The organism is Actinomadura montaniterrae (assembly GCF_008923365.1).
Taxonomy (GTDB): domain Bacteria; phylum Actinomycetota; class Actinomycetes; order Streptosporangiales; family Streptosporangiaceae; genus Spirillospora; species Spirillospora montaniterrae.
Window position 1 is genome coordinate 1 of sequence record NZ_WBMR01000025.1, and the last position, 55809, is coordinate 55809.

The following is a 55809-nucleotide window of genomic DNA, read 5'->3' on the forward strand; positions in this document are numbered from 1 at the left end:
GTCCGCGGCGGACGTCCGGGCCCTGGAGCGCGGCCTCGCCCGGCTGGACGAGGCCGCCCGCCGCGACCTCGGCGCGTACGCGGCGGACCGCCCGGGCGCGGGCGCGGCGGGCGGCACCGGGTTCGGCGCGATGGCGTTCCTCGGCGCCACCGTCCGGCCCGGCATCGCCCACCTGCTCGACCTGCTCGGCTTCCCCGCCCGCGTCGCCGGCGCCCGGCTGGTGATCACCGGCGAGGGGTCGCTGGACCGGCAGTCGCTGCGCGGCAAGGCGCCCGTCGGCGTCGCCCGCGCCGCCGCCCGGCACGGCGTGCCCGCGATCGCCGTCGCCGGACGGTGCGCGCTCACCGGCGAGCAGCTCCGCAAGGCCCGGCTGCAGGACGCGTACGCGCTCGCCGACCTCGAACCCGACCCGGAGCGGTGCATGGCGGAGGCCGGCCCGCTCCTCGAACGGCTGGCCGAGCGCATCGGCCGCGACTGGCCCGCCCTGGGAGGAGCCGCGTGACCTACGACCTGGTGATCCGCACCCGGCGGGCCGTCCTGCCGGACGGCGAGCGGCCCGCCGCCGTCGCCGTCGCGGGCGGCCGCATCGCGGAGGTCGCCGCCCGCGACGCGCCGCTGCCCGCCGCGTCCGAGACCGACCTCGGCGACACCGCGCTGCTGCCGGGGCTCGTCGACACCCACGTCCACGTCAACGAACCGGGCCGCACCGAATGGGAGGGGTTCGCGACCGCGACCCGCGCCGCCGCCGCGGGCGGCGTCACCACCCTCATCGACATGCCGCTGAACTCGCTGCCGCCGACCGTGTCGGCCGCCGCGCTCGCCGCCAAGCGCGCCGCCGCGGCCGGGAAGCTGCACGTCGACATCGGGTTCTGGGGCGGCGCGATCCCCGGGAACGTGCCGTCGCTGCGCCCGCTGCACGACGGCGGCGTCTTCGGGTTCAAGTGCTTCGCGTCCGACTCCGGCGTCCCCGAGTTCCCGCCGCTGTCGCCCGGCGAGATGCGGGACGCGTTCCGCGAGATCGCCGCGTTCGGCGGGCTCGTCATCGTGCACGCCGAGGACCCGTCCGCGCTGACCGTCCCGGCGGACGGCGGGTACCCGGCGTTCCTCGCGTCCCGGCCGCCCGCCGCCGAGCGCCGCGCCGTCGAGCAGGTCATCCGGCTCGCCGAGGAGACCGGCGTGCGCGCCCACATCCTGCACCTGTCCGCCGCCGACTGCCTCGAACCCCTCGCCAAGGCCCAGTCGGACGGCCTTCCCATCACCGCCGAGACCTGCCCGCACTACCTCGTCCTGTCCGACGTCGAGGCGCGGGAGCCCGCCTACAAGTGCTGCCCGCCGATCCGCGATCCGGCCAACCGCGACGCGCTCTGGCAGGGCCTCGCGTCTGGCGTCATCTCCTGCGTGGTCAGCGACCATTCGCCGTCCACGCCCGACCTGAAACAGGGCGACTTCGCCACCGCCTGGGGCGGGATCTCCTCGCTCCAACTCGGCCTCCCCGCCGTCTGGACGGCCGCCCGCGCGCGCGGGCACGACCTCGCGACCGTCGTCCGCTGGATGGCCGAGGCGCCCGCCGCCCTCGCCGCCGTGCCCGGCAAGGGCCGCATCGCCGCCGGCAACGACGCCGACCTCGTCGCCTTCGACCCCGACGCCCCCTTCACCGTCGACCCCGCCCGGCTGCGCCACCGCCACCCCGTCACCCCGTACGAGGGCCGCACCCTCACCGGGACCGTCCGCACGACCTGGCTGCGCGGCGTCCCCGTCGACGGCACCCCGTCCGGCCGCATGCTCACCCGCAAGGAGGCGTCTTGACCGACTTCACGACCCTGCCCGACCTCGCCGTCCGCACCCTCGGCGGCTCGGTCACCGCCGCCAGCGACGAGTCCTTCGAGGAGAAGGAGAACCTGGTCAACCCGTGGCCGCCGGCGTTCCGGCCCGAGACGTTCGGGCCGAAGGGCCAGGAGTACGACGGCTGGGAGACCCGCCGCCGCCGCGAGCCCGGCCACGACTGGGCGGTGGTCCGGCTCGGCCTGCCCGGCGTGATCCGCGGCGTCGTCATCGACACCGCCTGGTTCAAGGGCAACTACCCGCCGCACGCGTCCGTCGAGGCCTGCGCGGTGGACGGTCCCGCCGCCGACCTCTCCGGCGCGGACTGGGTCGAGATCGTCCCGAAGAGCCCGCTGAAGGGCGACACCGCGCACGCCTTCCCGGTGGACGCCGAACGCCTCTTCACCCACGTCCGGCTGAACATGTTCCCGGACGGCGGAATCGCGCGGATCCGCGTGCACGGCGACGTCGTCCCCGACCCGGCGTTCCTGACCGGGCTCACCGTCGACCTGGCCGCCCTGGAGAACGGCGCCCGCGTCCTCGAATGCTCCAACATGTTCTATTCGTCGCCGGACAACATGCTGTTCCCCGGCCTGGCCCGCAACCAGGCCGAAGGGTGGGAGACCGCGCGCCGCCGCGAGCCCGGCAACGAGTGGGCGCTCGTCCGCCTGGCGGCTCCCGGAACGATCCGGCTGGCGGAGATCGACACCACGAACCTGAAGTTCAACGCGCCCGCCGAGGTCTCCCTCACCGCGCCCGACGGCACGACCCTGCTGCCGCGGACCCCCCTCCAGCCCGACGCCCGCCACCGCTTCCGCATCGAGACGCCCGAGGTCGCGCACGTCCGCGTGAACATCTATCCCGACGGCGGCCTCGCCCGCCTGCGCCTCTGGGGCCACCTCAGCGCCGAGGGCGAGCGGCGGCTGGCCGAGAGGCATCGCCGCCTCCTGCGGTAGCCGCCGGACGGCCCGGCACGCCCGGTCACGCCTGTCACGCCGTCACGCCTGTCACGCGTTACGTCTGGGGGCGCATCCCGTCGCGCACGACGGCGACGACGCGGTCGAGGCCGTCCGGGTCGGTGCCGCGCGCGAGGCAGCCCGCCATCAGGGCCTTGACGTCCGGGTAGGTGAGGCCGGCGCGGACGGCACCGGCCTCCTGCGCGCGTTCGAGCAGGTCGCGCAGCCGGCCCTGGACGTCGTAACCGGCGTCGGCGGCGGCCTTGTCGAGGTCGTATCCGGCGCCGGTCAGCGCCTCGGACAGGCCGCAGTGCGCCGCGCCCTCGCGCACGAGCGCGTCGAAGAGCGCGAAGAACACCGCGCCCGGGTCTCGCGCCGCGGGCAGCGCGTCGATCCGGTCGAGGATCTCGCGCATCCGGTCGAGGAGGACGGCCGCGAACAGGTCCTCCTTCGTGGGGAAGTGCCGGCTGACGGTCCCGGTGCCGACGCCCGCGCGCTGGGCGATCTCGTGCAGCGGCACCGACAGCCCCTCGGCGGCGAAGACCTCCGCCGCGACCCGCAGCACCCGGGCCCGGTTGCGCCGGGCGTCGGCGCGCAGCGGCCGGCCGAGCGGCTCTGCCACGGTCGCTCACCTCGCTTCCCCTCTGGACAACCGGGACGGCCGTCCCGTATCTTCCCGGAACTAAGCGGGATGACTATCCCGCTTATGGGCGGTTCCGGCAGGCCGAACGTATCGGAGGCGAGCCCGATGAGGGACGATCGCACGGCGCCGAGGCGGCGCGAAGGCGGGCGCGGCAGGGGCCGCCCGCCCTGGACCGCGGACGAGATCCCCCGCCAGGACGGGCGGACCGCCGTCGTCACCGGCGCCAGCACCGGCATCGGCTTCGAGACGGCCGCCGGACTCGCGCGCCGCGGCGCCACCGTGGTGCTGGCCTGCCGGAACCCGGGCCGGGCGGCGCGGGCGGCGGCCCGGATCCGCGCCGCCGCGCCGGACGCGCGGCTCGGCGTCCTGGACGTGGACCTGGAGTCCCAGGCGTCGGTGCGGGCGGCGGCCGCCCGGTTCCACGGCGACCACGGCCGGCTCGACCTGCTCGTCAACAACGCGGGCGGCGTCCGGCCCCGGTACGCCCTGACCGAGGACGGCTTCGAGGCGACGCTCGCCACCAACCACCTCGGCCCGTTCGCGCTGACCGGCCTGCTCCTGGACCTGATGCTGGACGTCCCCGGCTCGCGGGTGGTGACGGTCAGCAGCATCGGGCACCGCCGCGGCGCGATCGACTTCGACGATCTCCACGGCGAGCGCCGCTACCGCTTCCAGACCGCCTACTTCCAGTCCAAGCTGGCGAACCTGCTCTTCACCTACGAACTGCAGCGCCGGCTCGCGGCGGCCGGGGCGGCGACGATCGCCGTGGCCGCGCATCCCGGCAACGCCCGCACCGAGTTCGGGCGCGACATGAATCCCGTGGTGCGGGCCGCGATGAGCCGGTGGGCGCGCCCGCTCACCTCGTGGTTGCTGCAGAGCGCGTCCAGGGGAGCGCTGTCACCGCTGCGGGCCGCGACCGATCCCGGCGCGGGCGGCGGCGACTACTACGGCCCGCCCGGACGCGCCCAGTTCACCGGGAACCCGGTCCGGGTCGAGTCCAGCCCGCGGTCGCACGACCGGGACGCGCAGGCGCGGCTGTGGCGGGAGTCGGAGCGCCTGACCGGGGTCGCGTACCCGCTGCCGGCGGGAGCACCGAGCCGGTCGGGGGAGTGACGGCGGCTTCCCGCGCCCGCCGGGCCTCCGGGTCTCCGGGTCTGTGGCGGGCGCGGGCGGGACGTCAGCCCTCCGCGGGCTCCTCCTCGAGGAGGTCGTCGAACTCGCCGTCCTTGACGCCGGCGATGAAGGCGTCCCACTCGGCCTCGGTGAAGTAGAGGATGGGCCCCTCGGGGTTCTTCGCGTCGCGCATCACGACGGCGCGGTCACCGAAGTCCTTGTGCTTGACGGGAACGTCCTTGCCATCGATGAACTCGATGATGACCCCGTCGCTGAGGATCGGTTCCTGCTCGGTCACTGGCACACCTTCTTCGTCCGCTCCGGTCGCGTCCAGCGTAGTGGGCGGTGACGGGCCGCACACGGGAAAGGAACGGGCGCCCGGCGGGACGAGCGGGGCAGCGAGGGGCGAGGGAGCGGGCGGGGGTCAGTCGGTGAGGAGGCGGTCGGCGGAGATCTCCAGGCGGCCCTGGATCACCTCGGCGGTCGCCTGCCCGCGCAGCATCTCGATCATCTCCATCGTCCAGACGGACGACAGCGCGCGGGCGACGACGCGGCGCCGGTCGTCGGCCGGGATGTCGCCCGCCGGGCCGACCGCGGCGCGCAGCATCAGGTTCGTCATCCGGTCGCTGAAGTCGGTCTTGACGTCCGACAGCAGCAGCGAGCGGATCAGCGCCTCGGCGAGCTCGGGCTCGCGCATCAGCCCCCGCGTGGCGCGCATCAGCACCTCGACGGTGCGCTCGGCGGCGGACCCGCCGCGCGGCGGGCGGCGCTCGATGCTGCGCTCCAGGAGGTCGATCTCCTCGCTGACGACCGCGACGACCAGGTCCATCTTGGACGGGAAGTAGCGGTAGAGGGTGCCGAGCGCGACGCCGGCGCGCTCGGCGACGGTGCGCATCTGCATCGCCTCGATGCCGCCGCGCGAGGCCAGCGCGGCGGCGGCCTGGACGATACGCTTGCGCCGCTGGTGCTGGCTGCGCGAGCGCACGCCCTGCCCCGCGGCCTGGCCCGCCCGCCGGTCCGCCGCGGCGCCGCCCGAAGGCTCGTCCCCGGTCACTGTCGGCTCTGCGGTCACGGTCATCCTCCTCGCGCGGGCGCCCGTTGCGCCGCCGCTCGGCCCCCAGCGTACAGGCCGCGCGAGAACCTGTTATCTGATCGGCCGCGGCGGGTCGCCGATCGGGCGTCCGCCGGATGGTCACCGAACCCTTACTTGCTAGGTGAATCCCCGTTTCCACGATGGTGATCAGGTCGCTGGACACAGACTAGAATCTGTTCTACTTTTTCGCCGTGGGCGTCCGTCCGGCCGGCCGCGCCAGGAAGGGAGCGGATGAGTGGACTTCAACCTCGACGAGACCCAGCAGGAGCTGAAGGGGCTCGCGGCGGACCTGCTCGCGCGGGAGGCCGCGCAGGAGCGGCTGGAGGCGTTCGAGAAGAGCGGCGCCCCCTATGACGGCGCCACCTGGAAGGCGTTCGCGCAGGCCGGGCTGCTCGGCGCCGTCCTGCCCGAGGACGTCGGCGGCGCCGGGCTCGGGCCGGTGGAGCTCGCGGTGATCCTGCGCGAGGCGGGCGTGCGGACCGCCCCGATCCCGGTGTACGCGTCGCTGGCGCTGGCGGCCGTCCCGATCGCGAAGCACGGCACCGCCGAGCAGCGCGCGCTGCTCGCGCCGCTGACCGACGGCGAGACCGTGCTGACCGGCGCGTACCGCGAGGTCGGCCCGGCGGGCGAGATCGCGACGACCGCCCGCCCGGACGGCGACGGCTACGTGCTGGACGGCGTCAAGACGTTCGTCCCCTACGCGCGGGAGGCGGCGCGGATCCTCGTCCCCGCGCGGGTCGAGGGCGCCGGCGTCGGGGTCTTCCTCGTCGAGCCGTCCGCCGTGACGATCACGCCGCAGCACTCCGCGACGAGCGAGCCGCTGTCGCGGGTCGCGCTCGACGGCGTCCGCGTGGGCGCCGGCGCGCTCCTCGGCGGGGTCGCCGACGGCGCCGCCTGGGACACCCTCCGGCTGTCCGCCGTCGCGGGCGCGGTCGCGCTGTCGTCGGGCGTCATCGAGGGCGCGCTGGAGCTCACCAAGGAGTACACCAAGACCCGCGAGCAGTTCGAGCGGGCGCTCGCGCAGTTCCAGGCCGTCACCATGCAGATCAGCGACGTCTACATCGCCAAGCGCGCGCTGGACGTGGCCGTCTGGGCCGGCGTGTGGCGGCTCGCCGAGGGCGCCGCCGACGCCGAGGAACTGCTCACCATCGCGGCCTACAACGCGTGCGACCCCGTCGTGAAGGCGCTCTACACGTGCCAGCACCTGCACGGCGGCATCGGCCTCGACATCACCTACCCGCTGCACCGCTACTTCGCCTGGGGCAAGCAGGCCGGGCACCTGCTCGGCGGGGCGGAAGACCGTCTCGACTCGCTCGGCGCGCTCATCGCTCAGGAGGCCTGAATGTTCATCGACCTGACCGCTGAACAGAAGAAGCTCCGCGCCGAGCTGCGCGAGTACTTCGAGAACTGCCTGACCGCGGAGCAGCGCGCCGCGATCAACGCCGACCCGTTCGGCCCGCCCTACCTCGAGCACTGCCGGCGCCTCGGGCGCGACGGGATGCTCGGCGTCGCGCTGCCGAAGGAGTACGGCGGCCGCGGCTTCGGCCCCGTCGAGCAGACGATCTTCGCCAACGAGATCGCCCGCGCCGAGGTCACCTACCCGCTCATCACGCTGAACTCCGTCGCGCCGACGATCCTGCAGTACGGCACCGACGCGCACAAGGAGTTCTTCATCCCGCGCATCCTCGCCGGCGAGTGCCACTTCGCGATCGGCTACAGCGAGCCGGGCGCCGGCACCGACCTCGCCGCGCTGCGCACCACCGCCGTCAAGGACGGCGACCACTACGTCGTGAACGGCCAGAAGATCTTCACCTCGGGTGCGCAGACCGCCGACTACGTGTGGCTCGCCGCGCGCACCGACCCGTCCGCGAAGAAGCACAAGGGCATCTCGATGCTCATCGTGGACTGCAAGGACCCCGGCTTCTCCTGGACGCCGATCATCACGATGGACGGCGCCCACCACACCAACTCCACCTACTTCCAGGACGTCCGCGTCCCGGCGGACATGCTGATCGGCGGGGAGAACAACGGCTGGGACCTGATCGTCAACCAGCTCAACCACGAGCGGGTCACGCTCGGCCCGGCGGGCACCATCGGGCGCGCGCGCAACCGGCTGGAGCACTGGGCCCGCGCCACGTCCGGGCGGGACGGGCGGCCCCTCATCGAGGAGCCGGCCGTCCGCCGCGCGCTCGCCCGCGCGCACGCCTACCAGCGCGTCAACGAGGTGCTGAACTGGCAGGTCGCGGCGAACCAGGACCTCGGCTGGCTCGGCGCGGCGGACGCGTCCGCCACGAAGATCTACGCGTCGGAGCGGGTGCAGGAGGTCGGCCGGATCGTCGGCGACGTCCTCGCCCGGTACGGCGACCCGGGCGACCCGGAGACCGCCGAGTTCATGCGGGTGACCGACCGGATGGCGAAGGGCGCCCTCGTGCTCACCTTCGGCGGCGGCGTCAACGAGATCCAGCGCGAGCTGATCGCGATGATCGGCCTCGGGCTGCCCCGCGCACCGCGCTGACCCGGGAGCCCACGGAACGAGGAGACCCGTGCACGACGAACTGATGGCCCTCGCCGGCCGGCTGGAGGCCGCCGGCGAGGGGCCCCCGCTGCCCTGCCCCGACCCGGTGAACGCCGCGATGATCCGCAACTGGACGCAGGCCCTCGGCGACACCGGTGCCTGGGACGACGTCGCGCCGCCCGCGATGATCCAGGTGTGGTCGATGCCCGGCCTGGTCCGCCGGCCGGACCAGCGGGGCGCCGCGGACGACGTGCTGGCGATGCTGGATGCGGCCGGCTACACCGGCATCGTCGCGACCAACTGCGACCAGGCCTACGACCGCTGCGTGAAGGTCGGCGAGCAGCTGTCGACGCGGATGCGGTTCGGCGGCGTCACCGGCCCGAAGCGGACCGCGATGGGCGAGGGCTACTTCGTCACCTGGCACCAGACCTGGTACGACGAGAACGACGAGCGCGTCGCCGAGATGCTGTTCCGGGTGCTGAAGTTCAAGCCCGGCCCGCGCCCGCCCGCCGGGAGCGCCGGCGGCACGGGCGGGCGGTACCCGCTGCGGCCCGCGATCGGCCAGGACACCGCGTTCTTCTGGGACGGGGTGAACGCGGGCGAGCTGCGCATCCAGCGCTGCGCCGACTGTGGAACGCTCCGCCACCCGCCCGGCCCGATGTGCCCGGAGTGCCACTCGCCGAACCGCGACTACGTGGTGGCGAGCGGGCGCGGCGAGGTGCACAGCTACGTCGTCCACCACCACCCGCCCGTCCCCGGCCGGACGCCCCCGTACGCGGTGGCGGTCGTGGAGCTGGAGGAGGGCGTCCGGGTCGTCGGGAACGTCAACGGCTGCCCGCCGGACGAGGTGCGGGTCGGCATGCCCGTCCGGCTGGTGTTCGAGCGGATGGACGACGAGCTCGTCCTGCCGCAGTGGACCCCGGCGGACGCCCCGCCGCCCCCGGTGACCGCCGCGGAGCCGGTGGAGGAGGAGCCCGCGTCCGGCGGCCTGGAGATCGAACTGACCCCGACGTTCATCATCTCCACGGCCATCGCGACGCGCGACTTCATGCCCGTCCACCACGACCCGGCGCAGGCGCGCGCCCAGGGCTCGCAGGACATCTTCGTCAACATCCTGACCAGCATCGGGCTCGTGCAGCGGTACGCGCTGGAGACCGTCCGGGACGCGACGCTGGAGAGCATCGAGGTGCGCCTCGGCGCCCCCGCCTACGCCGGCGACACGCTCACGCTCACCGGCGACCGCGTCGACGACCGCACCCTCCGCGTCCGCGGCGCCGTGAGCATCGGCGACCACCTCACCGCCACCGTCCGTTTCAGGGAGGCCGGATGAGCAGCCTGTCCGGGAAGGCGGCGATCGCCGGGATCGGCGCGACGGAGTTCTCCAAGGAGTCGGGCCGCTCCGAGCTGCGGCTCGCCGCCGAGGCGTGCCTCGCCGCGATCGAGGACGCGGGGCTGACCCCCGCCGACGTCGACGGCCTGGTCACCTACACCGCCGACGCCAACTCCGAGATCGCCGTTCAGCGCGAGCTGGGCATCCCCGCGCTGCGGTTCTTCTCCCGCGTCGACTATGGCGGCGGCGCGGCCTGCGGCACCGTCGCGCACGCCGCGATGGCCGTCGCGACCGGCCAGGCGAAGGCGGTGCTGTGCTACCGCGCGTTCAACGAGCGCTCCGGCCACCGCTTCGGCCAGGCCGCCCCGTCCGCCCGCGCCGACGCGACCGGGCTGGAGTTCTCCTGGCACCTGCCGTTCGGCTTCGCGACCCCGGCCGCGTGGGTCGCCATGCAGGCCCGCCGCTACATGCACGACTACGGCGCGACCAGCGAGGACTTCGGCCGCGTCGCCGTCGCGATGCGCCGCCACGCGGCCACCAACCCGGCGGCGTGGTTCCACGGCCGGCCGATCACGCTGGACGAGCACCAGGCGTCCCGCTGGATCGTCGACCCGCTGCACCTGCTGGACTGCTGCCAGGAGTCCGACGGCGGCGTCGCGGTCCTCGTCACGTCCCTGGACCGGGCCCGCGACCTCCCGCACCGGCCCGCCGTCATCACCGCGGCGGCGCAGGGGACGGGCCCGGACCAGATGATGATGTTCGGCTACTACACCGGCGACCTGTCGGCGCTCCCCGCGATGGGGACCGTCGGCGACGCGCTCTGGGCCCAGTCGGGGCTGACGCCCGATGACGTCCAGACCGCGATCCTCTATGATCATTTCACCCCGTTCGTCCTGGTTCAGCTGGAGGAGCTCGGCTTCTGCGGCCGCGGCCAGGCGAAGGACTACATCAAGGACGGTGGCATTGAGCTCGGCGGCAGGCTTCCGGTCAACCCCAACGGGGGTCAGCTGGGTGAGGCGTACATCCACGGCATGAACGGCATCGCCGAGGCGGTCCGGCAGGTGCGGGGCGCCGCGGTGAACCAGGTGCCGGACGTCCGCAACGTCCTGGTCACCGCCGGCACCGGCGTGCCCACCAGCGGGCTGGTCCTCAGCGCCCCGGACTAGCGTCCGGCCTGCGCGTTTGCCGCGGAACCGGAGGGACACACTCACCCCGACGCCGCCGGGCTCCCACGAGCGCGCGGGCATCCGCGCCGGTCCGGCGGCATTCGGGGGATGAGTGCGATGAGGGTGATGCTGCGGGCGCGGTTGGACACCCGGCTCGGCAACGAGGCCATCAAGGACGGCACGATGCCGCAGGCCATGCAGACGCTGATGGAGCGGCTCAAGCCCGAGGCGGCCTACTTCTCCCCGAGCGAGGGCAAGCGGTCGTGCACCATCGTGTTCGACATGCAGGACAGCTCGCAGATCCCGGCCATCGTCGAGCCGCTGTTCACGGCGCTGGGCGCGGACGTCGAGATCGTCCCGGTGATGAACCTGGACGACCTGCAGAAGGGCCTCGCCGCGCTCTGAGCCCCCGTCTGGCCGGGGCGCGAACCGGGACCCCGATGACCGCGTAATCCGATTATCGGGATAATCGGATTATGCGACTGACGAGGGAGGAGACCAAGGAGCGCAACCGGCGGGCCCTGCTCGACGCCGCGCTCCGGACCGTCTCCCGGGACGGCTACCAGGCCAGGCTCGAGGACATCGCGGAGCGGGCCGGCCTGACCACCGGCGCCATCTACTCGCTGTTCGGCAGCAAGGACGGCCTGATCACCGAGCTGGTCACCGGCTACCTGCGCCCGCACTACGCGGAGATCGAGCGCGCCGTGCCCGCCGATCTGCCGCTGCTGGAGGCGGTCGCCGCCTTCGCCCGGTACTACCGGCGCACCTGCGACGGCCCGGGCGCGCGGTCGGGCCTGTCGCTCCAGCTCGGCCTGCTGGACATGGCGCTGCGCGCCCCCGACCCGGGCGCGCAGCTCGCGCCGCTCTTCCGCATGCATGAGGAGCAGCTCGTCGCGCTGTTCACCGGCCGGGCGCACGGCGGCGGCACGGTCACGCCCGGGCAGGCGAAGCGGCTCGCCGTCGCGCTCGGCGCCCTGTTCATCGGCCTCGGCCAGGGCGTCGTCCTCGGCCTCGCCCCCGACGCCGACGAACGCTACTTCGCCGAAGCCGCCACCGCCCTGGTTTCCGCCGGCTCCCTCCTCGGCTGACGCCGCGCCTCAACCCCCCGGCCTAGAGGCGGGTCGCCGTCCGGACGAGGTCGGCCAGGGGCAGAGAACGGCTGTGGGGCGGCCACGCGATGACCGTCGTCACGGTGGGCGCGTCCAGCACCGGCACGGTGGCGAGGCCGTCGCCGAGCTGCGTCCGGCACGACTCCGGCAGGACGGCCGACGCCCGGCCGAGCGCGATCAGCTGCAGGAGTTGCACGTGGTCGCGGACGCGCGGGCCCGGGCCGTCGGAGTACGTGCCGTCGGACCGCGGCCAGCGCGGCAGCGGCAGGCCGGGCAGCGCGGCGACGTCCGCGACGCGCAGGTGGGGCCGGGTCGTGAGGGGATGCCCGGCCGGCAGGACCGCCACCTGCCCCTCGGTGAGCAGCTCCTCGGTGTCGAGCCCGGCCGTCGAGTCGAACGGCGTGTGCAGCAGCGCGACGTCGGCGCGCCCGTCGCGCAGCATCCGCTCCTGCTCGCCGGGGCCGCACAGGACCACGTCGACCGCGGCCGCGCCGGGCTCGGCGGCGTACGCGTCGAGCAGCTTCGCCAGCAGCTCGCCGGACGCCCCGGCCTTCGTGACGAGGACCAGCGGAGGCCGTCCGGCCGCGGCGGCGGCGCGGCGGGTGCGGCGGTCGGCGGCCTCGATCGCGTCGAGGGCGGCCCGCCCCTCGCGCAGCAGCACCGCCCCGGCCTCGGTCAGCGCGATGGTGCGGTTGGTGCGGTCGAGCAGCGTCGCGCCGAGCCGCCGTTCGAGCCGCTGGATCGCCCGCGACAGCGGCGGCTGCGCGATCCCGAGCCGGTCCGCCGCGCGCCCGAAGTGAAGCTCCTCCGCGACGGCGACGAAGTACCGCAGCTCCCGCGTCTCCATGCCGCCACGGTACCCGCCGGGACCCCCTCCGCAGCGCCCCTGACCTCGGTGCGATACCGGTGGGGTATCGCGTCCCACCCAGACGGTGTTGGAAGCCGGGCCCGCCCGCGGGCGAGGATCGTGGCATGACCGAAACGAAGACCGCGCTGGTCACCGGCGCGAACAAGGGAATCGGGTACGAGATCGCGGCCGGCCTGGGCGCGCTCGGCTGGAGCGTCGGCGTCGGCGCCCGGGACGACGGGCGCCGGGAGGAGGCCGTCGCGAAGCTGCGCGCCGCCGGCGCCGACGCGTTCGGCGTGCCGCTCGACGTGACCGACGACGCGAGCGTCACCGCCGCCGCCGGGCTGCTGGCGGAGCGCGGCCTCGACGTGCTCGTCAACAACGCCGCCATCACCGGCGGGATGCCGCAGGAGCCCACCAAGGTCGACCCCGCCACCGTGCGGACGGTCGTGGAGACCAACGTCCTCGGCGTCATCCGCGTCACCAACGCGATGCTGCCGCTGCTGCGCCGCTCGCCGTCCCCCCGGATCGTGAACATGTCCAGCACCGTCGGGTCCCTCACCCGGCAGACGACCCCCGGCGCGCAGACCGGCCCGATCTCCGCCGCGTACTCGACGTCGAAGACGTTCCTCAACGCCCTCACCGTGCAGTACGCCAAGGAGCTGGCGGACACCAACATCCTGATCAACGCGGGCTGCCCGGGCTTCTGCGCGACCGACCTCAACGGCTTCCGCGGCGTCCGCACCCCCGAGCAGGGCGCGGCGATCGCGGTCCGCCTCGCGACCCTCCCGGATGGCGGCCCGACCGGCACCTTCAGCGACGACGACGGCCCCGTCCCCTGGTGACGCACGACGCCGGGGGCGCGGGCGCGCTGCTGAGAGCAGATCCGCCGTGGGCAGCGCGGGCTGTGACCGGTGCCCGCGCTGCCGCAGGCTGAAGGGCATGAGCGAGGAACAGAAGATCCCTTTGTTCAACGAGCGCGTGCGCAGCGAGCTGTACGCCCAGCGCGTCCTCGTGCTGGACGGCGTGCTCGACGACGACAACGGCACGCTGCTGGCCACGCAGCTGATCACCCTGGCGGGGGAGGACCCGTCGGCCGACATCGCGCTGTGGATCCATTCCCCCGGCGGGTCCGTGCCGTCGATGCTCGCGATCCGCGACGTCATGCGGCTCATCCCGTGCGACGTGGCGACGGTGGTGCTCGGCATCGCCTACAGCGCCGGGCAGTTCCTGCTGTCGTCCGGAACGCCCGGCAAGCGCCGCGCGATGCCGCACGCCCGGGTGCTGATGCACCAGGGGTCCGCCGGCATCGGCGGCGCCGCCGTCGACATCGAGCTGCAGGCCAACGACCTGCGCCACACCCGCGACACGGTGCTCGGCCTCATCGCCGAGGACACCGGCCAGCCGCTCGAGCGGGTCTTCGAGGACTCGCTGCACGACCGCTGGTACACCGCCCAGGAGGCGCTGGAGTACGGCTTCATCGACGCGATCGTCGGGTCCTACGACGACATCGTCCCGCCGCGCCGCCGCCCCGTGGGGCTCGGCGCCCCGTCCGGAGGAGCCGGCCGATGAGCACCTACACGATCCCGAACGTCATCGCGCGAGACTCGCGCGGTGAACGGATCATGGACGTCTACTCGCACCTGCTGACGGAACGGATCATCTACCTCGGCACCGCCATCGACGCGGGGGTCGCGAACGCGCTGGTCGCGCAGCTGCTCCACCTGGAGGCGGACAGCCCGGAGGCCGACATCCAGCTGTACATCAACTGCGAAGGAGGGGACCCGAGCGCGATGCTCGCGGTGTACGACACGCTCCGCTACATCCGGCCGCAGGTGGCGACGACGTGCGTGGGGCAGGCCGTCGCGGTCGGCGCGGTGCTGCTCGCCGCGGGCGCCCCCGGCAAGCGCGCCGCGCTGCCGCACACCCGCGTCGTCCTGCACCAGCCGATGGGGCAGGGGCGCGGTGCGATCCCGGACCTGATCCTCCAGGCGGACGAGGTCGTCCGCGTCCGCGCGGACATCGAGCAGATCCTGTCCCGGCACACCGGGCAGGACACCGCGACGCTGCGCACGGACACCGACCGCGACCGCGTGTTCACCGCCAAGCAGGCGCTGGAGTACGGCCTCATCGACCACGTGATCGAGGAGCGCCAGCCGGAGCCCCTGGACGGCTACGCCGCGAGGGCGTAGGCGGCCTGGCAGGTCGGGCCGGCCGGTGCGGTGCCGGCCGGCGCGGCCAGCAGGCTCGTCGCGACCGCGAGCGTGAGGTCGGCGAGCGTCACGTCCAGGGCGCCGGCGACCGCCGCGATCATCTCGCTCGACGGCTCCTTGACGCCGCGCTCCATCTCGGAGAGGTACTGCGGGGACACCCCGGCGCGGCGCGCGGTCTCCGTCAGGATCTCGCCGCGCTCCAGGCGCAGGCTCCGCAGGCACCGGCCGAGCGCGTCGCGCCACAGCGGCTCCGCCGGCGGGCGCGTCGCGTCCGGCCCGTGCGGCGTCTCGTCGGCGGGCATGAGCGGTCGCGTGATCTCGGCCATGCGCCCAAAATAACCCGGCGCCGCGCCCCGAAGCCACGCGTTCCGCCCACCGCGGAACGGCGCCCCCGGCGCGTCACGGGGTCCCGCCGTCCAGATGGCGGACGACCTGCTCGGCCGTCTCCTGGAGGTCGATGAGCGGACGGCGCACGTAGCGGGTCGCGGACGCCCACCAGCAGAAGTGCCGCCGATGGACCCAGACGTTCAGGCCGGGCAGGACGACGACCGAGACGCCGCGCTCGTCGCTGGTCCGCGCCCCCCGGAACCCGCGCCGCGTCACGCAGAGCAGGAGGCACTGCGCGGCCGTCCCCGGATGGACCTCGACCGTCCGGCCCGGCCAGTCGAGGGGAAGCGGAAGCAGGAACCAGACGGCCTTGCCGCGCACGGCCTCCTCGGCGACCCGCGACCGCGTCGCCGCGCATCCCCACCCGGCGGTGAACTCCTCGAGGATCGCCAGCCCCTTCCCGCGCTCGTCGAGGAGACCGGCGCCGGACGCATGCGGCAGCGCCGTCCGAGCGCAGTCGAACACCGAGACGACGAGTTGAGGGGACGGGACCGTCCGCGCCCACACCCACAACTCCGGCGGCGCGTGCGGCCGGTCGTGCGGATCGGGACGCCCGTACCGGAGCGCGTTGGTCGCGGTCTCGGAGACGGCGAGCTTCCCGTCCTCGATCACGTCCCGCCCCAGCCCCAGCCCGGCCAGCGTCCGCTGGAGGTGGGACCGCGCCGTCGCCGGCCCGCTCTCGTCACTCGGAAGCCGCCACGCACAAGCCCCACCCACCCCCAGGCTCGCCGCACCCTCAGCCATCATCGGATCCCGCCCTCTGCCGGTCCACGGTCGCCGCTGACAGTGATCATCTGGTCACTGTCAGTGCCTTCTCGGGTCACATGGTGCGCCGACCGCCACCGTGTCCGCAACAGTTTCAGGGAAGAGAGCGAGAATTGTTCCGGTGATCGTCCGTGGATCCGCTTGTCGGCCGACTACGGACTGGGCATGCTCGGTCACATGCCAGCCAGGCCCCCGACCATCCGCGAACGCCGCCTCGCCGCTGAGCTGCGCAGGCTGCGAGAGAACACCACGCCGTTGAACCTCGAGGAGGCCGCCGAGCGGCTCGCGTGGAGCAAGACCAAGCTGTCCCGGATCGAGAACGCCCTGCGCCGTGTCACGCCGGCCGAAGTGCAGCGGATGCTCGACCTCTACGGGGTGGCCGGCCCGCGCTCCGACGCTCTCGTCGGCTTCTCGCGGACGACGCGACAGCGCGGCTGGTGGGACAGCTACGAGAACAGCCTGCCCACCGACTATGCGACGTACATGGGCCTGGAAGCCGAGGCCGAATGGCTCAGCTCCTACACGCTGGGCCTGGTCCACGGGCTGATGCAGACCGAGGACTACACCTACCACGTGACCAAGTCGATCCTGATGCGCTTCTCCCCGACGTCGGAGGTCGAGCGGCGCGTCTCCGCCCGCATGGCGCGCCAGAAGGCCTGGCTGGAGCGCGAGCAGCCCGCCAGGCTGTGGACGATCGTGGACGAGGCGGCGCTCACGCGTGCCATGGGCGGCCCCGACGTGATGCGCGCTCAGTACCGCCGCATCATCGAACTGGCCGACCTTCCGCACGTGATGTTCCAGGTCATGCCCGTGGCCGCCGGCGGGCACCCCGGCGTCGTGGGCAGCTTCGCGATCATGGGGTTTCCCGAACGCTTCACCCCGGACGTCGTCTACGTCGAGAACATGACCAGCGCCCTGTACATCGAGGACGAGAGGGAGGTGCATACCTACGCTTTGGCGTTCGAGCAGATGGGGGCCATGGCTCTGAGCCCGGAGGAGTCGCTGGCTATGCTCGAACGGCTTGCGCGGCAATAGGTACAAGGAGGGGCATAGTGTCCGATCTCCCTCTCGACCGGGCGATCTTTCGGAAGAGCAGTCACAGCGAAGGAGCCAACGGCTGCGTCGAGACGTGCGCCTCCGGCTCCCGCCGCCTCGTCCGGGACTCGAAGAACCCTGAGGGCGGGTTTCTCAGCTTGGAGCCGGGCGCATGGGCGGCCCTGGTCGCGGAGATCAAGCAGGGGACGTACGACTTCGACTAAGCGCGTTGAAACGCTGCTGGGCGAAGTCTATGCAGGTCGTCGTCAGTACGTGTGACTTCAGTTCGGAGGGGGCCAGTCGAAGTTTCCTTCGATCATGCGCTGTGCGAAGTTCTGGGCCTCGTCGATGTAGGCGGCGTGGCGTTCGGCGCGCTCAGTGCGGAAGTCGTGGTCGGCGTGTTCGTCCCATTCGGGGTCGTCGTCGAGCTCTTCCAGGGCGAGGTGGGTGAGGAACGCGACCAGCTCTGGGCGCGTGGTGGTGGCCGATGCGATCTCCTCCCGGATAGCGGCGGGGAATCCGCTCGAGTACCGAGCGCCGTGGTATTCGTCGACGATGCCGAGGAACACCGCGTCGAGACTGGGAAATGACGCCTGGTCGACGACCTCGGCCGGTAAGGGCGTGCCGTACTTCCGCGCGGCGGCGTTCCAGCAGTCCTGTTCCAGGTCGAGTTCGAGCAGCCGCCGGGCCGTTCGGGATGTGGCCAGTTCGATCAGGCCGTCGTCCCCGATGACGTTGTCGTGCAGGTTCAGTTCCCAGAGTCGCGGCAGCACCGCCCACGATGCGAGCGCTTGCGCGCCACGCGACCCGACGCTGTTGTAAGCCAACGAAATGCCGCGGAGGTAGGGCGCGGATGTCGTTGCCGCCAGGGCCTCGATGTCGTCGTCGTCAAGACCGCACTCGGTGACGTCCAGAGTTCGCAGCGTGCGCCAGACCGGGGCGTTCGCGAGCGCTTTAGGCCAGCCGCCTACTGGGTTGTGCGAAAGGTCCAGGGTGGTGAGCTTCCGCAGCCGCTCGGATCGCATCAGCGCGACGAGACCGTCCACGCCGAGCCCGGTAGCAGCAATGTTCAGGTACGTCAGCTTTGAAGCGTTGGGCGAAGAAGCCCAAGCCTTGGCTCCGGCGTCGCCGATCGGTTGGACGTCGGAGCGCCCGTAGTAAGGCGAGCCACCTTTGCGGCCGCTCAGGTCGAGGTGTTCCAGTGCGGGCATCCGGGCCTCGGTCGCCAGCCGCCGTGCCCCTATCGTGCCGATGCGGTTTCGGCTCAGATCGAGGTGCCGCAGGCGCGGAAAGCCGCGGGCGGTGACGAACGCCGCGGCCGTCACGTCCGTGGCGACCAGATCCGTGAGCGCCAGCTTCTCGATGCGGTCGTGGTCGATGCCTTCGAGGACCCCGGCAATGGTCATGTCACCGACCGGCAGCAGTTCGAGATTCAACTCGGTCAGCCGGCGCAGCACGCCGCTGGCGACGATGGCGTCCACGCCGCGCGCACCGAGCCCCTCCCGGCCGAGCCCCATCACCGTGCCCCGTACCGTGAGGCCGGTCAGGTTCGCGAGATCGGCGCGCGCGAAGAATGTCTCGCATGCGTTGTCGTCCTGCTCGATGACGTTGCCGAAGTACGGTTCCCACAGCGGCTGCCGTCCGTCCCTGCCGCAGCGGAAACCGATCGCCAGCCGGTCGAGCCGGGCGAGTTCCGAGCAGCCGGCAAGGTCTTTGGCCTCCTCGGTGCCGCAGATGAGCACATCGGCGGAACGCAGGCCGGGCGCGAGTCCCGAACGCATCAAATGGACGAGGTCGGGCGCCCGCAGACCCGCATGTCGCAGCCGCCACGGCGGACCGGCGGCCGGGCGGAACGGCGGCTTCCCGAAATGCCACATGTCCTCTCGGACGTCCACCAGATTCAGTGACTCCAGCCGTGCGATACCCGCGGTACCGGCGAGCTTCGCGACCGACTCCTCATCCGACTCGGTAAGCCCGCGAAAACGGATCGACCGTAGGCCGCCCCATTGGTCCAGGGTCTCGGCCAATGCCGCGAGCCGATCGCCCGCGAACCAGCCGAAATCCAGGTGGGTCACCCCGCGTACTTCAGGCTGAGCGTGCGGATCCGGCAAAGCGGCATCGAGAGTGCCGCACCTCGCCGAGTCCAGCGTCAGCGACCGGACGAGCGGCCACACCGGCTTCGAGTAGCCGGCTTCCAGCGCGGCAAGCCAGGACCACGGTGCCTCGCGCATGGCATCGGGCCACGAAGCGAGTCGCTCGCCGCACAACGAGACGAGATGCCGTGGGTTGCCCGCACGGCCGAGAGCAGCGCAGAGAGCCCGGAACGCGATCTTGCTCGGCGGGCCCTCGAGGATCCGCTCGACCTCGCCCTCGGCGTCGTTGTCGATCACAGCCAGAACCTACCGCAGCAGATCGGCGCGGGCTTCGGTCAGTTCATCAGGCCATCTCTAATCTCATGCGCCGTGACTGCCGAATGGTGGGCCGCAGGGATGAATATTAGGTGGGTCGATTGCCTGGTGGGGGTCTGGTTGGAGGATCGCGTGTTCTTTCAGGTTGTGAGTCGGTCATTGTTATTCCGTGGCTCTGTCGACGGCCCTTAATTCCGATTTTTTGGTGCCGTAATGCCTGGTCGGGGTAGTGGGGGCTGGTGGTGTGGCCAGCTTTCCATGGCATATCGGTGATGTCGTGGAAGGGGATCCGGGGCGACGATCGGCATAGCAGAAATCTCCCGATAGGTCACCTTTGGAGTGGTTGTGGAGAAGCTCCTGGAGTTTCCGTTCCCGGCCGATCATGCCCTGCGGCCCTCGCCGCTGCTCGCGGACCTGCGGGCCGGCGGCGCGCCCGTCCGCGTCCGGCTCGGCTACGGGGCGCCGGCCTGGCTCGTCACGCGGTACGAGGACGCCCGCACCGTGCTGAGCAGTCCCGCGTTCGGGCGCGACCACGAGCGGGCCGGCATCCCGGCCGGCGGCATCGCCGGGATGACGCCGATCGACCCGACGAGCCGGACGCTGCTCAGCGAGGACCCGCCCGACCACACCCGGCTGCGCCGCTTCGTGTACCGGACGTTCACGCCGCGCCGCGTGGAGACCCTGCGAGCGGGCACCGAGCGGATCGCCGGACGGCTCCTCGACGCGATGGTCGCGGCGGGTGCGCCCGCCGACCTGGTCGAGGGGTTCGGGCTGCCGCTGCCGATCCAGGTCATCTGCGACCTGCTCGGCGTCCCCGTCGCGGACCGGGCCCGGTTCACCGGCTGGGCGGACTCGCTGCTCAGCACGTCCGACCGGCCCCTGGCGGAGATCACGGCCGACATCGACGAGATGAACGGCTACCTGGCGGACCTGGCCGCGACGCGGGTGGAGCACCCGACCGGCGACCTCATCGGCTCGCTGGTGCGCGAGCGGATCGAGGGGGACCGGCTCAGCGAGGAGGAGGTGAGCAACCTCGTGCGCGCGATCCTGATCGCCGGGTTCGAGACCACCGCGTCGCAGGTCCCGAACTTCGCCTACCTGCTGCTCGAAGGCGGCGAGTACGCGCGGATCGTCGCCGATCCCGGCCTGGTGCCGACGGCCGTCGAGGAGCTGCTGCGGTGCGTCCCGCTGATCGCCCAGGGGTCGCTGACGCGGTTCGTGCTGGAGGAGGTCGAGCTCGGCGGCGTCACGCTGCGGCCCGGGGACCAGGTCCTCGTCGAGCTGGCCGCCGCGAACCGGGACTCGGCGGCCTTCCCCGCGTCCGAGACGATGGACATCGCCCGCGAGAGCAACCCGCACATCGCCTTCGGGCACGGCCTGCACCGGTGCCTGGGCGCGGCGCTCGCCAGGATGGAGCTGCAGGTCGCCCTGTCCGCGCTGGTCACGCGGCTACCCGGGTTGCGTCTCGCGGTGCCGGCCGGCGAGGTGCCGTGGCACGCCGACCGGTTCCTGCGGCGCCCGAAGGAGCTGCTCGTCGGCTGGTGAGTCAGTGGCGGCCCGGGGTGGTGGGGTGCTTGGTCTCGGCGCCGTGCGCGAAGCCGCCGGAGTCGTCCGCGGTGCGGACCGGGGACGGCTGGGCCGACAGCCGGGGCAGGACGCGGCGCAGGTCGTCCAGCAGCAGGTCGGCGAGGTCGTGGCTGAAGCCGTTGCGGACGACGACGCGCAGCACGGCGAGGTCCTCGCGGTTCTTCGGGAACGTGTAGGCGGGGACGAGCCAGCCGTGCTCGCGGAGCGCGGCGGAGACGTCGAAGACGTTGAACCCGGCGCCGTCGCGGGTGCGGAACGCGAAGACCGGGATGGCGGAGCCGTCGGTGATCAGCTCGAACGGGCCGAGCTTGGCGATCTCGGCGGCGAGCCGGGTCGCGACGTCGCGGCAGGTCTGCTGGACGCGGCGGTAGCCCTCGAAGCCGAGCCGCAGGAAGTTGTAGTACTGCGCGACGACCTGCGCGCCGGGGCGGGAGAAGTTCAGCGCGAAGGTCGGCATGTCGCCGCCGAGGTAGTTGACGTGGAAGACGAGGTCGTCCGGCAGCGCGTCCTGGTCGCGCCACAGCGCCCAGCCGACGCCCGGCATGACCAGGCCGTACTTGTGCCCGGACGTGTTGATCGACGCGACGCGGGGGAGCCGGAAGTCCCACGGGAGGTCCGGGTCGAGGAACGGGGCGATCATGCCGCCGGACGCGCCGTCCACGTGGACGGGGACGTCCAGGCCGGTGCGCCGCTGCAGGTCGTCGAGGGCGGCGCAGATGTCGGCGACGGGCTCGTAGCTGCCGTCGAAGGTGGAGCCGAGGACGGCGACGACGCCGATGGTGTTCTCGTCGCACAGCGCGACGGCCTCGGGGGCGCCGAGGTGGTAGCGGTCGCCCTCCATCGGCACGTAGCGGGGTTCGACCTCGAAGTAGTCGGCGAACTTCTCCCAGCAGATCTGGACGTTCACGCCCATCACGATGTTGGGCCGGCCCTTCAGGCCCTTCCTCTGCCAGCGGCGCTTCAGGGCGAGGCCGCCGAGCATCGCCGCCTCGCTGGACCCGGTCGTGGAGCAGCCGGCGGCGTGCCGCGGGTCGGGGGCGTTCCAGAGCCGGGCGAGCATGTGGACGCAGCGCATCTCGAGCTCCGCGGTCTGCGGGTACTCGTCCTTGTCGATCATGTTCTTCTCGGCGCACTCGGCCATCAGCCGCAGCGCCTCCGGCTCGGCCCAGGTGGAGACGAACGTGGCGAGGTTCAGCCGGGCGTTGCCGTCCAGCATCAGCTCGTCGTGGACGAGCTGGTAGGCGGTGCCGGGCTCCATCTCGCCGCGCGGCAGCGCGTACCGGGGCACCTCGACGGGCTCCCGGCTGAAGATGGGGTTGACCTGCAGGTCCCGCTCGCCGCGGCCGTCGTGCCGGGGATGCTTCAGCGCCATGGTCGCGTCCTCTCCGGGGCCGTCCTCGGCCGTCCTCGGGAGGCGGTACCCCGCCCGCCCCGGGACCACACCGGGGCGGGACGCGGGCGCGCCGAACGCGGTTCTAGGAGTTCAGGCCCTGCTCGAGGATGGCGAACGCCTGGTCGATGGTCTCCGACAGCGAGCCGAAGGCGCCCTCGTGCCGGCGGGCGACGTCGGAGGCGGCCTGGAACCCGCAGGTGGCGGAGGCCGCGATCACGTGCGGGCGCAGGTCGGTGGCGGGGTCGGTGCCCATCCGCTCGGCGATGATCTGCGTGAGCAGCTGCTGCTTCTTCTGCGCGTGCTCCAGGCTGCCCGCCATCAGGGTCGGGCTGTCGCTCATCATGCTGAGCAGGCACTGGAAGCGGTCGGGGTCGAAGCCCAGCTGGCCGCGCTCGCAGGCGCGGGCGATCTCCACCACGGTGCGCCGGAGCGCGGTCATGATCGGCTCGTCCGGGGGGCGTTCGGCCAGCGCCGCCATGACGGCGCGGGTCTGCTCCTCCTGGAAGGTGAGCGCGACGTCCTCTTTCGAGGCGAAGTAGCGGAAGAACGTGCGGGACGAGACGTCCACGGCGTCGGCGATCTCCTCGACGGTGGTCGCGTCGAACCCCTTCTCGGCGAAGAGGGTGAACGCGGCGTCGACGAGCGCCTCACGGGTGCGCTGCTTCTTGCGTTCGCGCCGGCCCGGGGGCTGGGATCCGGGGCCCGCGGGCGCGCTGCCCTGGCGGGTCTCGGGGGCGGTCGCGGTCATGTGCGAAGTGTAACGACGCGCGGACCCGACGCCAAGTGACGGCGGGCGACTGTTGTCGTGATCTGAATCATGTCCTTCTATGACGCGAGGCATTTGACGACAAGTGTCAGCACATGACAGTTTGGGATCCTCAACGTCGCTACGGAGGCTCCGCCCATGTCCCAGACCCGAGGCGCCGAGGTGCTCGACCCCGGCGCGTCCCGCCCGTCCCGGCCGCGCGACCAGGCGCGCGGGCGACCCGCCCGCCGCGGCCACGGGCATCCCTGGCTCACCCTCGTCGCCGTCGCCCTCGGCGTGATGATGGTCGGCCTGGACGCCACCGTCGTCTCCATCGCCAACCCGGCGATCGCCAAGGACCTCGGCGCGTCCCTGTCCGGCCTGCAGTGGGTGACCAACGCCTACCTGCTGGCCCTCGCCGTCACGCTGATCCCGGCCGGCAAGATCGCCGACCGGTTCGGCCGCAAGCGCACCTTCCTCGCCGGCGTGATCGGCTTCGGCGTCGCGTCGCTGGCCATCGGGCTGTCCGGCGGGCTCGGCATGGTGATCTTCTGGCGGGTCGTGCAGGGCTTCGCGGGGGCGCTCCTGCAGCCCGCGAGCCTCGCCATCCTGCGCAACACCTTCCCCGCCGACAAGCTCAACGCCGCCATCGGCATCTGGGGCTCCACCGTCGGCATCTCCATCGCGGGCGGCCCGATCGTCGCCGGCCTGCTGGTCGAGAACGTCAACTGGGAGTCGGTGTTCTTCCTGAACGCCCCGCTCGGCCTCGTCGCGCTGCTGGTCGGCCTGTGGGTGATCCGCGAGTCCAAGGACGAGGAGGCGTCCGGCTCGTTCGACCTGCCCGGCGTCGCGCTGCTGACCGGCGCGCTGTTCGCGCTGGTCTGGGGCCTGATCAAGGCCGGCGAGCACGGGTTCGGGCACGCCACCCCGCTGGTGTCGTTCGCCGCGTCCGTCGTGCTGTTCGCCGCGTTCGCGTGGAACGAGCTGCGCGCCGAGCACCCGCTGCTGCCGCTGTCGCTGTTCCGCTCGGTGTCGCTGTCGGCGGCGACCGGGCTGATCGTCCTCGGCTTCTTCGGGATGTTCGGGACGATCTTCTTCATCACCCTCTACCTGCAGCAGGTACACGGGATGAGCCCGGTGGACGCGGGCGTGCGGATGCTGCCGATGACCGGCATCTTCATCGTCGCCTCGCCGATCGCGGGCGCGCTCACCAACCGGTTCGGGCCGCGGCTGCCGCTCGTGCTCGGCATGGCGTTCACCGCGACCGCCATGTTCGGCCTGTCGCGGATCGGGGTGGACGCCCCGTACGTGCAGCTCTGGCCGTGGTTCGTGCTCGTCGGCCTGGCGTTCGGCATGGTGATCGTCGCCGGCACCGAGGCCATCGTCGGGAACGCCCCGGCGCACCTCGCCGGCGTCGCGGGCGGCCTGCAGCAGACGGCGTCGCAGGTCGGCGGCGTCCTCGGCACCTCCGTGCTGGGCGTGCTGCTGTCGACGAAGGTCGGCGACGTGCTGCTCGGCCGGCTCACCGAGTCGGGCGTGCCCGCCGGGGCGGCGCACCAGCTGTCCGGGACCGACGGGCTCGTCGCGCAGGGCGTCGCGCCCGTCCCGCCCGGGACGCCAGGGCCCGCCGCCAAGGCCATCACCGACGGCAGCCACCTGGCGTTCATGGACGGCTTCCAGACCTCGCTGACGGTCGCCGGCGCGGTCGCCGTCGTCGCGGTGCTCGCCGCGCTGCTCGTCCGCCGCGGCAACACGCCGGTGGACGCCGCGGCCGCCGTCTGACCCGTCCCGCATGACCCGCGGTGCGCCGTCCCACTCGCCGCCCAGGGACGGCGCACCGCGTCCCCATACGACGGCCCGGCACCGGACGGCCGGGCCTCGAACCCCGCGTCCGCGGCGGCCGTACCCGTGGGCAGGGAGGCACCGTGGAGAAGCCGTCGTTTTCCTGTGAGTATCGGGGGTATCGAGCCCCGGACTTCGCTGGAGCACCTAGGCTTGCCGGGATGACCGGGATGATGGGCGGGTTTATCAGGCGGTACCCGATGCCGCTGACGTTCCTGGGCCTGTTCGCGGCCATGTGGCTGGTGCAGGCCGTCCTGCTGCCGCCGGCGGCGCAGCGCGCCGTCGTCGCGTGGACCAGCACCAACCTGGCGAACCTCGCGGTCGACCCGGTCGGCACGATGGTCGCCTCGGCGTTCGTCGCCGAGGGGTCGCAGGGCGCGCTGCTGGTCGTCGCGGTGCTCGGGCTGTTCCCCGTCGTGCGGCGGTTCGGCAACGCGCGCGCGGTGGTGCTCGTCGCGGTCTCGCACGTCGCCGGCACGCTGATCAGCCAGGGCATCGCGTTCGTGCGGCTGGAGGCCGGCCTGCTGTCGGACTCCGTCCGGACGATCTCCGACGTCGGCCCGTCCTACGTGCTGTGCGCGGCGCTCGTCGCCGCGATCCTCTACGGGCGCGGCCGGATCCGCCGGCTGCTGGCCTTCGGCGCCTGGGTCTCGCTCCTGCCGTTCCTGTTCGACGGCCTGCTCTCGCTGGAGGTCGCCGCCGTCGGGCACCTGGTGGCCATGCTCAGCGGCGCGCTGGTCGGCGGCGTGCTGCTGCTGCGCGAGCGCCGCCGCGTCGCGGGCGCCACGCCCGTCGCCGACGTCATCGAGGCCGCCGAGGCCAAGGCGGCGCACGCGGTGCAGGAGGTTCAGGACTCCCTCAAACCCGGCCCAACCCCCTCCGAAGCCTGACGCCGCGAGCGCCCGCCTGAGGTGCGGGTCAGCTCTGGCCGGGCTCGGGCGCGGGGTTGGACGTGGGGCTCGGGCCCGGCGTACCGGTCGCGGGCGGGTCGGACGGGGTGTCCGGCGGCGTCGTGGGGTCGGTCGAGCCGTCGTCCGGCGGGGTCGTGGGGTCGGGGCTGCCGGAGTCCGGGGGAGTGGTCGGCGTGCCGGAGTCGGGCGGCGTCGCCGGGGACGTGTCGCCGGGCTTGCTCGGAGTGCCGCTCCCGGGCTCGTCGCCGTTCGACGGCGACGAACCGACGGGCGAGTCGGCCGGGGTGCCCGGAGTGGCCGGCGAGCCCGGCGCGGTGCGCTGGCCCGGAGCGCCACCGGCGGGCGTCGGCTGCCCGTCGAACGCGCTGGTCACCGGGTTCTTCGACGGGTCGGCCTTGTCGCCGGTCGCCCGCTCGGAGCCGGTGAGGCCGGGCGGCGGGCTGTCGGTGACCTTGGTCGTCTTCGCCGACGCGGGGTCGGTGCGCCCGCTGCCCGCGGTCGGGACGAGGGACGCGGCGCCGCCGCCCTTCGCGGTGGGCCAGGACGCCAGCAGGCCGATGACGGCGGCCGCGGACGCGGCGACGCCCGCGACGGCGCCGAGGCCCTTGGACCACACGCCGCGCCGCTCCCGCGGCTTGCGGCCGTCGTCGCCGATGACGACGAGCGGGCTCGGGGCGGCGACGCTCGGCAGCGGCCGGTCGGCCTCCGCCTCGCACGCGGCGAGGACCTGGTCGCGCAGCCAGCCGGGCGCCTGCGCGGGCGCGCGCTTGGCGAGCAGCTGCGGTAGCCGTCCCTTCTCGAACGCGGCGATCAGCTCCAGCTGCGGCCCAGCGGAGCCGCGCATCAGCGTGTCGAGGACGGCGCGCTCCAGCCGGGACCGCGCGGCGTTCAGCAGCTGGACGACGGTGTCGGGCGCGAGGCCGAGGACGCGGGCGATGTCGGGGGTCTCCAGCCACTCGCCGGCCCACAGCAGCAGGACCTCGCGGTGGTCGGCGCGCAGCGAGCCCGCGGCGCGCACCAGCGGGTCGGGGTCGGCGAACGGCAGGCCGCCGGGCATGGGGCCGAAGGCGCCGCGCTCGGCGCAGGCGGTGCGGGACAGGGAGTAGAGCCAGAGCACGCTGTCGCCCCGCGGCGGCTGGTGCACCGCCGCGGCGAAGGTGTCCCCGACCGCCGCCGCCGCGAGCTGGTCGCCGACGAGCGACCAGCAGTAGGCGTACAGGCGGGCGGCGTGCGCGTCGTAGAGCGAGCCCAGGTCGCCGCGCATGTGACCTCCCGGTCGTCTCCGCTGCTGGCACCGGATGGCACAAAACCGTGCATACCGGTCGGTAGCGGGACTCTAGCGCCTCGAGTCAACCGGTGAGAAGCCAGGGTGTGAACATCGTGTCGAATAGCACGGAAAGTAATCACTTCGACGGCAGACGGTCATGTTCACCCAGATTTAAGGAAGTTCCCGAAAATTAGCGGATTCCTGATCCGGTTCAGCAGGGAAGGATTCGAACTCGTTATCGAGTTTTTTCGGGAGGTCGCGTGCCACGGCTCACCGAGGACGGCGTCTACCAGCACATTTACGGCGTCTGCTTCAAGACCGGCCCACCCGGGACGGTCGGTGCCGAGACCGAGTGGTTCGTCGTCGACGCCGCCGACAAGGCGGCCCACGTGCCCGCGCGGCGGGTGCGGATGCTCGTCGACGAGGCGGGGCCGCCGCCCGGCGGAAGCGCCGTCACCTACGAACCCGGGGGGCAACTGGAACTGAGCTCCGCGCCGTTCCACGGCGTTTCCGAACTGCATTCGGCGCTCGCCGGGGACATCGCGCACGTGCGGGACGCGCTCGCCCCGGCCGGGCTGGACCTCGTCGGCCACGGAGTCGACCCCGTCCGGCTGCCGCGGTTCCAGGCCGAGCACCCCCGCTACGGGTGCATGCGCGACTACTTCAGCGCGGGCGGGTTCGCCGACGCCGGGCTCGCGATGATGTGCTCGACCGCGTCCGTCCAGGTCTGCCTGGACATCGGCGCCGACCGCGCCGACGCGGCCCGCCGCTGGCGGCTCACGCACGCGCTCGGGCCCCTGCTCATCGCCGCGTTCGCCAACTCGCCGCTGAAGGCGGGCCGCCGCACCGGGCTGCGCTCGTCCCGGCAGGCCATCTGGACCGAGCTGGACCCGTGCCGCACCCTGCCGGTGCTGCGCGACGGCGCCGACGCCGACCCCGCCGAGGCGTGGACGCGGTACGCGCTGGACGCGCGGGTCATGCTGGTCAAGACCGCGTCGGGGGAGTGGGTGTCCGACCCCGGCATGTCCTTCAAGGAATGGCTGGACAAGGGCGAGCCGGGCCCGGAGGACCTGGACTACCACCTGTCCACGCTGTTCCCGCCGGTCCGGCCGCGCGGCTGGCTGGAACTCCGGATGATCGACGCGCTGCCGGCCCGGTACTGGCCGGTGCCCGTCGCGGTCGCCGCCGCGCTGCTGGACGACCCGGCCGCGTCCCGCGCCGCCGAGGAGGCCGCCGAACCGGTCGCGCGGCTGTGGGCGGAGGCGGCCCGCTTCGGGCTCGCCGACCCGGCGCTGGCCGCCGCCGCGCGCACCTGCTTCACGGCCGCGCTGGACGCGCTGCCCCGGATGGGCGCGGACGGTCTCGTCCCGCTGGTGGAGGAGTACGCGCGCCGGTACGTCGAGCGCGGGCGCACCCCCGCCGACGATGGACCGGCCCGCAACGGCTCCGCCCACGCGGGTTCCGCCCACGCGGGTTCCGCCCACGACGCCCACCGGCCCCACGATGCTCCCACCACGACGTCCGAGGAGGACCCGACATGGCCCCGCTGAGCTCCCCGGGCCCCATCGCCGAGCACGACGAGGACGCGCTGAAGGACCTGATCGCCGAGGAGCTCGGCGGCGTGCGCGCCCGCAGCTTCGGCCTCACCACCGACGTCCTCGACGGGGACGACCTCACCTCGCAGGTGTCGCCGCTGATGTCGCCGCTGGTCTGGGACCTGGCGCACGTCGGCAACTACGAGGAGTTGTGGCTGCTGCGGGCCGCCGCGGGCGCCGACCCGATGCGCCCCGAGATCGACGGCCTGTACGACGCGTTCGAGCACCCGCGCGCCGAGCGGCCGTCGCTGCCGCTGCTGCCGCCGGACGAGGCGCGCGCCTACATCGGCACGGTGCGCGCCAAGGTGCTGGACGCGCTGCCGTCCGTGCGGTTCGACACGGCGGACCCGCTGACGTCCGGCGGGTTCGTGTACGGGATGGTCGTCCAGCACGAGCACATGCACGACGAGACGATGCTGGCGACGCACCAGCTCCGCAAGGGTGCTCCCGCCCTGCTCGACCCGGTCGCGGAGGCCTTGCAGAAGCCCGCCGCCGCGTCCGGGGCCGATGAGGTGCTGATCCCGGCCGGCCCGTTCGAGATGGGCACGTCGGACGAACCGTGGGCGTACGACAACGAGCGTCCGGGCCACATGGTCGACCTGCCCGCCTACTACATCGACGTGGAGCCCGTCACCAACGCCGCCTACCTCGCCTTCATGGAGGCGGGCGGCTACGACGACCCGCGCTGGTGGACGTCCGCCGGCTGGGAGTGGCGCAACACGAGCGGCAAGCGCGCCCCCGCGTTCTGGTCGAGGGAAGGAGGGCAGTGGCTGCGGCGCCGGTTCGGGCGTACCGAGCCCGTTCCGCCGCGCGAACCCGTCCAGCACGTGTGCTGGTACGAGGCGGACGCCTACGCGCGGTGGGCCGGCAAGCGCCTCCCCACGGAGGCGGAGTGGGAGAAGGCCGCGCGCTGGGACCCCGCCGTACAGCGGTCCCGGAAGTTCCCTTGGGGCGACGTGTACGAGGAGGGCCGCGCCAACCTCGGCCAGCGGCTGCTGCGCCCGTCCGACGCCGGTTCCTACGCATCCGGTGCGTCGGCCTACGGGGTCCGGCAGCTCATCGGCGACGTGTGGGAGTGGACGTCGTCGGACTTCCACGGCTACCCGGGGTTCCGCTCGTTCCCCTACAAGGAGTACTCCGAAGTGTTCTTCGGCCCTGACTACAAGGTCTTGCGGGGCGGCTCATGGGCGACGCACCCGCTCGCCATACGCGGCTCGTTCCGCAACTGGGACTACCCGATCCGGCGGCAGATCTTCTCCGGGTTCCGCTGCGCGCGTTCCGCCGTTGCCGGGGGGCGTGGGGGGTCGTCCCCCCACAGGGCACAGGCGGGTGAGTCCTGAGTGTGCCGTCATCTCGGTTACCTCGGTCCCGAGAGGACCCTGCACTCGCTCATCTACGAGGGGGAGTACTCCCTTGAGCACCAGGCGTACGCGCCGCGCATGACGCAAGGGAACCTGCTGAACGCCGACGGGTACGGCGCCGGTTGGTACGCCGGCGGCGCCGCGGTCCGGTTCCGCCGGGCCCAGCCGCTCTGGACCGACCAGTCGTTCCGCGAGATCGCGGGCGCCGTCCGCGCGTCCTGCGCCGTCGCGGCGATCCGCTCGGCGACCGTCGGGTTCCCCGTGGACGAGTCGTGCGCGCAGCCGTTCCGCGAGGGCACCTGGCTGTTCAGCCACAACGGCAAGGTCGAGGGGTTCGCCGGCGTCGAGGCCAAGCTCCGCGAGCTCGCCGGCGACCTCGCCGGGGTGCCGGACGCCCGCGCCCCGCTCGACTCCGCGCCGCTGTTCGCCATCGCCGTCCGGCACTGGCGCGACGGCGCGTCCCTGGGCGAGGGCCTCGCCGCCGTCGTCGCAGCCGTCACCGGCCTCACCGGCGGCCGCTACAACCTGCTCGCCTCCGACGGGACGGCCCTCGCCGCCACCACCTGGGGCGACTCCCTGTTCGTCCGCGAGGACGCGGACGCGATCCGGATCGTCTCCGAACCGCTGGACGACCGGCCCGGCTGGCGGCCCGTCCCGGACCGCTCGCTCGTCACCGCCGGACCCGCGTCCGGTGTTCGCATAGACCCACTGTAGGAGGACCACGTGGACCGGTTCCTGACCGCCGACGACCTCGCCAAGACGCTCCGACAGGACGTCCGGGAGGGGCTCGCCGGCACGCCGAAGACCCTGCCGCCCAAGTGGTTCTACGACGAGCGCGGCAGCGCGCTCTTCGAGGAGATCACCAAGCTGGAGGAGTACTACCCGACCCGCCGCGAGCGCGAGATCCTCACCGCCCGCGCCCCCGAGATCGCCGCGATCACCGGTGCCCGCACCCTGCTGGAACTGGGCGCCGGGTCGGGGGAGAAGACCCGGCTGCTGCTCGGCGCGCTCGCCGGGACGCTGCGCGCCTACGTCCCCGTCGACGTCAGCGGCGACTTCCTGGAGGAGGCCGCCGCCGGGATCGCCGCCGACCATCCCGGCCTCACCGTCCGGACCGTCGTCGCCGACTACGAGCAGCACCTGCACCTGCTGCCCGCCGGGGAGCGCCGGCTGGTCGCCTTCCTCGGCGGGACGATCGGCAACATGCCGCCCGCCGCCCGCATCGGCTTCCTCGGCGGGCTGCGCGCCACCATGGACGACGGCGACTTCCTGCTGCTCGGCGCCGACCTCGTCAAGGACCCCGGACGCCTCGTCCGCGCCTACGACGACGCGGCCGGCGTCACCGCCGAGTTCAACAAGAACGTCCTGTCGGTGATCAACCGGGAACTGGACGCCGACTTCGACCCGGACGCGTTCGAGCACGTCGCCGTCTGGGACGGCACCGACGAGTGGATCGAGATGCGGCTCCGCTCCACCCGCGACCAGGACGTCCGCGTCGGCGGCCTCGACCTGGACGTCCACTTCGCCGCGGGCGAGGAGATGCGCACCGAGATCTCCGCGAAGTTCCGCCGCGAGCGCCTCGCGTCCGAACTGGGGGCCGCCGGCATGGAACCGGCCGAGTTCTGGACCGACGAGGCCGGCGACTTCTCCCTCACCCTGGCCCGCCCCGCCCGCCCCTGACCCGGCGAGGTCAGGCCGGACGGCGCAGTGCGTGGGCCAGGCCCAGGCGCTTGATGTCGGCGGCGAGGCGGGTCGCCACGTAGCGGTGGCCCGCCTCGTCCGGGTGCGTCCCGTCCCGCTTGATGTACTGCGGCGCGTTGCCCCGGCGGGTCAGCCGGTTCCCGGTGATCCACCGCTCCGCGAGCGGGTCGACGAACGGGACCGCCATCTGCGTCGCGAGGTTCCGGAGCGCGTTGCGGACGCCCAGCTCATTGGGCGGCGGCGTGTCGTTGCCCCACAGCGGCCCCATCAGCACGAGATGCGTGCCGGGCCACCGCTGCCGCGCCCGTTCGAGCAGCGCGCGCGCCGCCGCCGCGACGCGCGGCGGCGGGACCCGCCAGTCGTTGTGCCCGCCCGACACGATCAGCAGGTCGGGCGCGGGCCGCCAGCCGAGCTGGCTCTCGAACAGCTGCAGGAACGCCTGCCCGGCGACCGTCTTCACGAAGCCGGTGCCGGCCCGTCCCGCCACGACGACCTGCCAGCCCAGCAGCCGCCCGGTCGCCGACGCGTACGTCGTCTCCGGCTGGACGCCGCGGTCCCCGACCGTGTAGCTGTCGCCGAGGAAGAACACCACCGACGGCCGCGGGACCGGCTTCTTCGCGGCCGGGCCGTCCGCCCGGGCCGTCCGCGGGCCGGTCCCGCCGGTGCCGCCGCAGCCGGCCAGCAGGGGCAGGCCGAGCAGGCCGAGGCACAGCAGTAGGGTCGCCGCGCCGCGTCGGGCGCGGCGAGATGTCATGGAGGACCACCAATAGTCGGGTGAGAATGCACCGGTATCTTACTGATCCCCTCCCGCCCCACGCGCCCGTCGCGCGAAACCCCCCGCCCCTCCTTCCCGCGTGATCCCGGGGCGGTCCGGCGCGGCGGGCCATCCCCGGCTACACCCGCCGTTCACCGGGTCCTCACGCCGCGTCCCGCGCCGCGCAACCCGTCCCCGAGAGGGTTCCGCGGTGACCCCCCGACGCCCGCGGCTCCGCGAACTCGACCTGCTCCGCTTCCTGGCGGCGACCGCCGTCGTGCTGTACCACTTCACCGGCTTCGGCGGCGCGGGGCCGTGGCCGGAGCGCGCGCGGGACGTCTTCCCCGCGCTGGGGGCGGTCACCCGGTACGGCTACCTCGGCGTCGACCTGTTCTTCGTCATCAGCGGCTTCGTGATCCTCATGAGCGCGTGGGGCCGCTCGCCCGGCGAGTTCGGCATCTCGCGCCTGGTGCGGCTGATGCCGGCGTACTGGGCGAGCGTGCTGCTCGGCGCCGTCGTGTACGCGGTGTTCCGGCAGGGGCACGGCGTCCCCGGGCTCGTCGTGCCGAACCTGACGATGCTCCAGGGCGGCCTCGGCATCCAGAACGTCGACGCCGTCTACTGGACGCTCTGGGTGGAGATGCACTTCTACGTCCTGGTGGCGGTCCTCGCCGGGATCGGCATCACGTACCGGTCGTGCCTGGTCTTCATGGCGGCGTGGATGTTCGGCGGCGTCTTCGCCGACGAGGCCGGAAGCAAGTTCCTGCAGATCATGCTGGTGCCGACGTGGAGCCCGTACTTCATCGCCGGGATGGCGCTGTACATGATCCACCGGTTCGGGCCGACGCTGCTGCTGTGGGGATACGTCGCGGTGTCCTACCTGCTGGCGCTGCACTGGGGCGGCTGGCGCGCGGACGGCGCGTTCAAGGGCTCCGCCCACCTGCCCGTCGCGGCCGCCGTCACCGGCATCTTCCTCGTGATGATCCTCGTCGCGACGGGCCGGCTGGGCTGGGTGCGGTGGCGCGGCCTGACCGTCCTCGGGGCGCTGACGTACCCGCTCTACCTCGTCCATTCGCAGCTCGCTCTGCCGCTGCTGGACGCGCTGTACCCAGGGATGAACCGGTGGGCCGCGCTCGCCGCCGTCATCGCGGCGTCCCTGGCGCTCGCCTACGCGGTGCATCGCCTGGTGGAACGGCCCGGCGCGGCGTGGATGCGGGCCCGGCTGCTGGCGTCGCTGGAGCCGATGCGCGCCATGAAGCGGCCTCCGGCCGGGGACCCGCCCGCAGCGGACGCGCCTGTCGAAGACGTGCCCGCCCCGCGCGCCCCCGAGGCGGAGCCGGAACTCGCCACCCGCTGACCGTCCGGCCCCGGCGGCCTTATGTTTGTCGGTCATGGCCATAGGGGTGGACGCTGCGGCGGTGGCTGGACCGCGGCCTGTACAGGCGCGTCGCCATGTCATGGATGGTGTGGGCCGCGTCCCTCTCCTACACGTTCTCCTTCTGCGTCGTGGAGTGGGTCCTGCACACCCCCTACACGGTGGACGACATCGTCATCCGCGCATGCACCGGCCTGGTGACGCCGTTGCTCATCCAATGGCTCGCCCGGCAGGACACCGACGCGCCCACGATCTCGTCGCTCCCGCAGATGCTCCTGTTCGCCATCTCGGTGTGGGCGCTAGGCCAACTGGTCCTGACCGTCTACGACACGGCCCTCCTCTACAACCTCGGACATCTCGCCGGACGCCTCCCGGGCGCCCTCGTCACGGCGGTGATCCTCGTCGCGGCCCGCTGGTGGGCCGCCCGGACGCCCCAGCACGGCGAACCGGGCCTCGCCCTGACCTCCATCGGCACCGGGCTGCGCTGGGCCCTCGCCCTCTTCTTCATCCCGGCACTGGCCGTCCGCTACGGCGTGAACTTCGGAACACCGCTCATCGCGGGCATCGCCGGCCTGCTCATCTGCGCGGCAGGTGCCGTCCACGCGCTCCGCGAAGGACTCGCCGGCGCCGGACCGCGCCGGACGATGCTCTGGACCGCCCAGATCGCCGCCGCGCTGCTCGCCGGGGGAGCGGCCGGCGCCGCCGCCGTCCTCCTGGTCACCGACACCTATTACGAAGCCGGCGTCCTCCGCGCCGCCGCCCTCTGCTTCGCCGTCGCCATCGCGGTCTGCGCCCTGACGGACCGCTGGATCGACCGCCGCCTCGCGGCACCCCCGAAAACGGCCGCGCCGGAGGTGTGACGTTTCCTGACCGCGGCGCGCTGAGGGACATGTGGGTGGCCGCCCGATGTGAGCGGGCATCGGACGGCCACCCTCCTCCGGCGGGCCCGTCTCCCCCGGTCGGACCCGCCGGAGGCGTTATTTATGCAAGCCAGGCCCAGCGTGCTCGCCTGGCGGCTCGCACGCTGACCTTGCTTGGGCGAGCGCGACCTCGCTTCGCGAGCTTCCCGGCGGGGCTCGCCTTCGGCTTCGCCCCCGCCGGTCAGATAGCGCGCTCGCGTGACGGCTCGGGTCGCTGGTCGGGCGGTCGGGTACTCCGCGCCTCGGGTGGCTGGCCGGGGGTTCTGGTGTCAGGCGGGGGTGTCTTGGGGGCGTAGTTCGTCGGAGTAGCTGACGGACAGGCGGCGCATCACGCCGGAATCGTCGATGGAGTACTGGCCCATCCGCCACAGCGGCGGCGAGTACGCGTGGATGGAGACGCTCGCGTCGGCCACCCCGGTGAGCCGGTGGATGTGGTCCGGGCCGAAGCAGAACGAGCGGCCCTCGGCGACGACCGTGCTGGCGTGCGCGCCGCCGATCCTCGGGTTGCTCTCCTCGATGGCGCCGCTGACGACGCGGACCGCGCCCGAGGACACGTCGTGGTCGTGCCAGCCGGTGTCGTCGTCCGGCGTCCAGCACAGCAGCCACACGTCCACGTGCTCGTCCCGGTAGAGGGAGGCGTAGTGCCGGTGGCCGCCGCCCGGGAATGCGACGTGCTGCCGCCACAGCTCCGGCCGCTCCGCGAGGTCGTCCACGAGCGCGCGCAGCTCGCGCTTGCCGAGGGTGCGGGCGGGCAGGTCCGCGAAGCCGGGGGTGCGGGGCAGGACATCGTGGGACACGGTGCGCTCCTTTCCTTTCCATGACGGGACGGCCGACGCGGTGAGCAGTGCGAACGACGACTGAACCGCATCAGTTAACCGCTTCAGTGAAACGGTTCAGCAATCGTCCCGTCAAGTGGGGTCCCCCGTTCTGTCAGCGGGGCCGTCTAGGGTTGGAGAGATGTCGGAGAGGCGCAAGCGCGCGACCATCCGTGAGGTGGCCCAGGCGACCGGCCTGTCGCCCGCCGCCGTCTCGTACGCGCTGCGCGGCATCCAGACCTCCGAGGAGACCCAGGAGCGGGTCCGGGCGGCGGCCGAGGAGCTCGGGTACGAGGCGCACCCCATCGCCCGCGCGCTGGCCAGCGGCCGCACCGACCAGGTCGGGCTGCTGTGCGGGTCGCTGGAGGACTACTGGCAGCAGTCCCTCGCCACCGGCATCGGCCGGGCGCTGCTCGCCCGCGACCGCTACGCGCTGATCGTCGACGCGGGCGGCGACCCCGAGCGCGAGCTGGCGCTCGCCCGCCGGCTGCGCGACCAGCGGGTGGACGGGCTGATCGTGCAGCCGCTCGACCCGGCCGCGCCGTTCTGGGCCGAGCTGTCGGAGACGGTCCCGGTGGTGTCGATCGGCGACGCCCTGCACGGCGGCCGGTCGCAGGGCGAGGTCGTGTTCGACAACCGGCGCGGCGTCACGCTCGCCCTGGAGCACCTGCGCGACCTCGGCCACGAGCGCGTCACCGTGTTCACCTCCACCGGCGCGAGCACCCCCGACCGCCCGGCCGACGTGCACGTCAACGCCGAGGCCGAACGGCTCGGGCTGCGCGTCGGCGTGGTCGTGGTGCCGCAGTCGCTCGCCGAGTCCACCGAGGTCGCGCTGCGCGTCCTCGGCGGCCCCGACCGGCCGACGGCGGTGTTCTGCTTCGCCGACTCCATCGCCTACGGCGTGTACGCCGCGACCCGCGAGCTGGGCCTGGAGGTCCCGGGCGACATCGCGGTCTGCGGCTACGACAACCATCCGATGTCGGCGCTGCTCACCCCGCCGCTGACGTCCGTCGACTGGGACATCGACGGCATCGTGCACGCGGCCGTCCGGCTGATCGTCGACGTCATCGACGGCAAGCCGCGCAAGCGCCGCGTGGTGCGCGAGCCGTCGCTCCGCATCCGCACCTCCACCGGCGGCCCGCCCTCCTAGGGGTGCAGGCGGGCGAGGCGGGGGAGGAGGTCGGCGGCTACGGCGATGTCGGCGTCGAGGGGGCGGTCCTCCACGCGCGGGTCGAGGACGGCCTCGGCCAGGTCGAACGCCGACCGCAGCGGCCCGCCGGACGGGGCGCGCCCCTGCATCCGCAGGGCCCGGACGGCCGCGACGAGCTCGCAGCCGAGGCCGAGGCGGTAGGCGGCGACGGCGTCGGTGGTCGCGCGGGCCGACTGGGTGGAGAAGCCCGCGTGCTCCTCGACGCCGCGCGACAGCACGGCGCTGCCGAGCGCGGCGGGGGTGGCGAGCCGGCGCACGTCCGCGAGGCACGAGTGCGCCACGTACTCCAGGATCATGATCCCTGAGGACGCCTCCGTGGCGCCCTGGAACGGGTAGAGGCCGGTGAACGACGGCTCGGCGAGCGTGCCCAGCCGCGCGGCGGCCAGGGCCATCGTCTGGAACAGGGCGGCGCGGGCCGCGTCGAGCGCGAGCCCGACGTAGGCGGTGTGGAAGTTGCCGTTGTGCCAGACCGTCCGCCCGGCGACGTCGACCAGCGGGTTCTCCGCCGCCGCGTTGATCTCGCGGGTGACGACCTGCTCGGCGTAGGCCCCCGCCTCCAGCGCCGGCCCGTGGACCTGCGGGAACGCCCGGTAGCCGTACGGGTCCTGGATCCGCATCGGGGCGGGCCGGTCGAAGGCGAGCAGGGTGCGCATCGCGTCGGCGGCCTCGCGCTGGCCGGGGTGGGGGCACGCGTCCTGCACGGGCGGCGCGTACGGCTCCTCCGACGCCCGGACGGCGAAGTGCGAGAGCGCGGCCACGACCGTCGAGGCGCGCAGCATCCGCCGCAGGTCGGCGACGGCGAGCGCCGACTCCCCGAGCGTCGCGGCGTTGGAGCTGATGAAGGCGAGCGCGTCGGCGGACTGGAGCCGGTAGCCGGGGCCGCGCTCGGGCGCCCCGTCCGGCCCGGCCAGCCAGGACCGCTCGCCGAGCAGGCACAGCGCGGTCGACGCCAGCGCCGTCAGGTCGCCGGTGCCGATCGCCCCGTACACCGGGACGGGCGGGAGGAGGCCCAGGTTGAGGACGTCCGCCAGCGCTTGGAGCGCTCCAGGCTCGACGCCCGAGCCGCCCGCCGCGATCTGGTTCAGCCGGACGGCCAGCATCGCGCGGACGATCTCCGGCGCGACCAGCGGCCCCGCCCCGGCCGCGTGGCTGCGCAGCAGCCGCAGCCCGTGCGCGTCGGCGTCCTCCCACTCGACGTCCACGACGCGGTTGGCGCCGACGCCGGTCGTCCGCCCGTAGACCGGCTGGGAGCCGGCGACCTCGCGGGCCACCCGCCAGGCCGCGCGGGCGCGCTCCACCCCGCCGGAATCTATGGTGACCGTCACATCCTCGCGGGCCGCGAGCACCACCTGGGAGCAGGTGAGCGAGGTCCCGTCGATAACGATTCGGCTGTTCTCCACGGGCCTACGCTACTTTCCCCTAATTTCAGGTAGTTATCCTCAAGAACCGACGTTCCGGACAAGGCGGGACTCTGACGAGACGGTACACATTGGTTACGGTTGGGGAGAAGGCCGAAGTCGATCATCGGCGTTGCGACGCCCAACGAGGACGTGAATCGTTTGATCACCTTTGAGGGCGTGACCAAGCGCTACCCGGACGGCACCGTCGCCCTGGACGACGTCAGCCTGGAGTGCCCCACCGGGCGCATCACCGTGTTCGTCGGCACCTCCGGCGGCGGCAAGACCACCGCGCTGCGCACCATCAACCGCATGGTCGAGCCCACCGCCGGGCGCGTGCTCATCGACGGCGGCGACGTCCGCGAGCGCAGGCCCGCCGAGCTGCGGCGCGGCATCGGCTACGTCATCCAGCACGCCGGCCTGTTCCCGCACCGCACCATCGAGGACAACATCGCCACCGTCCCGTACCTGCTGCGCTGGAACAAGAAGAAGGCCCGCGCCGCCGCGCACGAGCTGATGGAGCGGGTCGGCCTCGACCCGTCGATGGCCCGCCGCTACCCGTTCCAGCTGTCCGGCGGCCAGCAGCAGCGCGTCGGCGTCGCCCGCGCGCTCGCCGCCGACCCCCCGATCATGCTGATGGACGAGCCGTTCAGCGCCGTCGACCCGGTCGTCCGCGCCGAGCTGCAGGACGAGTTCCTGCGCCTGCAGGCCGAGCTGCACAAGACCATCGTGTTCGTCACCCACGACATCGACGAGGCGATCAAGCTCGGCGACCGCGTCGCGGTGTTCCAGACGGGCGGGAGGCTCGTCCAGGTCGACGCCCCCGAGGACCTGCTCGCCCACCCCGCCGACGAGTTCGTCGCCGGGTTCATCGGGCAGAACCGCGGCATCCGCACCCTCGGCTTCGCCGAGACGGGCGGGCTGCGGCTGAGCGACGACGCGGTCTTCGCGGGGTCCGCGGACGCGGCGGACGCCGCCGGGCTGGACTGGGTCCTCGTCGTCGACGCGGACCGCCGGCCCCTCGGCTGGGCCCGGCCCGCCGACGAGACCGGCCCGCTGGCGGAGGCGCGGCTCGTCCCGGTCGGCGCCACCTTCCGCGCCGGCGCCGACTCGGTCCGCGTCGCGCTGGACGCCGCCGTCCTGTCCCCGGCGGGCCTCGCGGTCGGGGTCGACGAGACGGGCGCGGTGGTCGGCACCGCGGGCGGCGCCGACCTGCTCGCCGTCCCCACCCACGGCCTCGCCGGCCGCGCCGCCGCCGACAGCGCCGCCGCCGAGCCCGCCGACACCCCGGAGCGGGCCGACGCGCCTGTGAAGGGCGGTGCCGGCGACTGATGGACATCGACTGGGGCTGGATCGGCGACCACACCGGCACGCTCGGCGACCACGCCCTCATCCACATCCGGCTCGCGCTGCTGCCGGTGCTGTTCGGGCTGCTCATCTCGCTGCCCGCCGGGCTCGCGTGCCGCCGCTGGCAGTGGCTGTACGCGCCGGTCCTGACCGTCTCGAACGTGCTGTACGCGATCCCGTCGCTGGCCCTGTTCATGCTGTTCATCCAGTACACCGGGCTGAGCGCGTCCACGGTGATGATCCCGCTGACCCTCTACAGCCTGTCGGTGCTGATCCCGAACGTGGTGGACGGCCTCGGCGCGGTCTCCGAACCGGTCCGGCAGGCCGCCACCGCGATGGGGTTCGGCACGCTGCGCCGGCTCGTCCAGGTCGAGCTGCCGATCGCGGTGCCCGTCGTCATCGCCGGCGTCCGGGTCGCCGCGGTGTCGTCGATCAGCCTCGTCGCGATCGGCCAGCTGATCGGCCAGGGCGGGCTCGGCTACGACATCATCCGCGGCTCCCAGCTGCAGTTCCAGACCCAGATCCTCGCGGCGTCCGTGCTGATCGTCCTGCTGGCGCTGGCCACCGACGCGGTCCTCGTGATCGTCCAGCGGCTGCTCACCCCGTGGTCGCGAGCGCGCAGGAGGGCTTCGTGAACGACGTCTGGAACCAGATCCGGCTCTGCTGGACGTGGCTGACCGCGTCCGCGCAGTGGCACGGCGAGGACGGCATCCCGCACCGGCTCCTCCAGCACGTGATCTACAGCGGGGTGTCGCTCGCCTGCGCCGCCGTGATCGGGCTGGCCCTCGGCCTGCTCGTCGGGCACACCGGGCGCGGCGGCTTCGCCGTGGTCAGCGTCGCGAACCTGGCCCGCGCGATCCCGACGTTCGGCCTGGTGGTGTACGTCGTCCTCGTCCACTACAGCATCACGGCCGCGCTGATCGCGCTCGTCGCCCTCGCCGTCCCGCCGATCCTCGTCAACACCTACGAGGGCCTGCGCGGCGTCGACGCCGACGCCAAGGACGCCGCCAGCGGCATGGGCATGACCGGCTGGGGCGTGCTGTGGCGCGCCGAGGTGCCGATGGCGCTGCCGCTGATCCTGCTCGGGCTGCGCACGTCCGCGATCCAGGTGGTGGCGACCGCGACCATCGTCGCCTACCCCGGCTTCGGGGGCCTCGGCCGCTACATCATCGACGGGCTGGCCCGCAACGACTACCAGCTCGTCGTCGGGGGGACGGTGCTGGTGGTGCTGCTCGCGCTGATCGTCCAGGTCGTGTTCGCGGCGCTGCGCCGCCTCGTCGTCTCGCCGGGCCTGCTCGGCACCGCCCGTTCCTCCTGACCCTTTCCAACAGAAGGACACCACCATGAAGCACATCATCCGTGGCGCGGCCGTCGGCCTCGTGGCCGCCCTGACGCTGTCCGCCTGCGGCGGCGGTGGAGGCGGCGACGACAAGAACCCGCTGTCCGGCGGCGGCGCCGCCAAGGGCACCATCACCGTCGGCGGCGCCAACTTCCCGGAGAGCGGCCTGATCGGCGAGATCTACGCGCAGGCGCTGGAGGCCAAGGGCCTCAAGGTCAACCGGAAGTTCAACATCGGCGCCCGCGAGATCTACTACGACCAGGTCGTGAAGGGCGGCATCGGGGTGATGCCGGAGTACAACGGCGCCCTGCTCACCACCTCGGTCGACAAGACCAGCACCGCGGCCACCACCGACGAGGTCAACGCCGCCCTCAAAGCCAAGCTGCCGCCGTCGGTCGAGGTCCTGAACTCCGCGCAGGCCGAGGACAAGGACTCCGTCACCGTCAACCCGCAGACGGCGTCGAAGTACCACCTGAAGAGCATCGCCGACCTCAAGCCGGTCGCGAACCAGCTCACCATCGCCGGCCCGTCGGAGTTCAAGACCCGCCAGCAGGGCCTCGTCGGCCTGAAGAAGGTGTACGGGCTGGACTTCAAGAAGTTCCAGCCGTTCGACGCGGGCGCGCAGGCCACCCTGGTCAAGCTGCTCACCGAGAACAAGGTGCAGGCCGCCGACCTGTTCACCACCGACCCGACCATCGTGCAGAAGAAGCTCGTCGTCCTGGAGGACCCGCAGCACGTCTTCAGCGCGCAGAACGTGACGCCGCTGGTCAACAAGTCCGCGGTGAACCCGACCGCGGTGGCGGCGCTGAACGCCGTCTCCGCCAAGCTCACCACCCAGGACCTCCTGGACATGATGAAGCGGATCGCGATCGACAAGGACGACCAGGAGAAGGTCGCCAAGGACTGGCTCAGCAAGGCCGGCCTGGTCTGACCCGTCCGGAAGCCCGCTCGGAAGCCCGCCGCGCCCGCCGCGGCGGGCTTCCGCGTCCCTGGCATGCTGGGGCGGATGAGACAGATCACCGTCCTCGGCGGCTGCGGCGCCTTCCCGGAACCGGGCCGGGCCTGCAGCGGCTTCGCGGTGGACTGGGACGGCCACCGCCTCGTCCTCGACCTCGGCTACGCGACGCTGCCGCGGCTCCTCGCGCACTGGCCGGACGGCGCGCCCGACGCCGTCGTCATCACCCACGAGCATCCCGATCACTGCGTCGACCTGCACGGGCTGTTCCGCCTGCGGTTCTACGGGAGCCCCGGCGCGCCCCGCCTCCCGCTGTACTGCCCGCCCGGCGTCCTCGACCGGCTCGCCGGCCTCGAACCCGACGTCGACCTGCGTGCGGTCTTCGACGTGCGGCCGCTCCCGGGCACCCATCGGGTGGGCCCGTTCCGGCTGACGGGGCTGCCGCTCCCGCACTTCGTGCCGAACGCGGGCGTCCGCCTGGAGGCCGGCGGGACCGTGCTGGCCTACTCCGGCGACACCGGCCCCGATCCCCGGCTGGCGGACCTCGGCCGCGACGCGGACCTGTTCATCGTCGAGGCGACCGACCGTCCCGGCGAGACGGGCGCCGCCGTCCGGAACCTGCTGACCTCCGCCGAGGCCGGCCGGTGGGCGCGGCACGCGGGCGCCCGGCGGCTGATGCTCACCCATTTCTGGCCGGGCAACGACCGCGCCGCCGCGGTGGCCGCCGCTCGCGCCGAGTTCGGCGGCGAGGTCCTCGCGGCCGACGAGGGCCGAACCGTCGTCCTGGACGGGCGGCGGCACCCCGGCGAAACGTGATGCTTGTCAAGAGTCAAACGCTCTTCTTTGGGGACATCCTCCGCCGACACGTTCGACAAGGAGGACCCCCCGATGCCCTGGCTCATGATTCTCGTCCTGCTCCTCGCGCTGCTCCTGTTCGGGATCGGCTTCACCCTCAAGGTGCTCTGGATCATCGCCGCGATCGTCCTGATCGTGTGGCTGCTGGGCTTCGTCGCCCGCAGCACCGGCCCGTCCGGCCGCCGCGGCCGCTGGTACCGCTGGTAGCCACGGCCGCCCCCGTTCCGCCGGCGCCGCCCGCCCCCCACGCAGGCGGCGCCGGCGGGGGCCTGCGCGCCCCGGGCGCGGCGGGTTTTGTCACTGAGTGCGCAATCGGAGGGGGCGCGGTCTCCATTCCGTGAGCAGCGGCCGCCCGGCGGGCGAACCTAGGCTCGGCTCGACACGGCCGGGCCGCGGGCCCGGCGGCACGCCGCGGCGCAGGGGGGACGCCCGCAGGAAGGACGGCCATGCCCCCGCATCCCCTCACCGCCCCCCGGCGCCTTGCCGCGGCAGTGGCGCTGACCTGCACCGCGATGGCGGCCCCGGCGGTCGCGTCGGCGCCGTCCGCGCGGGCCGACGCCCTCCGCCCGGACCGGATCACCGTCACCGTGGACGGCGCGCCCGCCTACCGGCTCGACGGCGACCTGCGCTCCGGCGGGATCACCGTCACCGAGGCCACGCCCGACTACAACACCAACAAGGTCCAGGGGGAGGGGACGCTGCGCGGGACGAAGGGCGGGACGGCGACCGTCCGGTTCGGGCTGTCGCGCACCCTCGCGGGGCTGTCGGGGACCTTCGGCCTCGACGACGCCGGAGTGCGGATCTCCGCGACCGTCGTCAGCGGCGTCCGGACGCCCTCGGACGGCACGGTGACCTGGCAGGGCCAGGGGACCGTGGAGGCCGGCGGCCGGACGAGCACCCGGACGGTCGGCTTCACCGTCCAGGACCGCCACCCCGACCCGGGCGACCACGCGATCCACCTCGTCCACGCGGGGCAGCGGCGGGCGGCGATCCTCCGGCTGCCGGACGGCTACGACGGCCGGCCCCTCCCGGCCCTGTTCCACTTCCCGGGGCTGTTCGAGACGCCGCTGTTCGCCGAGTTCTACGGGCACATGGCCGACTACGCCCGGACCCGCGGCTTCATCATGATCACGCCGGAGCACCACGGCACCGGCTGGCAGGGCGTCGCCGGCGGCCAGCCGGGCGCCGACGTCGACGACCCCGGATTCGTGTCCGCGCTCCAGGACGTCCTCGTCCACCGCTTCAACGCCGACCCGCGCCGCCTCTACGCCTCCGGCATGAGCAATGGCGGATTCTTCACCAGCAAGCTGGCCTGCGAGAACAAGCGGTTCGCCGCCTACGCGCCGGTCTCCGGCCAGCTCCAGGACCAGGCCGCCTGCCACCCCGGCCGCGCCGTGCCCGTCCTGATGATCCACGGCGACGCCGACCCGATCGTCCCCTACGCGACCGCGACGGCCGCCGCGCCGTTCTGGGCCCGCAACAACGGCTGCGGAACCACGACGACCGACACCGGCCTGGCCGACACCCACCCCGACGACGGCACGACCGTCGTCAAGCACGCCTACGACGGCTGCCCCGCCGCCGCGCCGGTGATCCTGTACCAGATCAAGGGCGGCGGCCATAACTGGCCCGGTGGCACGCCGTACCTCGGGCCGCTGCTCGGCGGCACCACCCAGGACATCGACGCCAACGCCGTCATCTGGAACTTCGTGTCGCGCTTCCGCCTCTCCTGATTCAGCCGCCGCCGACGGGCCGGAGGCGGGCGAGCACCTCGCGCCGGCCCTCGGCGGTCAACCCGAGCCCGGCGGCGTCGTCGATGCCGATCACGCCGGTGAGCAGCCCGAGGACGGCGCGGGGCGGCCCCTCCAGGACGAGGTCGGGGTCGGCGGCGCGCCCGGTGCGGGCGCGGACCTCCCCTCCGCCGACCTCGATGACGGCCTCCTCGCCCGACGCGATCAGCTGGACGACCGCCGGCGGCGCGCCGGGATCGGCGTCGGCGGCGAACCAGGCGGGAGCGTAGGCGAGCCAGCGCGCCTGGAACGCGTCGTCCGGGCGTTCGGCGTCCATGAGCCGGAGCCCCCAGAGCCCGAGCGCCTTCAACACCGGCTCCAGCGCCAGCCCGTCCTCGGTCAGTGCGTACAGGACGGTGGCGACGGGCGGCGGGGCGTCCTCGCGGACGACCAGCCCGGCGTCCTCGAGCTCCTTCAGGCGGGTCGACAGGAGGTTGGTCGCGACGCCGGGCAGCCCGTTCTTCACATCGGTGAACCGGGACGGCCCCCGCAGGAGCAGCTCCCGGACGATCAGCAGCGTCCAGCGGTCGCCGACGACGTCGAGGGCCCGGGCGATCGAGCAGTACTGGCCATAGCTTCGCACCCGCCGAGCCTAGCCCACTGCGGTTTACTATAGAAACCAGCAAGTTTAAAAACTAAACTGACGCGATGACCTACGACGAGACCGGCATCGACCGGACCATCGACCGCCTCCTGCGCGACCACCCGGGGACGCCGGGCGACCTCGACCAGTTCCACATCGGCGGCGCCGACGCGGTCGACCTGCTCATCGGCGGCCTCGCCCTCGCCGAGGGCGGCACCGTCCTGGACGTCGGCTCGGGATTCGGCGGCCCGGCCCGCCAGATCGCCCGCCGCACCGGCAACCGGGTCACCGGCGTCGACATCACCCCGGCCTACGTCACCGCCGCCCGCGCGCTGACCACCGGGGCCGGGCTGGACGGCCTCGTCCGCTTCGAGACCTGCGACATCGCCGCGTTCGCCCCCGAACGGCCCTTCCAGGCGGCGATCACCATGCACGTCCAGATGAACGTCGGCGACAAGACGGCCTGGTTCTCCCACATCGCCCGCTGCCTCGCGCCGGGCGCGCGCCTGGCCGTCTGGGAGGCCTGCGGCCCGCCGGACCTGACCTGGCCGATGCCGTGGTCGCTCGACGGCACCGACAGCTTCGTCGTCCCCGCCGGCGCGCTGCTCGCCTCGATCGAGCGGGCCGGCTTCACCACCGTCGAATGGGCCGACGAGACACCCTGGGTCCGGGACTGGATCGACAAGACCTTCGCCGACGGCCCGCCCGACGGCCCGTCGCTGCCGATGCTCCTGGACGACGGCTACACCCGCGTCATCAACTACGTCACCGCGCTCACCGACGGCCCCCTCGAAATCCGCCGGGGCATCTTCACCCGGTGAACGGCCGCCACCACGGCCGCCGGCCGGCGCGTCGGCGAACTGCCGGGCTTCAGCGGCGGTGAAAGTGCGAGCATGTGCGGTCTGGAAATGCACTTTCATGCCCATGTCGCGGGCGTACCGCCAGACCGGGCCGAAAGCCGCACGCAACGCCCGCGCCCGGTCGATCTGCGAATCGCCCGCGCGGTAGACGGTTTCTGCGGTGGGCGTCGCCACCGACCCGGCGGCGAGCGCCGGGGCCTGTGTTCGACGTCCGTTCCGGCGGCGCGGACGGTCACGGCCGCGACCGGGAAGGGCCCTGCCGGGCCCCGTGCGTCGGCACCGTCGGCCGGCGCGCGTCGATCGATCACCGCATACCGCGGCGATGCGCGGTGCCCCCGGTCGGACTCGAACCGACACTTCGACTCTTTTAAGGAGTTGGCCTCTACCTTTGGGCTACGGAGGCGGCTGCTGGTCGCGTGCCCGGGCCGGTTCCGGCGGACGGCCGCGGCAAGTGACCATTCAAATGCCCACCGTGGCCACGGTGTCGCTTTCCGTGGATTCCGCGATCGGGCATGGAGTCATCTTGCCCTAGAGTTCGCCGCGGCTTCAGCGAATATCCCGCCTGGGCCGGAAAAGGACGACCGATGGGATGGGCGTCCGTTGAATGGTAATGAATGCCCGGCCGCACGCCGCCCGGCCTTGCCGGGGGATCCCCGGCGCGCCGGTTCAGGCGGTCACCTTGTCGAGGAAGGCGTGCAGGTTGGCCCGCGTGCGGGCGACCTTCTCGTCCACGGTCAGGGACTCGTCGAGGTCCCCGCCGACCGCGGCCTGCCGCTTCCCGCGCAGGTAGAGCGAGCAGGCGAGGTCGGTGCAGAGGTACTGGCCGACCGTGTTGCCCTGGCGTCCCGCCTCGCCCGTCCGCCGCGCGGTCATCAGGGCGACGCCGCCGCCGGTCCGGGTGGTCAGGCACAGCGAGCACAGGCTGCGCGCGGTGAAGCCGCGGGACGTGCCGGACGTCCCGCGCAGCGCGACCCCGACGAGGCGGCCGCCGTGGTCGGCGACCAGGTAGGCGCGCTCGGGCGCCCCGGGATCTCGCCAGCCGAGGAAGTCGAGGTCGTCCCAGGGGCGCTCGGCGAGGTCCTTGGGCAGGCCGAGCCGCCGGGCCTCGCCCTTGGAGCAGTTGACGAAGGACGTGCGGATGTCGCGCTCGGTCAGGGGTCGCATGGCCGCGACGCTAGCTTGCCTAGAGGTATTAGGCAAATTCTTAATCTACCTAGGGTCAGGAGGGCGGGCGGCCGGTGAGGCGGGTGGTCAGGGCACTGGCGGCGGTGCGGGTGTGGGCAGCGAGGTCGGGCCAGGTCTCGGGCGGATGGCGGTCGCGGCGGAACGTGACGGTGACGGCGGCGGTCGGGTGGCCGGTGTGGTCGAACGCGCACGCCGCGATGCTGGCGAAGCCCTCCGTGATGTAGCCGTCCTCGGACGACCAGCCGCGCCGCGCGTCCTCCGCGAGGACGCGGCGCAGCTCGCGCAGGGACGCCGGGCCGCGGCCGGTGCGGTTCACGAAGCGGCCCGGGAACAGCGCGCGCACCTGCGCCGGCGGGAGGTGCGCGAGGAGGGAAAGGCCGCTCGCGGTGAGCTGGGCGGGCATCCGGACGCCGACGTCCGTGACGAGCGTGGCGTGCCGCGGCGGCTGCTCCTTGAGCAGGTAGAGGGTCTCCGCGCCGTGCAGGACGCCGAGCTGGGCGATCTCCCCGACCCGGTCGACGAGCCGGCGCAGCAGGGGGCGCGCGAGGCGTTCGAGGGGCTCGTGGCGCAGGTAGGCGGAGCCGATCTCGAAGGCGGCGACGCCGAGGCCCCAGCGGCGCTCTTCGGGGATGGACGTGACGAAGCCGTCCTCGGCCATCGCGGTGAGCAGGTGGTACGTGCTGGAGCGGGGCAGGTCCAGGGCGCGGGCGATCGCGGAGGCGGGCAGCGGGCCGGGCGCGGCGGCCAGCAGGCGCAGCACCGCCAGCGCGCGGCGGGCGGCGGGGACCTGGCTCATGCTCGCATTGTCTCGTATCTGAGACGGATGTGGCCGTCCGGCCCTGCCCGCGGCGCCCCCTGGCGGGTGGAATCGTGGGTATGGGTTTCGTCATGGGAGACACGAGTGTTCGGGTCGGTCCGGATCCGCTGTCGTTCGAGCAGGTCGTGGCGGTGGCGCGGGACGGCGCGGCGGTCTCGCTGACGGACGAGGCGCTGAAGCTGATCGGGGAGTCGCGGGCGCACATCGAGGAGCTGTCGTCGCGCCCGCTGCCGGTCTACGGGGTCTCGACGGGGTTCGGGGCGCTCGCGACGCGGCACATCCCGCCGGAGATGCGGGCGCAGCTGCAGCTCAACATCGTCCGGTCGCACGCCGCCGGGTCGGGGATGGAGGTCGAGCGGGAGGTCGTCCGGGCGCTGATGCTGCTGCGCCTGCACACCCTCGCGACCGGGCGGACGGGCGTCCAGCCCGTCACCGCGCGGACGCTCGCCGCGCTGCTGAACGCCGGGATCACGCCGCAGGTGTTCGAGCACGGGAGCCTCGGCTGCTCCGGCGACCTCGCGCCGCTCGCGCACGTCGCGCTGGCGCTGATCGGCGAGGGGCAGGTGCGGGACGCGGCGGGCGAGCTGCGGCCGGCGGCCGAGGTGCTCGCCGAGCACGGCATCGCCCCGGTCATGCTGGGCGCGAAGGAGGGCCTCGCCCTGCTGAACGGGACGGACGGCATGCTCGGCATGCTCGTCCTCGCCATCCGCGACCTGCGCGAGCTGCTGACCGCCGCCGACGTCGCCGCCGCGATGAGCGTCGAGGCGCTGCTCGGCACCGACCGGGTGTTCGCCGCCGACCTGCAGGCGCTGCGGCCGCATCCGGGGCAGGCCGCGTCGGCGGCCAACCTGCGGGCGCTGCTCGCCGCCTCGGAGATCATGGAGTCGCACCGCGGCCCCGACTGCACCCGCGTCCAGGACGCCTACTCGCTGCGCTGCTCGCCGCAGGTGAACGGCGCCGCCCGCGACACCCTCGCGCACGCCGAGCTGGTCGCGGGGCGGGAGCTGGCGTCCGCCGTCGACAACCCCGTGGTGCTGCCGGACGGACGGGTCGAGTCGAACGGCAACTTCCACGGCGCGCCGATCGCGTACGTGCTCGACTTCCTCGCCATCCCGACCGCGGACGTCGCGTCGATGTCGGAGCGGCGCACCGACCGGATGCTGGACAAGGGCCGCTCGGCCGGGCTGCCCGCCTTCCTCGCCGACGACCCCGGCGTCGACTCCGGTCACATGATCGCCCAGTACACGCAGGCCGCGATCGTCTCCGAGCTGAAGCGGCTCGCCGCCCCCGCGTCCGCCGACTCCATCCCGAGCTCGGCGATGCAGGAGGACCACGTGTCCATGGGCTGGAACTCGGCCCGCAAGCTGCGCCGCGCCGTGGACGGCCTGACGCAGGTGATCGCGATCGAGATCCTCACCGCCGCGCGGGCGCTGGACCTGCGCAGCCCGCTGCGCCCGGGGCCCGCGACCGCCGCCGTCGTCGCGAGGCTGCGCGAGGCCGTCCCGCCGCCCGGCCCGGACCGCTACCTCGCGCCCGAGATCGCCGCCGCGACCGCCATGGTCGCGGACGGCTCGCTCGTCGCCGCCGCCGAATCCGTCACCGGCCCCCTCTCCTAAGGAGCCCGCACATGTCCGGTCCCCGTCCCGTCCGCGCGCCGCGCGGCACGAAGCTCACCGCCGCGAAGGGCTGGCCGCAGGAGGCCGCCCTCCGGATGATCCAGAACAACCTCGACCCGGAGGTGGCCGAGCACCCCGACGAGCTCGTCGTCTACGGCGGGTCGGGGCGGGCGGCCCGCAGCTGGGACGCCTTCGACGGCATCGTCCGGTCCCTCGCGGACCTGGAGGGCGACGAGACGCTGCTCGTCCAGTCGGGCAAGCCGGTCGGGATCTTCCGGACGCACGAGTGGGCGCCGCGCGTGCTGATCGCCAACTCCAACCTGGTGCCGCAGTGGGCGACCTGGGAGGAGTTCCGCCGGCTGGAGTCGCTCGGGCTGACGATGTTCGGCCAGATGACCGCCGGGTCGTGGATCTACATCGGCACGCAGGGCATCCTGCAGGGCACCTACGAGACGTTCGCGGCCGTCGCGGAGAAGCGGTTCGGCGGGACGCTCGCCGGGACGATCACGCTGACCGCCGGGCTCGGCGGGATGGGCGGCGCGCAGCCGCTCGCCGTCACGATGAACGGCGGCGTCGCGATCTGCGTCGAGTGCGACCCGTCCCGCATCGAGCGGCGCGTCGAGCACCGGTACTGCGACGTGAAGGCCGACTCCCTCGACGACGCGCTCCGGCTCGCCGAGGAGGCGCGGGAGGCGCGGCGGCCGCTGTCGATCGCGGTGCTCGGCAACGCCGCCGACCTCGTCCCCGAACTGCTGCGGCGCGGCGCGCCGATCGACATCGTCACCGACCAGACCAGCGCGCACGACCCGCTGATGTACCTGCCGAGCGGCGTCGCCTTCGACGACATGGCCGCCGAGCGCGGCAAGGACCCCGAAGGCTTCATCGCCAAGGCCCGCACGTCGATGGCGCGGCACGTCGAGGCGATGGTCGGGTTCCAGGACGCGGGCGCCGAGGTGTTCGACTACGGCAACTCGATCCGCGGCGAGGCGCAGCTCGCCGGCTACGCGCGCGCGTTCGAGTTCCCCGGGTTCGTCCCGGCCTACATCCGGCCGCTGTTCTGCGAGGGCAAGGGCCCGTTCCGGTGGGCGGCGCTGTCCGGCGACCCGAAGGACATCGCGCGCACCGACCAGGCGATCCTCGACCTGTTCCCCGACAACGAGCCGCTCACCCGGTGGATCCGGATGGCGGGGGAGAAGGTCCACTTCCAGGGCCTGCCGTCGCGGATCTGCTGGCTCGGCTACGGCGAGCGCGACAAGGCCGGCGAGGTCTTCAACGACCTCGTCGCGCGCGGCGAGATCAGCGCGCCGATCGTGCTCGGCCGCGACCACCTCGACTGCGGCTCGGTCGCCAGCCCGTACCGGGAGACCGAGGGCATGAAGGACGGCTCCGACGCCATCGCCGACTGGCCGCTGCTGAACGCGCTGCTCAACACCTCGTCCGGCGCGACCTGGGTGTCCATCCACCATGGCGGCGGCGTCGGCATCGGCCGCTCGATCCACGCCGGGCAGGTCTGCGTCGCCGACGGGACGGCCCTCGCGGGCGAGAAGCTCCAGCGCGTGCTGACCAACGACCCTGGCACGGGCGTCATGCGGCACGTCGACGCGGGCTATGACCGCGCGTCCGAGGTCGCCGCCGAGCGCGGCGTCCGCATCCCGATGCAGCAGGGCTGATGAGCTTCGAGGAGATGTGGCGGGCGCTGCTGCCCGTCGGGCGCGACGCCGCCACCGGCGGGTACCACCGGTTCGCGTGGACCCCGCCGGAGCTGGAGTGCCGCGCCTGGTTCGCCGACGAGGCGCGCCGCCGCGGGATGCCGCTGGAGCACGACCGCAACGGCAACATGATCGCCTGGTGGTACCCCGAGGACGGCACTCGCGACCGAGCGGTGCTGACGGGCAGCCACCTCGACTCCGTGCCCGGCGGCGGCGCGTTCGACGGGCCGCTCGGGATCGTGTCCGCGTTCGCCGCCGTCGACCTGCTGCGCGAGCGCGGCGCGGCGCTGCGGCGGCCCATCGGGATCGCCGCGTTCGCCGAGGAGGAGGGCGCCCGGTTCGGCGTCGCCTGCCTCGGGTCGCGGCTGCTCGCCGGCGCGATCGACCCGGCCCGGGCACGGGCGCTCACCGACGGGGACGGGCGTACGTTCGCCGAGGTCCTGCACGGCGCCGGGCTCGATCCAGACGCCATCGGGCCCGACGACGACCTGCTCGGACGCGTCGGCTGCTACGTCGAACTGCACGTCGAGCAGGGCCGGGCGCTCGCCGAGCCGGTCGGGGTGGCGAGCTCGATCGTCCCGCACGGGCGGTGGCGGTTCGGGTTCGCGGGCGAGGGCAACCACGCCGGGACCACCGCGCTCGCCGACCGCCGTGACCCGATGATCCCGTTCGCCGGGATGGTCCTCGCCGCCCGCGACGCCGCCGAGCGCAACGGGACGGTGGCGACGGTCGGGAAGGTCCGGGTCGTCCCGGGCGGTGTGAACGCGATCGCGTCGTCCGTCACCGCCTGGCTCGACGCGCGCGGGCCCGCCGACGCCGCCGTCCGCAGGACCGTGGACGAGGTCGGCGCCGCGGCACGCGAGGCCGCCCGCCCGCACCGGGTGACGGTGGAGGTCGCGGAGGAGTCCTACACCGAGATCGTCGACTTCAACCTGGCCCTGCGCGACCGGCTGGTCAGGACGCTGGGCGGCGCGCCCGTCCTGCCGACCGGCGCCGGGCACGACGCGGGCGTCCTGTCGGCGCGGCTGCCCACCGCGATGCTGTTCGTCCGGAACCCGACCGGCGTGTCGCACGCGCCCGCCGAGCACGCCGAGACCGCCGACTGCCTCGCCGGAGTCGAGGCCCTCGCCGCGGTACTGGACGACCTGGCCCGCGGGTAGGGAACCCGATATGCAATGGCATGCCCAGTTCGCCTGGCTCGGAGACGGGGTGGCGGCCGACGTCCTCATCGAGGCCGACGGCGAACGGATCACGCGCCTGACGCGCGGGGTCCCCGCCCCGCCGCACGCCCAGCACCTGCCCGGCCTCACCCTGCCGGGCCTCGCGAACGCGCACTCGCACGCGTTCCACCGCGCCCTCCGCTCCCGCGTCCAGATGAACAGAGGGACGTTCTGGACGTGGCGCGAGCAGATGTACAAGGTCGCCGACCGCCTCGACCCCGACTCCTACCGGGCGCTGGCGAGGTCCGTGTTCGCGGAGATGGCGCTCGCCGGGATCAGCTGCGTCGGCGAGTTCCACTACCTGCACCACCGCCCCGGCGGCGCACCCTACGACGCGCCGAACGCGATGGGCGAGGCGCTGATCGCGGCCGCCGCCGACGCGGGCATCCGGATCACGCTGCTGGACACCTGCTACCTCACCGGCGGCATCGGGAAGCCGCTCCAGGGCCCGCAGCTGCGGTTCGGCGACGGCACCGCCGGGAACTGGGCCCGCCGCGTCGACACCCTCTACGAGCAGACCGACAAGGCGGGCCGGCTGCACGCCCGCGTCGGCGCCGCGATCCACTCGGTCCGGGCGGTGCCGCGCGAGCAGGTGCGGGCCGTCGCGTCCTGGGCGAAGGAGCACCGCGCGCCGCTGCACGTCCACCTGTCCGAGCAGCCCGCCGAGAACACCGCGTGCCTCGACGCGTACGGGATGACGCCCGCACGCCTCCTCGCCGAGGCAGGCGCCCTCGGCCCGCTCAGCACCGCCGTCCACGCCACGCACCTCACCGACGACGACATCGGCCTGCTCGGCGCCACCACGACCGGCGTCTGCATGTGCCCGACCACCGAACGCGACCTCGCCGACGGCATCGGGCCCGCCCGCGGCCTCGCCGACGCCGGCGCGCCCATCTGCCTCGGCTCCGACCAGCACGCCGTCATCGACCTGTTCGAGGAGGCCCGCGCCGTCGAGCTGGACGAGCGCCTCCGCACCCGCGTCCGCGGCCACTGGACCGCCGGCGAGCTGCTCGCCGCCGCCACGTCCAACGGCCACTACGCGCTCGGCTGGCCCGAGGCGGGACGCCTCGAACCCGGCGCCTACTGCGACCTCGTCACGGTCGCGCTCGACTCCGTCCGCACCGCCGGCGCCGGGCGCGCGCACGCCGCCGAGGCCGCCGTCTTCGCCGCCACCGCCGCCGACGTCCGGCACGTCGTCGTGTCCGGCCGCCAGATCGTGCACGACGCCCGGCACCTGCTGGTCGACGACGTGCCCGCCGCGCTGGCCGCCGCCGTCGAGTCCGCCACCCGCGAGGAGCCCGCTTGAGCACCGCCATCACGAACATCGGGGAACTGGTCACCAACGACCCGGGGCGGGGCGACGGGCCGCTCGGCATCGTCCGGGACGCCGCGCTGGTGATCGAGGACGGCGCCGTCGCGTGGACGGGCCCCGCCGCCGGGGCGCCCGCCGCCGACGAGGTCGTCGACGCCGCCGGACGCGCCGTCCTCCCCGGGTTCGTGGACTCCCACGCCCACCTCGTCTTCGCCGGTGAACGCGCCGAGGAGTTCGCCGCCCGGATGAGCGGGCGCCCCTACGCCGCCGGGGGCATCCGCACCACCGTCGAACGCACCCGCGCCGCGTCCGACGACGAGCTGCGCGCCAACCTCCGCCGCCTCGTGGACGAGATGGCCCGGCAGGGGACGACCACCGTCGAGTGCAAGTCCGGGTACGGCCTCACGGTCGAGCAGGAGGAACGCGCCGTCCGCATCGCCGCCGAGATCGCCGACGAGGTCACCTACCTCGGCGCGCACGTCGTCCCGTCCGAGTACGGCGACGACACCGCCGGCTACACGCGCCTGGCCGCCACCGGCATGCTGTCGGCCTGCGCGCCCCACGCCCGCTGGGTGGACGCCTTCTGCGAGCGGGGCGCGTTCGACGCTGACCAGGCCCGCGAGGTGCTGCAGGCGGGGATCAAGGCCGGGCTCATGCCCCGGCTGCACGCCAACCAGCTCACAGAGGGGCCCGGCGTCCGCCTCGCCGTCGAGCTCGACGCCGCGTCCGCCGACCACTGCACGTTCCTGAGCGGCGCGGACGTGGACGCGCTCGCCTCGTCCCGCACCGTCGCGACGCTGCTGCCGGGCGTCGAGTTCTCCACCCGCCAGCCCTATCCGGACGCCCGCCGCCTCCTGGACGCCGGCGCCACCGTCGCCCTCGCCACCGACTGCAACCCCGGCTCCTGCTACAGCTCCAGCATGGCGTTCTGCATCGCCGTGGCCGTCCGCGACATGCGCATGACCCCCGCCGAAGCCGTCTGGTCCGCCACCGCCGGCGGCGCCCGCGCCCTGCGCCGCACCGACGTCGGCCACCTGTCCGTCGGCGCGCGCGCGGACGTCCACGTGCTGGACGCCCCGTCGCACATCCACCTCGCCTACCGCCCCGGCGTCCCGCAAACATTTGCCGTATGGAAACGAGGCCATCGGGTAGGTGCCCCCGAGTAACCGACCCCGGGAGGCAACGGAATGGCCGAGTTCCTGACGGACATCAAGACCCTGCGCGAGCGCGCCCGCCAGGAGATCGACAAGGGCCCGATCACCGAGGCGTACGGCGCCGACGTCACGCGGGTGATCCAGGTGTGCAACGAGGCCCTCGCCACCGAGATCGTCTGCACGCTGCGCTACAAGCGGCACTACTACACCGCCACGGGCATCCACGCCGAGGCCGTCGCGGGCGAGTTCCTCCAGCACGCCGCCGAGGAGCAGCAGCACGCCGACCAGCTCGCCGAGCGGATCGTCCAGCTCGGCGGCGAGCCCGACTTCGCGCCCGACACCCTCACCACCCGCTCGCACGCCGAGTACGACGACAGCCGCGACCTCGTCGCGATGATCAAGGAGGACCTGGTCGCCGAGCGCATCGCGATCGCGTCCTACACCGAGATCGTCCAGTGGCTCGGCGACGGCGACCCCACCACCAAGCGCGTCTTCGAACGCATCCTGGAGCAGGAGGAGGAGCACGCCGACGACCTGCGCGGCATGCTCGAACGCCTGCCAGCGACCGAGAAGCGCTAGGCGGGCAGGTAGCGGCGGTTGAACCTGATCAGCGGCCGCTGGTCGCGGGCGACGTAGTCCGTGGCGAGGACCTCGGCGGTGAAGAGAAGGTGGTCACCGGCCTCGATGCGCTGACGGGTCTCGCATTCGAGGGCGGTGACGCCCGACTCGGGGATCAGGGCGCCGGACGCCTCGCCGCGGTGGTGCGGCTCGCTCGCGAGGAGCAGCCGGGCGC

General features: G+C 73.3%; 56 protein-coding genes and 1 tRNA gene (1 of these 57 only partly in view). 39 read left to right on the forward strand and 18 right to left on the reverse strand.

The window, feature by feature from the left end; all coding sequences use genetic code 11:
* From F9B16_RS11960 to alc, 3 genes are all read left to right on the forward strand, one after another.
* A partial coding sequence (locus F9B16_RS11960; protein ID WP_192808740.1) for a glycerate kinase occupies positions 1–502 on the forward strand: 502 nt, incomplete at its 5' end.
* Complete coding sequence (gene allB / locus F9B16_RS11965; RefSeq protein ID WP_151540095.1) at positions 499–1806, forward strand: allantoinase AllB; 1308 nt, start codon at positions 499–501, stop codon at positions 1804–1806. The genes F9B16_RS11960 and allB, both read left to right, overlap by 4 nt.
* Positions 1803–2777, forward strand: a complete 975-nt coding sequence (gene alc / locus F9B16_RS11970) for an allantoicase (RefSeq protein ID WP_151540096.1) — start codon at positions 1803–1805, stop codon at positions 2775–2777. Before allB ends, alc begins: the two co-directional genes overlap by 4 nt.
* 58 nt (positions 2778–2835) lie before the next feature.
* On the opposite strand, the gene F9B16_RS11975 is transcribed toward alc, so the two are convergent.
* Positions 2836–3399, reverse strand: coding sequence for a TetR/AcrR family transcriptional regulator (locus F9B16_RS11975; protein WP_192808741.1), 564 nt, complete (start codon positions 3397–3399; stop codon positions 2836–2838).
* Positions 3400–3525: 126 nt separating this feature from the next.
* On the opposite strand from F9B16_RS11975, the gene F9B16_RS11980 reads away from it, so the two are divergent.
* A complete protein-coding gene (locus F9B16_RS11980) occupies positions 3526–4533 on the forward strand; it encodes an oxidoreductase (protein WP_151540097.1) in 1008 nt (335 codons plus the stop codon).
* 64 nt (positions 4534–4597) lie between these two features.
* On the opposite strand, the gene F9B16_RS50820 is transcribed toward F9B16_RS11980, so the two are convergent.
* Both F9B16_RS50820 and F9B16_RS11990 read right to left on the reverse strand, forming a co-directional pair.
* On the reverse strand, positions 4598–4831 hold the full coding sequence (locus F9B16_RS50820) for a DUF397 domain-containing protein (RefSeq protein WP_192808742.1): 234 nt from the start codon (positions 4829–4831) through the stop codon (positions 4598–4600).
* 126 nt (positions 4832–4957) lie between these two features.
* On the reverse strand, positions 4958–5605 hold the full coding sequence (locus F9B16_RS11990; protein ID WP_404800494.1) for a TetR family transcriptional regulator: 648 nt from the start codon (positions 5603–5605) through the stop codon (positions 4958–4960).
* A 256-nt stretch (positions 5606–5861) separates the two neighbouring features.
* Between F9B16_RS11990 and F9B16_RS11995 the strand changes: the two genes are divergently transcribed.
* The 6 genes from F9B16_RS11995 (at position 5862) to F9B16_RS12020 (ending at position 11725) form a co-directional block, all read left to right on the forward strand.
* Positions 5862–6968 carry an acyl-CoA dehydrogenase family protein gene (locus F9B16_RS11995; RefSeq protein WP_151540099.1) on the forward strand — a complete coding sequence of 369 codons (1107 nt, stop codon included), beginning with the start codon at positions 5862–5864 and terminating at the stop codon, positions 6966–6968.
* Positions 6969–8141, forward strand: coding sequence for an acyl-CoA dehydrogenase family protein (locus F9B16_RS12000; protein ID WP_151540100.1), 1173 nt, complete (start codon positions 6969–6971; stop codon positions 8139–8141).
* Between the two features lie 28 nt (positions 8142–8169).
* Positions 8170–9471 (forward strand): OB-fold domain-containing protein, encoded by a 1302-nt coding sequence (locus tag F9B16_RS12005; RefSeq protein ID WP_225991567.1) that lies wholly within the window; start codon positions 8170–8172, stop codon positions 9469–9471.
* Positions 9468–10637 (forward strand): lipid-transfer protein, encoded by a 1170-nt coding sequence (locus F9B16_RS12010; protein ID WP_151540101.1) that lies wholly within the window; start codon positions 9468–9470, stop codon positions 10635–10637. The genes F9B16_RS12005 and F9B16_RS12010 overlap by 4 nt, the downstream gene beginning before the upstream one ends.
* Before the next feature lie 117 nt (positions 10638–10754).
* Entirely contained in the window at positions 10755–11042 is a 288-nt protein-coding gene (locus F9B16_RS12015) for a DUF3303 family protein (RefSeq protein WP_151540102.1), read from the forward strand.
* A 71-nt stretch (positions 11043–11113) separates the two neighbouring features.
* Positions 11114–11725: a TetR/AcrR family transcriptional regulator gene (locus F9B16_RS12020; protein WP_151540103.1), complete on the forward strand. Its 612-nt coding sequence runs from the start codon at positions 11114–11116 to the stop codon at positions 11723–11725.
* Between the two features lie 22 nt (positions 11726–11747).
* Here F9B16_RS12020 and F9B16_RS12025 read toward each other — a convergent pair whose 3' ends face one another.
* Positions 11748–12593, reverse strand: a complete 846-nt coding sequence (locus F9B16_RS12025) for a LysR family transcriptional regulator (protein ID WP_151540104.1) — start codon at positions 12591–12593, stop codon at positions 11748–11750.
* A 125-nt stretch (positions 12594–12718) separates the two neighbouring features.
* Between F9B16_RS12025 and F9B16_RS12030 the strand changes: the two genes are divergently transcribed.
* The 3 genes from F9B16_RS12030 to F9B16_RS12040 all read left to right on the forward strand — a co-directional run bounded on the left by F9B16_RS12030 (position 12719) and on the right by F9B16_RS12040 (position 14785).
* Positions 12719–13438, forward strand: a complete 720-nt coding sequence (locus F9B16_RS12030; RefSeq protein ID WP_151540105.1) for an SDR family oxidoreductase — start codon at positions 12719–12721, stop codon at positions 13436–13438.
* A gap of 97 nt (positions 13439–13535) precedes the next feature.
* Complete coding sequence (locus tag F9B16_RS12035) at positions 13536–14165, forward strand: ClpP family protease (RefSeq protein ID WP_151540106.1); 630 nt, start codon at positions 13536–13538, stop codon at positions 14163–14165.
* Positions 14162–14785: a ClpP family protease gene (locus tag F9B16_RS12040; RefSeq protein ID WP_151540107.1), complete on the forward strand. Its 624-nt coding sequence runs from the start codon at positions 14162–14164 to the stop codon at positions 14783–14785. The genes F9B16_RS12035 and F9B16_RS12040 overlap by 4 nt, the downstream gene beginning before the upstream one ends.
* On the opposite strand, the gene F9B16_RS12045 is transcribed toward F9B16_RS12040, so the two are convergent.
* Together F9B16_RS12045 and F9B16_RS12050 are read right to left on the reverse strand one after the other, a co-directional pair.
* Entirely contained in the window at positions 14767–15132 is a 366-nt protein-coding gene (locus tag F9B16_RS12045) for a helix-turn-helix domain-containing protein (RefSeq protein WP_151540108.1), read from the reverse strand. The genes F9B16_RS12040 and F9B16_RS12045 overlap by 19 nt on opposite strands.
* 73 nt (positions 15133–15205) lie before the next feature.
* The gene (locus F9B16_RS12050; RefSeq protein ID WP_404800495.1) at positions 15206–15940 is read right to left on the reverse strand and encodes an ATP-binding protein; all 735 of its coding nucleotides are present in this window, start codon (positions 15938–15940) and stop codon (positions 15206–15208) included.
* Positions 15941–16099: 159 nt separating this feature from the next.
* On the opposite strand from F9B16_RS12050, the gene F9B16_RS12055 reads away from it, so the two are divergent.
* Together F9B16_RS12055 and F9B16_RS12060 are read left to right on the forward strand one after the other, a co-directional pair.
* Complete coding sequence (locus F9B16_RS12055) at positions 16100–16993, forward strand: helix-turn-helix domain-containing protein (protein ID WP_225991568.1); 894 nt, start codon at positions 16100–16102, stop codon at positions 16991–16993.
* Between the two features lie 17 nt (positions 16994–17010).
* A complete protein-coding gene (locus F9B16_RS12060; RefSeq protein WP_151540110.1) occupies positions 17011–17217 on the forward strand; it encodes a DUF397 domain-containing protein in 207 nt (68 codons plus the stop codon).
* A gap of 57 nt (positions 17218–17274) precedes the next feature.
* On the opposite strand, the gene F9B16_RS12065 is transcribed toward F9B16_RS12060, so the two are convergent.
* On the reverse strand, positions 17275–19383 hold the full coding sequence (locus F9B16_RS12065) for a leucine-rich repeat domain-containing protein (RefSeq protein ID WP_225991569.1): 2109 nt from the start codon (positions 19381–19383) through the stop codon (positions 17275–17277).
* A 363-nt stretch (positions 19384–19746) separates the two neighbouring features.
* On the opposite strand from F9B16_RS12065, the gene F9B16_RS12070 reads away from it, so the two are divergent.
* Positions 19747–20946, forward strand: a complete 1200-nt coding sequence (locus F9B16_RS12070; protein ID WP_151540111.1) for a cytochrome P450 — start codon at positions 19747–19749, stop codon at positions 20944–20946.
* Between the two features lies 1 nt (position 20947).
* Here the strand turns inward: F9B16_RS12070 and F9B16_RS12075 are convergent, their stop codons facing one another.
* Both F9B16_RS12075 and F9B16_RS12080 read right to left on the reverse strand, forming a co-directional pair.
* A complete protein-coding gene (locus F9B16_RS12075) occupies positions 20948–22360 on the reverse strand; it encodes a glutamate decarboxylase (RefSeq protein ID WP_151540112.1) in 1413 nt (470 codons plus the stop codon).
* 103 nt (positions 22361–22463) lie between these two features.
* Positions 22464–23129 (reverse strand): TetR family transcriptional regulator, encoded by a 666-nt coding sequence (locus tag F9B16_RS12080; RefSeq protein ID WP_151540113.1) that lies wholly within the window; start codon positions 23127–23129, stop codon positions 22464–22466.
* Positions 23130–23285: 156 nt separating this feature from the next.
* Here F9B16_RS12080 and F9B16_RS12085 point away from each other — a divergent pair, with 156 nt between their 5' ends.
* Positions 23286–24908 carry an MFS transporter gene (locus F9B16_RS12085; protein ID WP_151540114.1) on the forward strand — a complete coding sequence of 541 codons (1623 nt, stop codon included), beginning with the start codon at positions 23286–23288 and terminating at the stop codon, positions 24906–24908.
* A 221-nt stretch (positions 24909–25129) separates the two neighbouring features.
* Complete coding sequence (locus F9B16_RS12090) at positions 25130–25858, forward strand: rhomboid-like protein (protein ID WP_151540115.1); 729 nt, start codon at positions 25130–25132, stop codon at positions 25856–25858.
* 28 nt (positions 25859–25886) lie between these two features.
* Here the strand turns inward: F9B16_RS12090 and F9B16_RS12095 are convergent, their stop codons facing one another.
* Positions 25887–27143, reverse strand: a complete 1257-nt coding sequence (locus F9B16_RS12095; protein ID WP_151540116.1) for a hypothetical protein — start codon at positions 27141–27143, stop codon at positions 25887–25889.
* Positions 27144–27406: 263 nt separating this feature from the next.
* Between F9B16_RS12095 and egtA the strand changes: the two genes are divergently transcribed.
* Genes egtA through egtD form a run of 4 tightly spaced genes read left to right on the forward strand, consistent with a single transcriptional unit; the run spans position 27407 to position 31782 of the window.
* Positions 27407–28696 carry an ergothioneine biosynthesis glutamate--cysteine ligase EgtA gene (gene egtA, locus F9B16_RS12100; protein ID WP_151540117.1) on the forward strand — a complete coding sequence of 430 codons (1290 nt, stop codon included), beginning with the start codon at positions 27407–27409 and terminating at the stop codon, positions 28694–28696.
* Complete coding sequence (gene egtB / locus F9B16_RS12105; RefSeq protein WP_151540118.1) at positions 28684–30081, forward strand: ergothioneine biosynthesis protein EgtB; 1398 nt, start codon at positions 28684–28686, stop codon at positions 30079–30081. The genes egtA and egtB overlap by 13 nt, the downstream gene beginning before the upstream one ends.
* Positions 30082–30816, forward strand: a complete 735-nt coding sequence (gene egtC / locus F9B16_RS12110) for an ergothioneine biosynthesis protein EgtC (protein WP_151540119.1) — start codon at positions 30082–30084, stop codon at positions 30814–30816. It begins immediately after the preceding gene.
* A gap of 9 nt (positions 30817–30825) precedes the next feature.
* Positions 30826–31782, forward strand: coding sequence for an L-histidine N(alpha)-methyltransferase (gene egtD, locus F9B16_RS12115; RefSeq protein WP_151540120.1), 957 nt, complete (start codon positions 30826–30828; stop codon positions 31780–31782).
* Positions 31783–31792: 10 nt separating this feature from the next.
* Here the strand turns inward: egtD and F9B16_RS12120 are convergent, their stop codons facing one another.
* Entirely contained in the window at positions 31793–32557 is a 765-nt protein-coding gene (locus tag F9B16_RS12120) for an SGNH/GDSL hydrolase family protein (RefSeq protein ID WP_151540121.1), read from the reverse strand.
* Between the two features lie 211 nt (positions 32558–32768).
* Between F9B16_RS12120 and F9B16_RS12125 the strand changes: the two genes are divergently transcribed.
* A complete protein-coding gene (locus tag F9B16_RS12125) occupies positions 32769–33914 on the forward strand; it encodes an acyltransferase family protein (RefSeq protein ID WP_192808743.1) in 1146 nt (381 codons plus the stop codon).
* A 95-nt stretch (positions 33915–34009) separates the two neighbouring features.
* Complete coding sequence (locus tag F9B16_RS12130) at positions 34010–34792, forward strand: hypothetical protein (RefSeq protein ID WP_151540123.1); 783 nt, start codon at positions 34010–34012, stop codon at positions 34790–34792.
* A 329-nt stretch (positions 34793–35121) separates the two neighbouring features.
* On the opposite strand, the gene F9B16_RS12135 is transcribed toward F9B16_RS12130, so the two are convergent.
* Entirely contained in the window at positions 35122–35649 is a 528-nt protein-coding gene (locus tag F9B16_RS12135) for a cysteine dioxygenase (protein ID WP_151540124.1), read from the reverse strand.
* Positions 35650–35809: 160 nt separating this feature from the next.
* Between F9B16_RS12135 and F9B16_RS12140 the strand changes: the two genes are divergently transcribed.
* Entirely contained in the window at positions 35810–36817 is a 1008-nt protein-coding gene (locus F9B16_RS12140) for a LacI family DNA-binding transcriptional regulator (RefSeq protein ID WP_151540125.1), read from the forward strand.
* Here F9B16_RS12140 and F9B16_RS12145 read toward each other — a convergent pair.
* Positions 36814–38277, reverse strand: coding sequence for an aromatic amino acid ammonia-lyase (locus F9B16_RS12145; protein WP_151540126.1), 1464 nt, complete (start codon positions 38275–38277; stop codon positions 36814–36816). The two genes, F9B16_RS12140 and F9B16_RS12145, sit on opposite strands and share 4 nt — an antisense overlap.
* A gap of 159 nt (positions 38278–38436) precedes the next feature.
* Between F9B16_RS12145 and F9B16_RS12150 the strand changes: the two genes are divergently transcribed.
* The 7 genes from F9B16_RS12150 to F9B16_RS12180 all read left to right on the forward strand — a co-directional run bounded on the left by F9B16_RS12150 (position 38437) and on the right by F9B16_RS12180 (position 44503).
* Positions 38437–39606 (forward strand): ABC transporter ATP-binding protein, encoded by a 1170-nt coding sequence (locus F9B16_RS12150; protein ID WP_151540127.1) that lies wholly within the window; start codon positions 38437–38439, stop codon positions 39604–39606.
* Complete coding sequence (locus tag F9B16_RS12155; RefSeq protein ID WP_151540128.1) at positions 39606–40256, forward strand: ABC transporter permease; 651 nt, start codon at positions 39606–39608, stop codon at positions 40254–40256. Before F9B16_RS12150 ends, F9B16_RS12155 begins: the two co-directional genes overlap by 1 nt.
* The gene (locus F9B16_RS12160) at positions 40253–40939 is read left to right on the forward strand and encodes an ABC transporter permease (RefSeq protein ID WP_151540129.1); all 687 of its coding nucleotides are present in this window, start codon (positions 40253–40255) and stop codon (positions 40937–40939) included. Before F9B16_RS12155 ends, F9B16_RS12160 begins: the two co-directional genes overlap by 4 nt.
* A 25-nt stretch (positions 40940–40964) precedes the next feature.
* Positions 40965–41891: an ABC transporter substrate-binding protein gene (locus F9B16_RS12165; protein ID WP_192808744.1), complete on the forward strand. Its 927-nt coding sequence runs from the start codon at positions 40965–40967 to the stop codon at positions 41889–41891.
* Between the two features lie 75 nt (positions 41892–41966).
* Positions 41967–42731, forward strand: a complete 765-nt coding sequence (locus tag F9B16_RS12170; RefSeq protein WP_151540130.1) for an MBL fold metallo-hydrolase — start codon at positions 41967–41969, stop codon at positions 42729–42731.
* A 72-nt stretch (positions 42732–42803) separates the two neighbouring features.
* On the forward strand, positions 42804–42977 hold the full coding sequence (locus tag F9B16_RS12175; RefSeq protein ID WP_192808745.1) for a hydrophobic protein: 174 nt from the start codon (positions 42804–42806) through the stop codon (positions 42975–42977).
* Positions 42978–43216: 239 nt separating this feature from the next.
* Positions 43217–44503, forward strand: coding sequence for an alpha/beta hydrolase family esterase (locus tag F9B16_RS12180; protein WP_151540131.1), 1287 nt, complete (start codon positions 43217–43219; stop codon positions 44501–44503).
* 1 nt (position 44504) lies between these two features.
* On the opposite strand, the gene F9B16_RS12185 is transcribed toward F9B16_RS12180, so the two are convergent.
* Positions 44505–45143 carry a winged helix-turn-helix transcriptional regulator gene (locus tag F9B16_RS12185; RefSeq protein ID WP_151540132.1) on the reverse strand — a complete coding sequence of 213 codons (639 nt, stop codon included), beginning with the start codon at positions 45141–45143 and terminating at the stop codon, positions 44505–44507.
* A 65-nt stretch (positions 45144–45208) separates the two neighbouring features.
* Between F9B16_RS12185 and F9B16_RS12190 the strand changes: the two genes are divergently transcribed.
* Positions 45209–45964: an SAM-dependent methyltransferase gene (locus F9B16_RS12190; RefSeq protein WP_151540133.1), complete on the forward strand. Its 756-nt coding sequence runs from the start codon at positions 45209–45211 to the stop codon at positions 45962–45964.
* 369 nt (positions 45965–46333) lie between these two features.
* Here the strand turns inward: F9B16_RS12190 and F9B16_RS12195 are convergent.
* The 3 genes from F9B16_RS12195 to F9B16_RS12205 form a co-directional block, all read right to left on the reverse strand.
* Positions 46334–46406, reverse strand: a tRNA-Leu gene (locus F9B16_RS12195).
* A 263-nt stretch (positions 46407–46669) separates the two neighbouring features.
* The gene (locus F9B16_RS12200; protein ID WP_151540134.1) at positions 46670–47167 is read right to left on the reverse strand and encodes an FBP domain-containing protein; all 498 of its coding nucleotides are present in this window, start codon (positions 47165–47167) and stop codon (positions 46670–46672) included.
* A 55-nt stretch (positions 47168–47222) separates the two neighbouring features.
* A complete protein-coding gene (locus F9B16_RS12205; RefSeq protein ID WP_151540135.1) occupies positions 47223–47984 on the reverse strand; it encodes an IclR family transcriptional regulator in 762 nt (253 codons plus the stop codon).
* 92 nt (positions 47985–48076) lie between these two features.
* Between F9B16_RS12205 and hutH the strand changes: the two genes are divergently transcribed.
* From hutH to F9B16_RS12235, 6 genes are read left to right on the forward strand one after another with little or no spacing between them, the layout of a single operon-like run.
* Positions 48077–49621, forward strand: a complete 1545-nt coding sequence (gene hutH, locus F9B16_RS12210; RefSeq protein ID WP_151540136.1) for a histidine ammonia-lyase — start codon at positions 48077–48079, stop codon at positions 49619–49621.
* An 11-nt stretch (positions 49622–49632) separates the two neighbouring features.
* A complete protein-coding gene (hutU, locus tag F9B16_RS12215; RefSeq protein ID WP_151540137.1) occupies positions 49633–51291 on the forward strand; it encodes a urocanate hydratase in 1659 nt (552 codons plus the stop codon).
* The gene (locus F9B16_RS12220; protein WP_151540138.1) at positions 51291–52490 is read left to right on the forward strand and encodes an allantoate amidohydrolase; all 1200 of its coding nucleotides are present in this window, start codon (positions 51291–51293) and stop codon (positions 52488–52490) included. The genes hutU and F9B16_RS12220 overlap by 1 nt, the downstream gene beginning before the upstream one ends.
* Positions 52491–52500: 10 nt before the next feature.
* A complete protein-coding gene (locus F9B16_RS12225) occupies positions 52501–53856 on the forward strand; it encodes a formimidoylglutamate deiminase (protein ID WP_151540139.1) in 1356 nt (451 codons plus the stop codon).
* Positions 53853–55028: an imidazolonepropionase gene (gene hutI / locus F9B16_RS12230; RefSeq protein WP_151540140.1), complete on the forward strand. Its 1176-nt coding sequence runs from the start codon at positions 53853–53855 to the stop codon at positions 55026–55028. The genes F9B16_RS12225 and hutI overlap by 4 nt, the downstream gene beginning before the upstream one ends.
* Before the next feature lie 21 nt (positions 55029–55049).
* On the forward strand, positions 55050–55595 hold the full coding sequence (locus tag F9B16_RS12235; protein WP_151540141.1) for a ferritin-like domain-containing protein: 546 nt from the start codon (positions 55050–55052) through the stop codon (positions 55593–55595).
* Here the strand turns inward: F9B16_RS12235 and F9B16_RS12240 are convergent.
* Positions 55592–55809: the end of a flavin reductase family protein gene (locus tag F9B16_RS12240; RefSeq protein WP_151540156.1), read on the reverse strand. 277 nt of this gene lie beyond the right edge of the window; the window shows 218 of its 495 coding nt (coding positions 278–495); the start codon falls outside the window, past its right edge; it ends in the stop codon at positions 55592–55594. The two genes, F9B16_RS12235 and F9B16_RS12240, sit on opposite strands and share 4 nt — an antisense overlap.

What these genes read in the sequence shown, in the direction of transcription:
- hutH (WP_151540136.1), top strand. Translation starts at nt 48,077, where the DNA reads ATGGGAGACACGAGTGTTCGGGTCGGTCCGGATCCGCTGTCGTTCGAG.
- F9B16_RS12220 (WP_151540138.1), top strand. Translation starts at nt 51,291, where the DNA reads ATGAGCTTCGAGGAGATGTGGCGGGCGCTGCTGCCCGTCGGGCGCGAC.
- F9B16_RS12095 (WP_151540116.1), bottom strand. Translation starts at nt 27,143, where the DNA reads ATGCGCGGCGACCTGGGCTCGCTCTACGACGCGCACGCCGCCCGCCTG.
- F9B16_RS12015 (WP_151540102.1), top strand. Translation starts at nt 10,755, where the DNA reads ATGAGGGTGATGCTGCGGGCGCGGTTGGACACCCGGCTCGGCAACGAG.
- F9B16_RS12225 (WP_151540139.1), top strand. Translation starts at nt 52,501, where the DNA reads ATGCAATGGCATGCCCAGTTCGCCTGGCTCGGAGACGGGGTGGCGGCC.
- F9B16_RS12140 (WP_151540125.1), top strand. Translation starts at nt 35,810, where the DNA reads ATGTCGGAGAGGCGCAAGCGCGCGACCATCCGTGAGGTGGCCCAGGCG.
- F9B16_RS12190 (WP_151540133.1), top strand. Translation starts at nt 45,209, where the DNA reads ATGACCTACGACGAGACCGGCATCGACCGGACCATCGACCGCCTCCTG.
- F9B16_RS12090 (WP_151540115.1), top strand. Translation starts at nt 25,130, where the DNA reads ATGACCGGGATGATGGGCGGGTTTATCAGGCGGTACCCGATGCCGCTG.
- F9B16_RS12165 (WP_192808744.1), top strand. Translation starts at nt 40,965, where the DNA reads ATGAAGCACATCATCCGTGGCGCGGCCGTCGGCCTCGTGGCCGCCCTG.
- F9B16_RS12155 (WP_151540128.1), top strand. Translation starts at nt 39,606, where the DNA reads ATGGACATCGACTGGGGCTGGATCGGCGACCACACCGGCACGCTCGGC.
- F9B16_RS12085 (WP_151540114.1), top strand. Translation starts at nt 23,286, where the DNA reads ATGTCCCAGACCCGAGGCGCCGAGGTGCTCGACCCCGGCGCGTCCCGC.
- F9B16_RS12080 (WP_151540113.1), bottom strand. Translation starts at nt 23,129, where the DNA reads ATGACCGCGACCGCCCCCGAGACCCGCCAGGGCAGCGCGCCCGCGGGC.
- F9B16_RS12045 (WP_151540108.1), bottom strand. Translation starts at nt 15,132, where the DNA reads ATGGCCGAGATCACGCGACCGCTCATGCCCGCCGACGAGACGCCGCAC.
- F9B16_RS12170 (WP_151540130.1), top strand. Translation starts at nt 41,967, where the DNA reads ATGAGACAGATCACCGTCCTCGGCGGCTGCGGCGCCTTCCCGGAACCG.
- F9B16_RS12035 (WP_151540106.1), top strand. Translation starts at nt 13,536, where the DNA reads ATGAGCGAGGAACAGAAGATCCCTTTGTTCAACGAGCGCGTGCGCAGC.
- F9B16_RS12010 (WP_151540101.1), top strand. Translation starts at nt 9,468, where the DNA reads ATGAGCAGCCTGTCCGGGAAGGCGGCGATCGCCGGGATCGGCGCGACG.
- F9B16_RS12025 (WP_151540104.1), bottom strand. Translation starts at nt 12,593, where the DNA reads ATGGAGACGCGGGAGCTGCGGTACTTCGTCGCCGTCGCGGAGGAGCTT.
- F9B16_RS12180 (WP_151540131.1), top strand. Translation starts at nt 43,217, where the DNA reads ATGCCCCCGCATCCCCTCACCGCCCCCCGGCGCCTTGCCGCGGCAGTG.
- F9B16_RS11980 (WP_151540097.1), top strand. Translation starts at nt 3,526, where the DNA reads ATGAGGGACGATCGCACGGCGCCGAGGCGGCGCGAAGGCGGGCGCGGC.
- F9B16_RS12205 (WP_151540135.1), bottom strand. Translation starts at nt 47,984, where the DNA reads ATGAGCCAGGTCCCCGCCGCCCGCCGCGCGCTGGCGGTGCTGCGCCTG.
- F9B16_RS12020 (WP_151540103.1), top strand. Translation starts at nt 11,114, where the DNA reads ATGCGACTGACGAGGGAGGAGACCAAGGAGCGCAACCGGCGGGCCCTG.
- hutU (WP_151540137.1), top strand. Translation starts at nt 49,633, where the DNA reads ATGTCCGGTCCCCGTCCCGTCCGCGCGCCGCGCGGCACGAAGCTCACC.
- F9B16_RS12000 (WP_151540100.1), top strand. Translation starts at nt 6,969, where the DNA reads ATGTTCATCGACCTGACCGCTGAACAGAAGAAGCTCCGCGCCGAGCTG.
- F9B16_RS12235 (WP_151540141.1), top strand. Translation starts at nt 55,050, where the DNA reads ATGGCCGAGTTCCTGACGGACATCAAGACCCTGCGCGAGCGCGCCCGC.
- F9B16_RS12120 (WP_151540121.1), bottom strand. Translation starts at nt 32,557, where the DNA reads ATGACATCTCGCCGCGCCCGACGCGGCGCGGCGACCCTACTGCTGTGC.
- egtB (WP_151540118.1), top strand. Translation starts at nt 28,684, where the DNA reads ATGGCCCCGCTGAGCTCCCCGGGCCCCATCGCCGAGCACGACGAGGAC.
- F9B16_RS12075 (WP_151540112.1), bottom strand. Translation starts at nt 22,360, where the DNA reads ATGGCGCTGAAGCATCCCCGGCACGACGGCCGCGGCGAGCGGGACCTG.
- F9B16_RS12050 (WP_404800495.1), bottom strand. Translation starts at nt 15,940, where the DNA reads ATGATGGCTGAGGGTGCGGCGAGCCTGGGGGTGGGTGGGGCTTGTGCG.
- F9B16_RS12200 (WP_151540134.1), bottom strand. Translation starts at nt 47,167, where the DNA reads ATGCGACCCCTGACCGAGCGCGACATCCGCACGTCCTTCGTCAACTGC.
- F9B16_RS12130 (WP_151540123.1), top strand. Translation starts at nt 34,010, where the DNA reads ATGTCATGGATGGTGTGGGCCGCGTCCCTCTCCTACACGTTCTCCTTC.
- F9B16_RS12175 (WP_192808745.1), top strand. Translation starts at nt 42,804, where the DNA reads ATGCCCTGGCTCATGATTCTCGTCCTGCTCCTCGCGCTGCTCCTGTTC.
- F9B16_RS12030 (WP_151540105.1), top strand. Translation starts at nt 12,719, where the DNA reads ATGACCGAAACGAAGACCGCGCTGGTCACCGGCGCGAACAAGGGAATC.
- F9B16_RS12040 (WP_151540107.1), top strand. Translation starts at nt 14,162, where the DNA reads ATGAGCACCTACACGATCCCGAACGTCATCGCGCGAGACTCGCGCGGT.